Origin of the sequence: Paenibacillus sp. PK3_47 (assembly GCF_023520895.1) — a bacterium.
Taxonomy (GTDB): Bacteria; Bacillota; Bacilli; order Paenibacillales; family Paenibacillaceae; genus Paenibacillus_AQ.
On the sequence record NZ_CP026029.1, the window covers coordinates 346,029 to 402,932 of the forward strand.

General features: G+C 51.8%; 59 protein-coding genes (2 of these 59 running past the window's edge). 10 read left to right on the forward strand and 49 right to left on the reverse strand.

Annotated features, from left to right (window positions below; translation table 11 throughout):
• Nucleotides 1-534: the beginning of a 3-isopropylmalate dehydratase large subunit gene (gene leuC / locus C2I18_RS01605; protein ID WP_249899551.1), read on the reverse strand. It extends 891 nt beyond the left edge of the window; 534 of the gene's 1,425 nt are visible here — the first part of the coding sequence; the start codon lies at nt 532-534; the stop codon falls past the left edge of the window.
• A gap of 294 nt (nt 535-828) precedes the next feature.
• Here leuC and C2I18_RS01610 point away from each other — a divergent pair, with 294 nt between their 5' ends.
• Both C2I18_RS01610 and C2I18_RS01615 read left to right on the forward strand, forming a co-directional pair.
• Complete coding sequence (locus C2I18_RS01610; protein WP_249899552.1) at nt 829-1,017, forward strand: hypothetical protein; 189 nt, start codon at nt 829-831, stop codon at nt 1,015-1,017.
• Between the two features lie 37 nt (nt 1,018-1,054).
• Nucleotides 1,055-1,510: a hypothetical protein gene (locus C2I18_RS01615; protein WP_249899553.1), complete on the forward strand. Its 456-nt coding sequence runs from the start codon at nt 1,055-1,057 to the stop codon at nt 1,508-1,510.
• 65 nt (nt 1,511-1,575) lie between these two features.
• Here the strand turns inward: C2I18_RS01615 and C2I18_RS01620 are convergent, their stop codons facing one another.
• The gene (locus C2I18_RS01620) at nt 1,576-2,025 is read right to left on the reverse strand and encodes a hypothetical protein (RefSeq protein WP_249899554.1); all 450 of its coding nucleotides are present in this window, start codon (nt 2,023-2,025) and stop codon (nt 1,576-1,578) included.
• A 279-nt stretch (nt 2,026-2,304) separates the two neighbouring features.
• On the reverse strand, nt 2,305-3,225 hold the full coding sequence (locus C2I18_RS01625) for an IS3 family transposase (RefSeq protein WP_342760361.1): 921 nt from the start codon (nt 3,223-3,225) through the stop codon (nt 2,305-2,307).
• A 751-nt stretch (nt 3,226-3,976) separates the two neighbouring features.
• Between C2I18_RS01625 and C2I18_RS01630 the strand changes: the two genes are divergently transcribed.
• Entirely contained in the window at nt 3,977-4,888 is a 912-nt protein-coding gene (locus tag C2I18_RS01630) for a LysR family transcriptional regulator (protein ID WP_249899555.1), read from the forward strand.
• Between the two features lie 136 nt (nt 4,889-5,024).
• On the opposite strand, the gene C2I18_RS01635 is transcribed toward C2I18_RS01630, so the two are convergent.
• The gene (locus tag C2I18_RS01635) at nt 5,025-5,222 is read right to left on the reverse strand and encodes a hypothetical protein (protein ID WP_249899556.1); all 198 of its coding nucleotides are present in this window, start codon (nt 5,220-5,222) and stop codon (nt 5,025-5,027) included.
• 438 nt (nt 5,223-5,660) lie between these two features.
• Between C2I18_RS01635 and proB the strand changes: the two genes are divergently transcribed.
• From proB to proC, 3 genes are all read left to right on the forward strand, one after another.
• Nucleotides 5,661-6,764, forward strand: coding sequence for a glutamate 5-kinase (gene proB, locus C2I18_RS01640; RefSeq protein ID WP_249899557.1), 1,104 nt, complete (start codon nt 5,661-5,663; stop codon nt 6,762-6,764).
• Nucleotides 6,765-7,101: 337 nt separating this feature from the next.
• A complete protein-coding gene (locus C2I18_RS01645) occupies nt 7,102-8,349 on the forward strand; it encodes a glutamate-5-semialdehyde dehydrogenase (RefSeq protein WP_249899558.1) in 1,248 nt (415 codons plus the stop codon).
• A gap of 17 nt (nt 8,350-8,366) precedes the next feature.
• Complete coding sequence (gene proC / locus C2I18_RS01650; RefSeq protein WP_249899559.1) at nt 8,367-9,233, forward strand: pyrroline-5-carboxylate reductase; 867 nt, start codon at nt 8,367-8,369, stop codon at nt 9,231-9,233.
• A gap of 993 nt (nt 9,234-10,226) precedes the next feature.
• Here proC and C2I18_RS01655 read toward each other — a convergent pair.
• The 22 genes from C2I18_RS01655 to C2I18_RS01760 all read right to left on the reverse strand — a co-directional run bounded on the left by C2I18_RS01655 (nt 10,227) and on the right by C2I18_RS01760 (nt 32,332).
• Nucleotides 10,227-10,994, reverse strand: coding sequence for a DnaD domain protein (locus C2I18_RS01655; protein ID WP_249899560.1), 768 nt, complete (start codon nt 10,992-10,994; stop codon nt 10,227-10,229).
• Nucleotides 10,995-11,015: 21 nt separating this feature from the next.
• Nucleotides 11,016-12,311, reverse strand: a complete 1,296-nt coding sequence (gene asnS, locus C2I18_RS01660) for an asparagine--tRNA ligase (protein ID WP_249899561.1) — start codon at nt 12,309-12,311, stop codon at nt 11,016-11,018.
• 20 nt (nt 12,312-12,331) lie between these two features.
• On the reverse strand, nt 12,332-13,540 hold the full coding sequence (locus tag C2I18_RS01665) for an acetate/propionate family kinase (RefSeq protein WP_249899562.1): 1,209 nt from the start codon (nt 13,538-13,540) through the stop codon (nt 12,332-12,334).
• A complete protein-coding gene (locus tag C2I18_RS01670) occupies nt 13,537-14,409 on the reverse strand; it encodes a 3-hydroxyacyl-CoA dehydrogenase family protein (protein ID WP_249899563.1) in 873 nt (290 codons plus the stop codon). Before C2I18_RS01670 ends, C2I18_RS01665 begins: the two co-directional genes overlap by 4 nt.
• Nucleotides 14,410-14,541: 132 nt before the next feature.
• Entirely contained in the window at nt 14,542-16,044 is a 1,503-nt protein-coding gene (locus C2I18_RS01675) for an AAA family ATPase (RefSeq protein ID WP_249899564.1), read from the reverse strand.
• Nucleotides 16,037-16,579 (reverse strand): hypothetical protein, encoded by a 543-nt coding sequence (locus C2I18_RS01680; protein WP_249899565.1) that lies wholly within the window; start codon nt 16,577-16,579, stop codon nt 16,037-16,039. Before C2I18_RS01680 ends, C2I18_RS01675 begins: the two co-directional genes overlap by 8 nt.
• Before the next feature lie 575 nt (nt 16,580-17,154).
• Nucleotides 17,155-17,673, reverse strand: coding sequence for a cell wall elongation regulator TseB-like domain-containing protein (locus C2I18_RS01685; protein WP_249899566.1), 519 nt, complete (start codon nt 17,671-17,673; stop codon nt 17,155-17,157).
• Between the two features lie 21 nt (nt 17,674-17,694).
• Nucleotides 17,695-18,993, reverse strand: coding sequence for an amidohydrolase (locus C2I18_RS01690; RefSeq protein WP_249899567.1), 1,299 nt, complete (start codon nt 18,991-18,993; stop codon nt 17,695-17,697).
• Nucleotides 18,980-19,633 carry a redox-sensing transcriptional repressor Rex gene (locus C2I18_RS01695; RefSeq protein WP_249899568.1) on the reverse strand — a complete coding sequence of 218 codons (654 nt, stop codon included), beginning with the start codon at nt 19,631-19,633 and terminating at the stop codon, nt 18,980-18,982. Before C2I18_RS01695 ends, C2I18_RS01690 begins: the two co-directional genes overlap by 14 nt.
• 188 nt (nt 19,634-19,821) lie before the next feature.
• Nucleotides 19,822-22,683 (reverse strand): ATP-dependent DNA helicase DinG, encoded by a 2,862-nt coding sequence (dinG, locus tag C2I18_RS01700; RefSeq protein WP_249899569.1) that lies wholly within the window; start codon nt 22,681-22,683, stop codon nt 19,822-19,824.
• Nucleotides 22,684-22,799: 116 nt separating this feature from the next.
• Nucleotides 22,800-23,441: a tetratricopeptide repeat protein gene (locus C2I18_RS01705; RefSeq protein ID WP_249899570.1), complete on the reverse strand. Its 642-nt coding sequence runs from the start codon at nt 23,439-23,441 to the stop codon at nt 22,800-22,802.
• Nucleotides 23,442-23,555: 114 nt separating this feature from the next.
• On the reverse strand, nt 23,556-23,939 hold the full coding sequence (gene panD, locus C2I18_RS01710; protein ID WP_249899571.1) for an aspartate 1-decarboxylase: 384 nt from the start codon (nt 23,937-23,939) through the stop codon (nt 23,556-23,558).
• A complete protein-coding gene (gene panC / locus C2I18_RS01715; protein WP_249899572.1) occupies nt 23,932-24,822 on the reverse strand; it encodes a pantoate--beta-alanine ligase in 891 nt (296 codons plus the stop codon). Before panC ends, panD begins: the two co-directional genes overlap by 8 nt.
• A gap of 1 nt (nt 24,823) precedes the next feature.
• Nucleotides 24,824-25,681 carry a 3-methyl-2-oxobutanoate hydroxymethyltransferase gene (gene panB, locus C2I18_RS01720; protein WP_249899573.1) on the reverse strand — a complete coding sequence of 286 codons (858 nt, stop codon included), beginning with the start codon at nt 25,679-25,681 and terminating at the stop codon, nt 24,824-24,826.
• Between the two features lie 344 nt (nt 25,682-26,025).
• On the reverse strand, nt 26,026-26,826 hold the full coding sequence (locus C2I18_RS01725) for a biotin--[acetyl-CoA-carboxylase] ligase (RefSeq protein WP_249899574.1): 801 nt from the start codon (nt 26,824-26,826) through the stop codon (nt 26,026-26,028).
• Entirely contained in the window at nt 26,819-28,171 is a 1,353-nt protein-coding gene (locus C2I18_RS01730) for a CCA tRNA nucleotidyltransferase (protein ID WP_249899575.1), read from the reverse strand. The genes C2I18_RS01725 and C2I18_RS01730 overlap by 8 nt, the downstream gene beginning before the upstream one ends.
• Before the next feature lie 11 nt (nt 28,172-28,182).
• Nucleotides 28,183-29,343: an N-acetyl-alpha-D-glucosaminyl L-malate synthase BshA gene (gene bshA / locus C2I18_RS01735; RefSeq protein WP_481857970.1), complete on the reverse strand. Its 1,161-nt coding sequence runs from the start codon at nt 29,341-29,343 to the stop codon at nt 28,183-28,185.
• A gap of 101 nt (nt 29,344-29,444) precedes the next feature.
• Complete coding sequence (gene bshB1, locus C2I18_RS01740) at nt 29,445-30,149, reverse strand: bacillithiol biosynthesis deacetylase BshB1 (RefSeq protein WP_249899577.1); 705 nt, start codon at nt 30,147-30,149, stop codon at nt 29,445-29,447.
• A complete protein-coding gene (gene mgsA, locus C2I18_RS01745; protein WP_249899578.1) occupies nt 30,146-30,568 on the reverse strand; it encodes a methylglyoxal synthase in 423 nt (140 codons plus the stop codon). The genes bshB1 and mgsA overlap by 4 nt, the downstream gene beginning before the upstream one ends.
• Before the next feature lie 16 nt (nt 30,569-30,584).
• Entirely contained in the window at nt 30,585-31,388 is an 804-nt protein-coding gene (dapB, locus tag C2I18_RS01750) for a 4-hydroxy-tetrahydrodipicolinate reductase (protein ID WP_249899579.1), read from the reverse strand.
• A gap of 33 nt (nt 31,389-31,421) precedes the next feature.
• Nucleotides 31,422-31,943, reverse strand: a complete 522-nt coding sequence (locus C2I18_RS01755; RefSeq protein ID WP_249899580.1) for a tetratricopeptide repeat protein — start codon at nt 31,941-31,943, stop codon at nt 31,422-31,424.
• A 59-nt stretch (nt 31,944-32,002) separates the two neighbouring features.
• On the reverse strand, nt 32,003-32,332 hold the full coding sequence (locus tag C2I18_RS01760; protein WP_249899581.1) for a nucleotide pyrophosphohydrolase: 330 nt from the start codon (nt 32,330-32,332) through the stop codon (nt 32,003-32,005).
• 134 nt (nt 32,333-32,466) lie between these two features.
• On the opposite strand from C2I18_RS01760, the gene C2I18_RS01765 reads away from it, so the two are divergent.
• Nucleotides 32,467-33,336: a YitT family protein gene (locus C2I18_RS01765; protein WP_249899582.1), complete on the forward strand. Its 870-nt coding sequence runs from the start codon at nt 32,467-32,469 to the stop codon at nt 33,334-33,336.
• A 358-nt stretch (nt 33,337-33,694) separates the two neighbouring features.
• Here C2I18_RS01765 and C2I18_RS01770 read toward each other — a convergent pair whose 3' ends face one another.
• The 12 genes from C2I18_RS01770 to C2I18_RS01825 all read right to left on the reverse strand — a co-directional run bounded on the left by C2I18_RS01770 (nt 33,695) and on the right by C2I18_RS01825 (nt 42,103).
• Complete coding sequence (locus tag C2I18_RS01770; protein ID WP_249899583.1) at nt 33,695-34,594, reverse strand: sporulation protein YpjB; 900 nt, start codon at nt 34,592-34,594, stop codon at nt 33,695-33,697.
• Between the two features lie 57 nt (nt 34,595-34,651).
• Nucleotides 34,652-35,284, reverse strand: a complete 633-nt coding sequence (locus C2I18_RS01775) for a DUF1405 domain-containing protein (protein WP_249899584.1) — start codon at nt 35,282-35,284, stop codon at nt 34,652-34,654.
• 109 nt (nt 35,285-35,393) lie between these two features.
• Nucleotides 35,394-36,278, reverse strand: coding sequence for a menaquinol-cytochrome c reductase cytochrome b/c subunit (locus C2I18_RS01780; RefSeq protein ID WP_249899585.1), 885 nt, complete (start codon nt 36,276-36,278; stop codon nt 35,394-35,396).
• A gap of 27 nt (nt 36,279-36,305) precedes the next feature.
• Nucleotides 36,306-36,977: a menaquinol-cytochrome c reductase cytochrome b subunit gene (qcrB, locus tag C2I18_RS01785; RefSeq protein WP_249899586.1), complete on the reverse strand. Its 672-nt coding sequence runs from the start codon at nt 36,975-36,977 to the stop codon at nt 36,306-36,308.
• Between the two features lie 4 nt (nt 36,978-36,981).
• A complete protein-coding gene (locus C2I18_RS01790; protein ID WP_249899587.1) occupies nt 36,982-37,536 on the reverse strand; it encodes a Rieske (2Fe-2S) protein in 555 nt (184 codons plus the stop codon).
• Between the two features lie 221 nt (nt 37,537-37,757).
• Nucleotides 37,758-38,183 carry a DUF2487 family protein gene (locus C2I18_RS01795; RefSeq protein WP_249899588.1) on the reverse strand — a complete coding sequence of 142 codons (426 nt, stop codon included), beginning with the start codon at nt 38,181-38,183 and terminating at the stop codon, nt 37,758-37,760.
• A 97-nt stretch (nt 38,184-38,280) separates the two neighbouring features.
• Nucleotides 38,281-38,460, reverse strand: a complete 180-nt coding sequence (locus C2I18_RS01800) for an IDEAL domain-containing protein (RefSeq protein WP_249899589.1) — start codon at nt 38,458-38,460, stop codon at nt 38,281-38,283.
• 18 nt (nt 38,461-38,478) lie between these two features.
• Nucleotides 38,479-38,985 carry a gamma carbonic anhydrase family protein gene (locus C2I18_RS01805; protein WP_249899590.1) on the reverse strand — a complete coding sequence of 169 codons (507 nt, stop codon included), beginning with the start codon at nt 38,983-38,985 and terminating at the stop codon, nt 38,479-38,481.
• 11 nt (nt 38,986-38,996) lie between these two features.
• Nucleotides 38,997-40,085 (reverse strand): hypothetical protein, encoded by a 1,089-nt coding sequence (locus C2I18_RS01810; RefSeq protein WP_249899591.1) that lies wholly within the window; start codon nt 40,083-40,085, stop codon nt 38,997-38,999.
• Nucleotides 40,086-40,175: 90 nt separating this feature from the next.
• Complete coding sequence (locus tag C2I18_RS01815) at nt 40,176-40,763, reverse strand: histidine phosphatase family protein (RefSeq protein WP_249899592.1); 588 nt, start codon at nt 40,761-40,763, stop codon at nt 40,176-40,178.
• 153 nt (nt 40,764-40,916) lie between these two features.
• Nucleotides 40,917-41,510 (reverse strand): anti-sigma factor family protein, encoded by a 594-nt coding sequence (locus C2I18_RS01820; RefSeq protein WP_249899593.1) that lies wholly within the window; start codon nt 41,508-41,510, stop codon nt 40,917-40,919.
• 5 nt (nt 41,511-41,515) lie between these two features.
• Nucleotides 41,516-42,103, reverse strand: coding sequence for an RNA polymerase sigma factor (locus C2I18_RS01825; RefSeq protein ID WP_249899594.1), 588 nt, complete (start codon nt 42,101-42,103; stop codon nt 41,516-41,518).
• A gap of 565 nt (nt 42,104-42,668) precedes the next feature.
• Here C2I18_RS01825 and C2I18_RS01830 point away from each other — a divergent pair.
• Genes C2I18_RS01830 through C2I18_RS01840 form a run of 3 tightly spaced genes read left to right on the forward strand, consistent with a single transcriptional unit; the run spans nt 42,669 to nt 44,892 of the window.
• Nucleotides 42,669-43,445 carry an amino acid ABC transporter substrate-binding protein gene (locus C2I18_RS01830; RefSeq protein WP_249899595.1) on the forward strand — a complete coding sequence of 259 codons (777 nt, stop codon included), beginning with the start codon at nt 42,669-42,671 and terminating at the stop codon, nt 43,443-43,445.
• A gap of 28 nt (nt 43,446-43,473) precedes the next feature.
• A complete protein-coding gene (locus tag C2I18_RS01835) occupies nt 43,474-44,133 on the forward strand; it encodes an amino acid ABC transporter permease (protein ID WP_249899596.1) in 660 nt (219 codons plus the stop codon).
• A gap of 15 nt (nt 44,134-44,148) precedes the next feature.
• The gene (locus tag C2I18_RS01840) at nt 44,149-44,892 is read left to right on the forward strand and encodes an amino acid ABC transporter ATP-binding protein (protein WP_275100955.1); all 744 of its coding nucleotides are present in this window, start codon (nt 44,149-44,151) and stop codon (nt 44,890-44,892) included.
• A gap of 902 nt (nt 44,893-45,794) precedes the next feature.
• Here C2I18_RS01840 and C2I18_RS01845 read toward each other — a convergent pair.
• From C2I18_RS01845 to aroC, 11 genes are all read right to left on the reverse strand, one after another.
• Nucleotides 45,795-46,889 (reverse strand): prephenate dehydrogenase, encoded by a 1,095-nt coding sequence (locus tag C2I18_RS01845; RefSeq protein ID WP_249899597.1) that lies wholly within the window; start codon nt 46,887-46,889, stop codon nt 45,795-45,797.
• Between the two features lie 48 nt (nt 46,890-46,937).
• Nucleotides 46,938-48,035 carry a histidinol-phosphate transaminase gene (hisC, locus tag C2I18_RS01850; RefSeq protein ID WP_249899598.1) on the reverse strand — a complete coding sequence of 366 codons (1,098 nt, stop codon included), beginning with the start codon at nt 48,033-48,035 and terminating at the stop codon, nt 46,938-46,940.
• A gap of 55 nt (nt 48,036-48,090) precedes the next feature.
• Complete coding sequence (gene trpA, locus C2I18_RS01855) at nt 48,091-48,912, reverse strand: tryptophan synthase subunit alpha (protein ID WP_249899599.1); 822 nt, start codon at nt 48,910-48,912, stop codon at nt 48,091-48,093.
• Entirely contained in the window at nt 48,912-50,108 is a 1,197-nt protein-coding gene (gene trpB / locus C2I18_RS01860) for a tryptophan synthase subunit beta (protein WP_249899600.1), read from the reverse strand. The genes trpA and trpB overlap by 1 nt, the downstream gene beginning before the upstream one ends.
• Nucleotides 50,105-50,785: a phosphoribosylanthranilate isomerase gene (locus C2I18_RS01865; RefSeq protein WP_249899601.1), complete on the reverse strand. Its 681-nt coding sequence runs from the start codon at nt 50,783-50,785 to the stop codon at nt 50,105-50,107. Before C2I18_RS01865 ends, trpB begins: the two co-directional genes overlap by 4 nt.
• Complete coding sequence (trpC, locus tag C2I18_RS01870) at nt 50,778-51,608, reverse strand: indole-3-glycerol phosphate synthase TrpC (RefSeq protein ID WP_249899602.1); 831 nt, start codon at nt 51,606-51,608, stop codon at nt 50,778-50,780. The genes C2I18_RS01865 and trpC overlap by 8 nt, the downstream gene beginning before the upstream one ends.
• A complete protein-coding gene (gene trpD / locus C2I18_RS01875; RefSeq protein WP_249899603.1) occupies nt 51,598-52,638 on the reverse strand; it encodes an anthranilate phosphoribosyltransferase in 1,041 nt (346 codons plus the stop codon). Before trpD ends, trpC begins: the two co-directional genes overlap by 11 nt.
• Nucleotides 52,639-52,704: 66 nt before the next feature.
• Entirely contained in the window at nt 52,705-54,261 is a 1,557-nt protein-coding gene (trpE, locus tag C2I18_RS01880; RefSeq protein WP_249899604.1) for an anthranilate synthase component I, read from the reverse strand.
• A 581-nt stretch (nt 54,262-54,842) separates the two neighbouring features.
• On the reverse strand, nt 54,843-55,214 hold the full coding sequence (gene aroH / locus C2I18_RS01885; protein WP_249899605.1) for a chorismate mutase: 372 nt from the start codon (nt 55,212-55,214) through the stop codon (nt 54,843-54,845).
• A complete protein-coding gene (gene aroB, locus C2I18_RS01890; protein WP_249899606.1) occupies nt 55,208-56,314 on the reverse strand; it encodes a 3-dehydroquinate synthase in 1,107 nt (368 codons plus the stop codon). The genes aroH and aroB overlap by 7 nt, the downstream gene beginning before the upstream one ends.
• Nucleotides 56,314-56,904, reverse strand: the 3' portion of a protein-coding gene (gene aroC / locus C2I18_RS01895) for a chorismate synthase (RefSeq protein WP_249899607.1). It continues 579 nt past the right edge of the window; 591 of the gene's 1,170 nt are visible here — the last part of the coding sequence; its start codon lies off the right edge, out of view; it ends in the stop codon at nt 56,314-56,316. The genes aroB and aroC overlap by 1 nt, the downstream gene beginning before the upstream one ends.

Genomic DNA, 56,904 nt, shown 5'->3' on the forward strand with positions numbered 1-56,904 from the left:
TACGCCCGGATTACGTTTGCCTGTAAAACGCACTTCCATCGTCTTGGCTTTGGACTGCTGCAGGCACTGTGTAGCCAGTACGTGTTCAACTTCACTGGTTCCGATCCCGAACGCCAGTGCGCCGAAAGCGCCATGTGTGGAGGTATGGCTGTCGCCGCAGACAATTGTTTTGCCGGGATGGGTCAGGCCGATTTCAGGGCCCATTACGTGCACGACCCCTTGGTCAATGTCATTCAGGTCAAACAGTCTGACTCCGAAATCACGGCAGTTCTGCGACAGGGTGTCAATCTGCTGCTTGGAGATAGGGTCCGTAATATTGAAACGGTCCTTGGTTGGAACGTTGTGGTCCATGGTTGCAAAAGTAAGCTCCGGACGGCGCACCTTGCGGCCACTCAGACGAAGACCTTCAAAAGCCTGCGGGGAAGTAACCTCATGTACCAGATGCAGATCGATATAAATGATGCTCGGTTTGCCTTCCTCTTGATGAATTACGTGATTATCCCAAATTTTCTCAAACATTGTCTTGTTGCCCATTGATTTCACCTCATTAGTAGAATCGTTCATTGGAAGAGAGCGTGGAGTCTCTCTTGAATGATCTAAATATAACATCCTGCTGTTTATAATTCCAAGATATGATTTCTATAGATGTGATAGTCTGAGCCTATAAGCTATGTTGGGGTAAATTAGGAAATGCCGCGCTACATAAGGGTTTGTAATATTTGTACTTAGGCTCACTTATGGGTGGTTGGGACCAGAAATTTTACATTTCGTCCCCACTTTGTCCCCATGGGGACGGATCATTTTATATGAAAGGAGCGGGACATATAAATGCCTGAAGAAAGTACAGAATTGACCGGAAGAGAAAAGTTTGCAATTGAATGGGCGCTACAGATCTACATTGAAGGTCTTCAGAAGGACATAAAGAGATGGGAAGGCGACAAGGCAGCAGAGGATTGTAAGGTATTGCTGGCTGCAGCAGAGTCTGCTCTGATAAAAACCAAGTCGCAATCCTTATGATGATAGCGAAGGAAAATTTTCCTGGAGGTAGATATATATGAAATGCGAAGAGTTGAATCCTGATGCACGGGTTCGTATAAAAGAGGGGCATCCCAGTGGATACGGCGGACGCACCGGAAAAATCGTTGCTATTGAGGTAACCAAATTCGACACCAAGAGACATTCCCCTGCATGTAAAATGATCTTCGCAACCATTCCGCTAAATATCAGGATTTTTGCAACCGGAGGAATCATCCACTTTACATTTTTGAGTTTTTTCAATGATTTACTTTACCTCAAAAATGCAAATTCGCAAACGCTCGGGAAAATGAAAACGGTATGCCGCATAACGCCACCAGGGCATTGCCAGCATACCGCTTCTTTGTTAGGTAAAGCCCTTGTGAGAATTGATCCCTCGGAGGTGCTTAACGTCTGTCAAGGCCAAAACCGGCCTGATTTGAGGAACGGACGCCCGGACATCCGCACAAAATCATTTAATTTGGTGCGAATGTAACTGCAGAACATCTCTTTAAGCACGCTTCTCTTTATAACATTAATTTATTCGGTACGAAATTCGAGTTAGAAAGGTACGTCAGATGCTCGTACGTTAACTGTTCCACTTACTGTACCATTAGGTGTATTATAATCTAAATAAAAAGTCTGTCCACCTGCGTTAGTAGTAGTAATAGTTTTAGTGCCATTTCCACTAACTGTCCATGTTCCTATATTTATTTTGCTACCAGATGATGATCTGTACGATAAATACATTGTTAAAGTTTGGGATGATGTATTGGTAACATATATTCTTCCATAATTGAATCCAGCTTGGTGGGTCCAAGAATTCCCACCATTATTTAAACTAGCATTCTCTATAGCTACGTAGTCGGTCATTGGTGTTATTCCACCAGGATTAGTTGAGACTACAGATGCAGTTGGTACTGGAGGTTCAGCAGCAAAGACTGAACCAGATGACAACGACATTGTAGCGACTATTGCGGTAGCAACTAAAAAACTCTTTTTCATTTTCATTTTCATTCCCTCCGATTTTGTGTTGATATGTAAAACCATCACCTTATCCCCACATTAGGAGATATATGGTAATAAAATTAGATTACCCTATATATCTATTAATTACAACACTTCCAATAATGACATTTACCGGAATTTGAGTAGGAGAATGAATAGGATTTGATGCTTGCGACTACCGCGCATATGCTTTATTCAGCTCCAGACGCTCCACTATAATCTCCACTCCACTGTCTATCCATCTTTTGAGATTAAGTCAATAAAGTGGACACGGTAAAACGGTCAATGTGCACGTTTAAGCTTGCTGTAATATTGTGACTCAAAGCGATCCGGTGAGAGATAGCCTAGCTTACTGTGTATTCGTTTCCGGTTGTAAAAGAACTCAATATACCGAAACAGATGGCTTTCAGCCTCCTTTTGAGTCTGGAAGGGAGGTCTACGGTGGATTAATTCTCGCTTAAGGATGCTGTGGAACGATTCAATGCACGCATTATCGTAGCAGTTTCCCCGGCGGCTCATGCTGCGAATCATACGGTACTCTTTTAACTTCTTACGGTACTCTACAGAGGCATACTGGCTTCCCCGGTCCGAATGGTGGATGACTCCCTTGTCCGGTTTCTGGGCCTCATAAGCCTTGTCTAGAGCGTCAGAAATCAACTCTACTTTCATTCGGTTTCCCAACTGCCAGCCGACAATCTTGCGCGTAAATAAATCGAGAACGCTCGCTAAATAAACCGTGCCTTGGCGGATACGAATGTAGGTAATTTCGGTGACCCAGACTTGGTTAGGTTTTGTGCATACATCGAAATGTTGGTTTAACCAATTTGGAGCAATCGGGAAGTCATGGTTCGAATCCGTTGTTTGGACTTTGAATTTCCCCATTGCTTGCGAGCGAAGATTCCGTGCCCGCATAAGCCGGCCTACTGTTTTTTCACTTACGGTAAACCCTTCTTCGTGCAATTTTCTAGTGATTTTGGGGCTGCCATAAATCGCATCATTGTCATGAAAGTGGTATTCAATACGCTCTACCAGCTGGTCCCGGCGCTTTTTTCGGTCACTGGGAGGGGTGCTCCGCCATTTGTAATACCCACTTCGGGATACACCAAGTACGCTGCACATCTTTTCAATCCGGAATGTTGAGCGGTGCTTCTCAATAAACTGAAACTTTAGCTCCGGTCTTTTCTTCTTTGAACTGTTTGTTATATCGCTTTCGTTCTGCCACGGTTACCACCTCTTCTAGAGTTTATTCTATTATCATAGGTTAGATTTACCGTGTCTACTTACTAGTCTAATTCACAGGTCCATTATTTTGCGCTGGAGGTGTGTTTTGGGATCCTAACGGACCCAAGGTCCGTTATATCATCCGAAAGAGCGTCATCGATCCAACTTTTGGCGGAATAACGGAACTACGGTCTGTTAGCGGTGGAAACGGGGCGTTTTTCGGCAAATAACGGACGCAGTGTCCGTTAGCGTGAGGAAGGGGACGATGCATATCGAGTGCATCGTCCGTTTGACATTGAGTGACGCGCCAGCAGCCTAACGCACCCACACACTCATTGCACTGGCACAGCTTGGCCGGCGTGCAAACTAAGTCCTATTTGCTGACCAACCGCGGCGTCCGCGCCGACGGATGCAGAATTCTTGCGCCGACTGCCAAATGTCAGAGATTATGTACGGAGGCGGAATCTGCCGTTCTACATCTGGGCTGCCTTCCGGGCGTTATTAGCTACTGCCCAGCCGCCGCCTATGCAAAAGTAAGCTTCTACGCCCTTGCACTATTCCCGACCTAAACATCCTCTCCCGTAAACAACTCACTCAAAGCTCTGAAATTCATCATTTCGTGAAGCACTTGTCCAGTGAAATATAAGCTTCAATTCCCGGACAGCAAACCGCCTATGTAAAAACATAACTCTATAGGATATACTTATAAGATAACTATTTAAGGAGTCGTGCAATGGAACTTAGACAACTGCAATATGCCCTGCAAATTGCGGCAGAGCGGAATTTCTCCCGGGCTGCGGACAAGCTGCATATTGCCCAGCCCTCCCTTAGCCAGCAGCTGTCCAAGCTGGAAAAGGAGCTCGGCGTTATGCTGTTTCAGCGCAATACCAGCTCTGTGGAGCTGACCTATGCGGGCCAAAAGTTCGTGGAGCATGCCGGAGCCATTATTGACGCCGTGGAACTGCTGCGCCAGGAAATGTCGGATATTTCCCAGCTTCGTACCGGAAGTGTAGTCGTCGGCAGCATGCCGATCACCGGAGCCCACCTTCTTCCTCATGTACTGCCTGTGTTCAAACGGAAATATGCCGATGTGGAGATCACGCTGCTCGAAGATTCCTCCATGAATCTGGAAAAGCTTACAGCCAGCGGCCAGACCGATCTCAGCCTGCTGTCGCTTCCGCTGGAGATTCCTACACTTACTTATGAGGTGCTGGGAGAAGAACGGATTGATCTGGCCGTACCGCCTGAGCACCGTTTTGCCGCCAGAGGTGCGGAAGGCATCAGAACCTCGCTTCATGAGCTGAAGGACGAGCCGTTTATTGTACTTAAGCAAGGCCAGGGTTTCCGCAAAATGACGATGGATCTCTGCCGGGAAGCCGGCTTTGAGCCGCGCATTGTGTTTGAGAGCAATAATATGGAGACTGTGCAGTCGCTGGTCGCTACAGGCATGGGTGTTACACTTGTCCCCCACTTTATAGCGCGGGCGCCGCGCAGTGAGTTTGTTCCTGTATACCTGCAGCTTGCTGAACCCGTGCCCAGCCGGACTCTGGTCATCGCCTACCGCCGGGGACGCTACTTATCGAAGGCTGCCGAAGCTTTTATTGATACGTTTAAAACCACGGTTGCCGCCCTTTCTGAGGAGTAGCATTCTGCGGTTACAATTACAATCGTCCAACAACAAAACAATGCCCTTTTGCCTCCTATCAGGAGACCTAAGGGCATTGTTCTGCTTGTACGGATCACTTCTCTATCATCAGGTCTGCTCAAGTTGAGCTCTGTTCCTATTTACGCAGGTTATGCTGGCTGATCAGACGGTTCTGATCATCGGACAGCCGTGACGTACTATCGTCTACGGGTCCTCTTGACCGGTTATCCCCGGCTTTTTCCTCTACAAAATCGCGCATCGCCTGGTTCTGGAATTCTGCTGTCTCTTGGATGTTCTGGTTCTGTTCCTGCTGGACATTGTTGTCTTTACTCATTGGAATGCACCTCCTAGTAACAGGTTATAAGTACTTTACCCGTTCCCCTGGAGGATAAACACCATTTTCCAGCCCGTATATTCCAAAAAATATTAGCGTTTTCTCTCTTTGCAAACCGCACTTCCCCATGTTATTCTAAATGACAATAGTGAAACGTGAAGACGGGACCAGTAAGAAATTGTCTTTATCCGTGAGCAGAGAGTAGATTCCGGAAGGCTGAGAGAATCTACCGCGGTTGCCAATTCTGAATCCTACCCCCGAGCGGCCTGCCCAGCAGGACGGATACTCCCGTTATGAGAATGAAGTCGGATGAACCCTCATCAATGAAGGTGGTACCGCGGAAGTTAACCAAGCTTTCGTCCTTTGCTAAGTCTTAGGATGGGGGCTTTTTGTCATTTTCAGGCTTACATAAAGTAATCTATAAGGGAGTGAGAACAGATGACGGGAAGAATTGTAGTCAAAATCGGCAGCAGCTCGCTGAGCGGTCCGGAAGGCGGATTGAACCGTGAGGCTGTAGCCTTCTTCGCTTCCGAAATCGCTGCGCTGCGTGCAGACGGCTGCGAAGTCCTGCTTGTAACCTCCGGGGCGGTGGCTGCAGGATTCCGCGGAATCGGCTATGCCTCCCGGCCAAAGCTGCTGCATGAGAAGCAGGCGGCCGCTGCCGTAGGGCAGGTTATGCTGATGCAGGCATATCAGGAGGCTTTTGCAAATCACGGAATACCTACTGCCCAGATTCTGCTGACCCGGACTGATTTCTGCAGCCGGCGGGCGATGAACAATGCCATGATGACGGTGGAAGAGCTGCTCCGGCAGGGCGCCGTTCCTGTCTTCAATGAGAACGACACGGTGTCGGTTGATGAGCTGAAATTCGGTGATAATGATACGCTGTCCGCCCTGGTCGCCAATCTCCTGAAAGCATCCCGCCTGCTTGTGCTGACCGATATGGACGGCCTGTACAGCGGCGATCCGCGCAAATACCCTGATGCTGTCCGTTATCAGCTCGTGGAGGAAATCACGCCAGAGATTTATGCCATCGCCGGCGGCGCAGGCTCCAGTGTAGGCACGGGCGGGATGCGCTCCAAAATCGATGCCGCCAAAATCGCTACCCGCGGAGGCGTGCCGGTATTTATCGGCAGAGCCTTTGAGCCGGGCGATCTGCAGCTGGCAGCAGCCGGTAACGGCAAAGGGACTTATTTTGCAACCACCTTATCTTCCTTACCGGTCAAAAAACAGTGGCTCGGCTTCATGTCCACTCCCCTCGGCTCCCTCTATGTGGATGAAGGCGCTGTAGAGGCGCTGCTCCATGGCGGCCACAGTCTGCTTCCCGTAGGGGTCAAAAGAATTGAAGGCAGCTTCCATTCCGGAGATGTTGTTGAGGTGCTGGGACCGGACGCCAGGCTGCTTGGACGGGGCATCGTCAATTATGATGACTCCCAGCTGCGCAGCATTCAGGGCCTGCCCACCCGCGAGATCGTGCCGAAGCTTGGAGAGGTCCATAGGCTGGAGGTTATCCACCGGGATGAATGGATTACTTTGCGGTAAACAGCCTAAAGTGGATTCTGCTGGGCTGTGCTGAGCTGATATTTTACACATTTCTGATTTTTGCAGGGCTCTAATTGTATTATGTGCAACTAATAATGCCCTAACAGAGCTCATTTCGTGTATAACTGCACTCCTTACATCTATTTTCAGCAAAAATCCACTTTTGATGGATAATAGCCAATTTTAAATGTACCAAATGCAGCTATTACGAAAATATGGTTATTTTCATTACTTTTAGTTGTAAGAAATGCAGTTATCCACCTGCATTATCTTTGTTACAGGCCAAGCTGAGCTTATTTCAGGGAATTTAATATCACTACTTTTAGGAGGAACGGTTATGAGTGAAGTTGTAAACAAAGCGGGATTAGCCAAGGAAACAACGGGTGTGCTGGCCAGCCTGACCACGGGCCAAAAGAATGAAGCGCTGCTTATTATGGCCGAAGCCCTCCGTAATGAAGCCGAACAGATTATCGCTGCCAACAGAGAAGATCTGGAGCGCGGCCGCCAGGCCGGGACTCCTGAGTCGCTGCTCGACAGGCTGGCGCTGGATGTCAGCCGGATTGAAGGAATCGCCGAAGGGCTCCGCCAGATTGCCGTGCTCCCTGATCCGGTTGGCGACAGTCTGGAAACGATTGAGCGCCCGAACGGTCTTACGATTGAAAAAGTGCGCGTACCGCTCGGTGTCATCGGAATTATATATGAAGCCCGCCCGAACGTAACTGTAGATGCTGCAGGCTTGTGTCTGAAGACAGGCAATGCCGTTGTTCTCCGGGGCGGCTCCTCTGCCCTGTCCTCCAACCGCAAGATCGTTGAAGTGCTTCATGCCGCTCTTTCAGGAACTGCTATTCCTGCAGCTGCCCTGCAGCTGATCGAAGATCCCAACCGCTCCTCCGTAGATGAAATGCTCAAGCTTAACGGTCTGCTGGATGTCATCATTCCGCGCGGCGGCAGCTCCCTGATCCAGAATGTGGTGATGAACGCGACTGTACCTGTAATTGAAACAGGGGCAGGCATATGCCATACTTATCTCGACGCCAGCGCGAAGCCGGAAATGGCAGAGCGGATTAGCCTCAATGCCAAAGCCCAGCGTCCGTCCGTGTGTAATGCCATGGAGACCCTGCTTGTTCACCGTGAATACGCTGCTCAGCACCTGCTGTCTTTAGCGGAAGCATTCCGCGAAGCAAATGTCGAGCTGCGCGGCTGCTCCGGGACCGTTGCCCTTGTGCCTTGGGCACAGCCTGCAACCACTGAGGATTTTGCCACTGAATATAACGACTATATTCTCAATATCCGTGTGGTCAGCGGTTTGGATGAAGCACTGCAGCATATTGCGGAATTCGGCACCAAGCACTCCGAGTGTATTGTAACCGAAGATTCCGGGCAAGCAGCGCGCTTCCTGCAGGAAGTTGATGCCGCAGCTGTGTATCACAATGCCTCCACACGTTTCACAGACGGGTTTGAATTCGGCTTCGGCGCCGAAATCGGCATCAGCACCCAGAAGCTGCATGCACGCGGTCCTATGGGCCTGCCTGCACTCACTTCAAGCAAGTACAAAATTTACGGCTCCGGACAAATCCGGGGTTAGCAGGGGGAATTATAGTTATGTGTCAGCAACCGGCAAAACCGCTTATTGATCATAAAATCGTTTTTTATGGTGCAGGCTCGATGGCAGAAGCCATCGTGCGGGGTATGATTAACCGTAATGTAGTGGATTCAGGAAATATCGTCATGCTCAACCGCAGCAGCAGTGAGCGGCTTGCCGAGCTGCGCAGCCGGTATGGTGTTGTCGGCTGTAATGATCCGGAACAAAAGAATGATCACCTGCGGAATGCACCGGTTATTGTCCTTGCTATGAAGCCAAAGGATGCCGCTGAAGCGCTCCGCAGCCTGGGGCCGCTGCTTTCCCCGGACCAGCTGGTGATTTCGGTGATCGCCGGACTGACGATCCGTACCATGCAGGGCCTGCTCGGAACTCCGCAGCCGGTTGTCCGCACCATGCCGAACACCTCCAGTTCCATAGGACTGGGAGCGACCGGGATCGCTTTTTCCAAGCAAGTAACTGAAGAAAGCCGCCGGACTGCACTGAATATGTTCGAAGCTGTGGGCTTAACGTCGGTGATTGATGAGGAACGGATGGAGACGTTGACCGGAATATCCGGCAGCGGCCCGGCTTATATTTATTACATGATGGAAGCGATGATTGCAGCTGGCATCCGCGGCGGACTGTCGTCTCAGCAAAGCGCTGAGCTTACCGTACAGACTGTCCTGGGGGCAGCCCGCATGGTACAGCAGACCGGAGAAGAACCGGCAGCACTCCGCAAAAAGGTAACCTCGCCTAACGGCTCCACCCAGGCTGCCATCGAGGTACTGGAGAAAGCTGATTTCTTCGAGTCCGTAATAGCTGCAGTGAACCGCTGTGCCGAGCGTTCCCGCGAGATGGGTTCTGCGCTTGAGAAAGAATTGTCCTGATTCATTTATTGTCATTATTCACACGTCATCATCAGTAAGCCCGCAAATACTTCCCTGACGGGAAGTCATTCTGCGGGTTTTTGTTTCTTTTCTTGTCTATATTTTTTTCGCGGCCTGCCCGGCCTGAACCATCGATTCCCCCTCCATCCCCCTCCTTCCTCCTTCAGCTGTACAACTAATTGGATTTTCTCCATCTAATCTTCCTCCAAACACTTTAATTACATTGCTAGCAGGAAAATCTCCATTTAATTTCGCTGAATTTGCCAATATAGGCGTTTTGGCCCCGATGTAAGTGGAGTCATTCCAACTAATCGTCAGATTTACTCGAAAATCCTGAATTTAGAGGGACAAAATCCTCTTATTTCTTCGTCCCCGCAGCTTGGTGCACTTGTTGTCATATCCCCGCACATACAGAAAAGCCAGAAACGCACCATACGGCATTTCAACATCCCGGCATCTTAGCATTTCAGCATTATAACATTTCAGCACCTTAGCACCACCTCGTACATCAGCACCTTAGCAGCACCTCTCACATCCGCACCTTAGCAGCACCTCAGCAGCACCTCTCACATCCGCACCTTAGCAGCACCTTAGCAGCACCCCGCACATCAGCACCTTAGCAGCACCTAAACATCCCCCCAACTCACCTCAGCATCCCAACCACCCCAACACCTCAACTCACCTTAACACCTTAGCACTTCAACACCTCAGCACTTCAACACCTCAGCACCTCAACTCACCTCGCACCTCTGCTTTTTTGCATTTAAACAACTTATCAGTCCGGCCGTGAAAAAGCGTTAAGCCGGTGCGGCTCCAGCACGTTCCTCCTCCTTATTGGTGAGCCCCGACATCCATAGACCTTAATGAACAATAGCCGGCAGCACAGCATCTGCGGCAAGTCGCCCCTATCATCATCACGCTGCCACGGTAAAAGCAAAAGACCTGCTGTACTCGGCTGAAGCCAAGACAACAGGTCTTTCAAGTGCAGTATAGCTATCTTCCGCCATTGCGGAATCTCTGCGTGTAGTTCTTCACATCCTGGGCATTCTTAACCCGGTTACGGGCCCATTCCAGCAGAATCCGGTCGATGTAGCGGAAATGCACTTTTCCGGCAAACACCGATTCCTTCAGGGCAAGCAGAATCAGCTCCTCTGGATAGCGGTCCTGATCCACCCAGCCGGATATGGTCTCACATTCCATCGGGGAAAGCGGACGTCCAAATTCCTTCTCAAAGATACTGAACAGGCTGCGGACTTCCTCTTCAGGCCCAGCTGCAGACGACGGGCCTGAACCTGGCCCGAAGCTGTCCACCCGCTCCGCAGCACCGGAATACCGGTGCTCAGCCCGGGAAGACGGCGAACTGCCCTGCAGCTTGTTCTGTGAGTCTTCCTGGGCCAGCCCGGCAAGATAGGCACCCAGCTTGTCATACAGACCGGAAAAGTTGTAGCGCTCATAATGAATATCTCTCAGCTCGTCATTATCGCCGTCGATGCTGAGGTAACCTTCTTTCATGAGCTTCTGCAGTTCTCCTGCTATGACAGATATGCTGCGCCCCGTGACAGCCTGCAATTCTTCGAGGGAAGGAAAGTCAATGCCTTCCACCTGCCGGAAAGACAGCAGGTGGATCAGCAGCATGGCTTCACTTCCGCTCAGATTCAGCTTGCGGTAATACTTCAGGAGCGCGTAAGGAATGACGGCCATCCCGTTCTGGAGACCGTAAGACACTCCCCGGCCCCAGGCATTCCATTCTTTGCCGTCCATACTCCAGCCCCCTTTATTTCATTACGGGTAGAGACGGTACAGCGTACGAGGGAACGGTATCGTCTCCCGTACATGGTCCAGACCGCAGATCCAGGCTACTGTGCGCTCAAGTCCAAGCCCGAAGCCGGAATGCGGCACAGTACCATAAGTCCGCAGATCCATATACCACTTATAGGAATCCATCGACAGATTGTGTTCCTTGAAGCGTTCTTCCAGCAGCGCAGGATCGTCAATCCGCTGTGAGCCGCCGATAATCTCCCCATAACCTTCCGGAGCGATCATATCGGCGCAGAGCACCACTTCAGGACGTTCAGGATCCGGCTTCATGTAGAATGCCTTGAAGGAAGCCGGATAATGCGTGATGAATACCGGTTTGTCGTGTGCTTCAGCAATCGCAGTTTCATGCGGTGCGCCGAAGTCGTCTCCCCAGGCAATTTCATGGCCGTTATCATTCAGGAACTTGATGGCATCATCATAAGTAATGCGCGGGAACGGTGCTTTGATGTTCTCCAGCTTGGAGACATCACGACCTACAGCCTCAAGCTCTGCCCGGCAGTTCGTTACAACGGATTGTACGATAAAGCTGATGAATTCCTCCTGCACGCGCAGGCTTTCCTCGTGATCCGTAAAGGCCATCTCCGGTTCGATCATCCAGAACTCGATCAAGTGGCGGCGGGTCTTCGATTTCTCGGCGCGGAAAGTCGGACCAAAGGAATACACCCGTCCGAGCGCCATAGCAGCAGCTTCCATGTACAGCTGTCCGCTTTGGGTCAGGTAGGCATCCTCTTCAAAATATTTGGTGTGGAACAGATTCGTTGTTCCTTCAGCCGATGTAGGCGTCAGGATTGGCGGATCCACCTTAGTAAAGCCGTTCTCATTAAAATACTGCTGGATCGCACGGATAATCTCCGCACGGATCACCAGAACAGCCCGCTGCTTCGCGGAACGCAGCCACAGATGACGGTGATCCATCAGGAAGTCTACACCATGCTCCTTCGGAGTAATCGGGTAGTTCTCGGTAATATGCAGCACTTCAATCCCGGTAACTGTCATCTCGTAGCCAGATTGGCTGCGGGGCTCCTCACGGATAATACCTGTCACGTACAATGAGCTCTCCTGGGTGAGGCTCTTGGCATCATTCCAGACCTGCTCAGGCACTTCAGACTTCACTACAACGCCCTGAATATAGCCTGTACCATCACGAAGTTGCAGGAACTGGATTTTGCCGCTGGAGCGTTTGTTGTTCACCCAACAGCCGATGACCACAGTTTCTCCCACATGCTCGCTCACGCGTTTGATTACACTCTTGTTAGCCATGCCTGAAATCTCTCCTCTAATTAACCGTTAATTCCTTGCACAATACGGTAGGTATCGCGCGCAATAACCAGCTCTTCGTTCGTCGGAACCACGAGCACCTGTACCTTGGAATCGGCAGTAGAGATACGGCGCGGATCACCCGAGCGGACTTTGTTGGCTTCAGCATCAAGCTCAATGCCAAGGTAAGTAAGGTTGTTCAGTACTTTTTCACGCAGCAGCGAAGCATTCTCGCCTACACCTGCAGTAAAGACGATAATGTCCGCACCGTTCAGTGCTGCCGCATACGCTCCGATATATTTGCGGAGACGGTATTCATACATTTCAAAGGCCAGGGAAGCATTGGGCTCGCCTTTTTCGTATCCGTCGATAATCTCACGCATATCGCTGCTGATACCGGAAATAGCCAGCATGCCGCTGTGTTTGTTAAGCATGGAGCTGACTTCGCCGTGAGTCAATTCTTCCTTGTTCATGACATAAGGAACGATGGCAGGGTCGATATCACCGCTGCGCGTACCCATCATCAGACCTTCCAGCGGGGTCATACCCATGGACGTATCTACGGATACACCACCGTCGACGGCCGTCAGACTTGCACCGTTACCAATGTGGCAAGTGATGATTTTCAGTTCTTCAAGGGGACGTCCGACAAATTCTGCAGCTGCTTTGCTCACATAATCATGGGAAGTTCCGTGGAAACCATAACGGCGGATCTTGTATTTGCTGTACAGCACTCTGGGAATTGCATACAGGTATGCCTTCTCCGGCATCGTCTGGTGGAATGCAGTATCAAAAATAACAGTCTGCGGCACACCTGGCATATTGCTTTCGGCAGCAAGAATACCGAGCAGCGCAGCAGGGTTATGCAGCGGAGCCAGGTCGAACAGGCGGCGGATTTCAGACTTGGCTTCAGCATTTACAAGCGCCGATTCCTTAAAGCTCTCTCCGCCATGCACCACGCGGTGGCCTACAGCATTGATCTCATCGATGGATTCAATCACGCCGTGTTCTTTGTCAGTCAGGCTGGCCAGAACTTTGCGGATGGCTGTGGTGTGTTCCAGAATTTCGCTGACTTCTGTCACTTCCTGTTTGCCTGTCGGTTTGTGGTTCAGAATGGAGGAGTCCATTCCAATCCGCTCTACAAGACCTTTGGCCAATACGGATTCATCCGTCATGTCATACAGCTGATATTTCAAAGAAGAACTTCCTGCGTTAATTACTAATACTTTCATACCCGGTCACCATCCTTGTCATACTTGAAGAAGCCTTCGCCTGATTTCATTCCCAGTTGTCCCGCACGCACCATCTTTTTGAGGATAGTGGATGGACGGTACTTCAGTTCACCGTATTCACGGAACATGTTCTCCAGAGCGGCAAGAACGGAATCCAGACCAAAGCGGTCTGCCATTTCAAGCGGTCCATACTGGAACTGGTACCCGATGCGCATTGCATCGTCAATATCTTCAGGGGAAGCAACGCCTTCCTGGAGCACATGCATAGCCTCGTTGATGAAGAGACAAATAAGACGTGAAGTTACAAATCCCGGAGATTCATAAATCATTACGCCTTTTTTCTCAACGATCTCGTCCACAAAAGCCTTGGTATCTTCAAAAGTGGTGTCGGATGTTTTCAGGCCGCGTACAATCTCGACCAGATCCACCTTGCCTACTGGATGTATAAAATGCATGCCGATTACGCGTTCAGGATACATTGTAGAGCTGGCAAGTTCAGTCAAGCTGAGCGTTGACGTGTTGCTGGCCAGAATAATATGGCTTGGGCATACTTGATCAAGCTGGTTGAATACTTTCTGCTTGGCTTCCAGATCCTCGGTAATGGTCTCGATGACCATATCGCAGGAGCTGAGCTCGGCAAAATGTGTCACTTTTTGGATACGGCCCAGAATCAGCTTCTTCTCTGCCTGGGTGATCGCCCATTTCTCGAGCTGTTTGTCGAGATTTGTCTCGATCATGTCGTAAGAGTAGTCCAGTCTTTCTGAAGTTTTCTCCACCAGTAATACTTCCAGGCCTTTGGCTGCCAGCATTTCAGCAATCCCTTGACCCATTGTGCCACCGCCGATGACACCGATTTTTTTAAAATTCATAAAAAAGTCTCCATCCTTTCAGGTATCTATACTTTTGTATTGTACCTTGTCTGTCGTAAAAAATAAGTAGCCCGACATATAATAATATCTTAGCATGTCTGAAAAGTAAAAAAAAATAACCGGCATAAAGAATTATGCCGGTAAACGAACGCTGTCACGAAATTGACAACGAAATTGCTCTCCAGAGAGTACTTCTTCTTTCATTAAAATGTCAAGACAGTAATCAAATACATGCCGCTGGTTCTCAAGCATTTCCCGGGTACGGATCATCAGCTCGTCAAGAATTTTGCTGTTTTCCTTCATAAGCTCTTCTGTTGTAACCATCTGGAGATTGGCGATTCCGAGTGAGGTAAGACCTGACTTCATCATCGTTTCCACAATGTTCAGCGCCTGGTCAAAGTCACCGCGTGAACCGGTACTCCGTCCGCCGTAGAAAATCTCTTCTGAAGCGGCTCCGCCCAGCGCAATCATAATCTGGTCTTCAAGATAATCCTTGGTGTAAAGATACTGCTCAGCCTGCGGGTTATGACGCACATAGCCCAGTGCCTGCCCGCGGGGCGTAAGCGTTACCTGGCTGACACTGCCAGGACGCAGCAGCTCTGCCATAATGGCATGTCCAAGCTCGTGGATGGCAACCCGTTTCTTCTCTTCCTGATTTGTTTCGCGGTCTGTCTTTTCACCCATCATTACTTTGTCAATTGCCATTGCCAGATGCCGGTGCTCAACCTGGGTCAGATTCTCGCGCATCATGTAAATCGCAGCTTCATTCATCACACTTTCAAGCTGGGCGCCGGAAAAATTGTAAGCCTCCTCGGCAATCTTGTCCAGGTTGACATCAGGATGCAGCGGTTTATTTTTGGCATGCAGATCAAGGATCGATTTGCGGCCTTTCTTGTCAGGCATGTCCACCTGAATATGACGGTCAAAACGTCCCGGACGCAGCAGCGCCGAATCCAGCATTTCCTTACGGTTCGTGGCTGCAACCAGCAGGATGCGCGGCGTATCATTGTTATAAATCCCGTCCATCTCGGTCAGCAGCTGATTCAGGGTCTGATCATACTCGCGCTGCTGTCCGCCTTCACGTTTACCGCCGATAACATCAATTTCATCAATAAAAATAATTGCGCTTTGCTTGTTCTCTTTGACAGCACGGTTGCGGGCATCCTTGAACAAATCACGGATGCGGCCTGCACCGACACCCACATACATTTCTACAAACTCACTGCCAGATGCCGCAACGAACACAGAATTGGTATAATGTGCCGCAGCTTTGGCCATCAGCGTCTTCCCTGTCCCCGGAGGGCCTGTAAGCAGGATCCCTTTAAGCGGACGAATGCCGAATTTGCTGATTTCCTCATGCCGGATCAGAAAATCCAGCGCTTCACGCAGCTCCTGCTTGGCATTATCCTGACCGCCGATTTCTTCAAAGGTAAGCTTGGCCGGACCGTTCTTCTTGCGTTTCTTGTCAGCCCCTGCGTTAACAGCCAGTCCGCCGCGCAGATGAGCCAGCACAAGCAAAGCGCCAACCATCCCTGCAGCGATAATCACCGGAAAAATATTAATCCCCACAAATGCCATAAAAATCAGCATGACGGGCGCAAAACCGATGAGCACTTCTTTCCAATACTTAGGCATTGGTCCACGCTCCTAACGTTGCCGCAGTACGCGGTAAAATAATAAATTTGCTGTCAGTGCCATTGCTCAGGCTTACGTATACATTATTGTCATCAATTTCAGTGGTTGCTATCACATTCTGATATTCCGGATACTGCTCTTTCAGTCCATCAAGCTCAGTAGGTATAAGTGTATACTTGCGGCCTTCCATCGCTTCTGCAACAGAGAACATGGCCTTATCCCAATACTCATCCAGCAGATCATTCGATTTCTGAGTCACATCCAGCTTAAGTGAACGGCCGCCAATAGCCGACTTTCCTTCCAGGTTCACGTACTGCACGAGCTCTTTCAATTTGGTGCCTGGTGCAAGATCAAGTTTCAAAGTGACCTGGTTGCGGTTAATAGTTATATGTGAATCATTAACTCCTTCATAGGATGATACAATTTTCTGCAGCGGCTCCTGTACAGCAAACTGGCGGTAAGCATACCAGCCCCCGAACAACAGTGCAGCAGACAACAAAGACGTCAGCAGTACAGGTACAAGACGAAGTTTCAATGAACGTCCTCCTCTCAATGATGAACAGCATTATTACTATATTTATGTTAAACCAAACAGCGTGTCTAGCGCTCTTCCGAGACTGACATGCTCTTAAGCATGTCTTAATACAAATAGTAGTATATCACAGGTGTATATACGATTTATAATATAATTGTGAAAATATTTAAAATTTTTGATACTAATTTTTGGGTTGACAAACCGTCTTCTCCTCTATATCGGCAAAAAGACATGGATGATTAAGCTCTCACCATGTCTTTTCGGTATATATCTAATGCTATACTTTATGTACATCAATCACTCAAAGCGGTGAGCAGACCGGCACTAAAGGCTAAGACAGGCAGTGCTAACAAGAAAGACACCAGGGCGAATCCCTGAAACTTGACTCCTTTGCGCCCGTTTCTTTTTCCCGACCAAATCATCAGGAGCCCGGCAGCCAAGCACATCAGATAGACTGTAAAATAATGCAGTTCAATCCCCCCCCCGTTATGGCATTAATGCCCTTAAATCAGCATAAAAACAGCAGGCGGCCGTCTTCCCGCCCCCTGCTGTACATTCTAGTAACGCCCTAACTTTTAGCTGTTCGGTAAGCTGTACCCTTCCCCGATGGCTGCCCCGTCAGCAAAGCGGTAGAATTTGTAGTAATACCGCTCTTTATCCCTGTAAAACACCTGCCACGCATATTCCCCGTTATAGACTCCCGGCAACAGCCGTTTGATCTCAACTCCCGGCAGCTCGGCCGCTAGGGCCGTACGGATCTGTTCTTCCGACGTTCCGCCCGCAACTTCCGCCGCATAAATATCATTTACGCCTCCTGCAGGCTCGCCTTCCGTAGTAAAACGCACCCAGACCATCATTTCCGTCCCCGCACCGTTCTGGCCTGTAACCACCCAGTAAATCGCGTTTTCGTCCCAGACGGACTTCTTCGCTTCAGTAATATCAGTCAAGCCTGCCTGGTTCATGGCGACTTCCTCAGCTTTACTGCGTTCATTCCACTGGTCCTTCATGATATAGGCATAGAACTGGCTTAATCCGAACAGCAGGAGCAGAAACAGGGCTATGCCAAGCAGAAGCCATTTTCTCCTCTTCTTCAAGTGCAGCTCCCTTTCCTTATATTACCGTTTCAGCAGCCCTTCAAAGGTCTCCTGGGCTTTGCGGCGGATTTCTTCCTCATCCAGGGTCAGGCATTGACCGTGCTTCACAACCTGCAGACCGTTCACCCAGACATGCTCCACATCCTTGGCACTGGCCGAATAGACCACATGGGACAGAAGATCCGTATGCGGCAGCAGATGCGGCTGATCGATATCGATAGCGATAAAATCCGCCTTCATTCCCGGTGCAAGCCGGCCCACATTGTCGAGGAACACCGACCGGGCACCGTATTCGGTAGCCATCAGCAGCGCCTCAGGTGCCGGAACCGCTGTCGGGTCTCCGCTTACCCCTTTATGAATGAGAGCAGCGAGACGCATTTCTTCAAACATGTCCAGGTTATTGTTGCTGGCCGCACCGTCTGTTCCAAGAGATACGGGAACACCGGCTCTCAACAGCTCCGGCACACGTGCCACACCGCTGGCGAGCTTCAGGTTACTTCCCGGATTATGCGAAACCCCGACCTTGTAGCGGGCGAGAATGTCAATTTCCTCATCGTTCAGATGAACGCCGTGAGCGATGATTGAAGGACGCGTGAACATTCCCAGCTTCTCCAGGTGAGCCACAGGGCGCAGGCCGTAATCAGCCGCATTCTGCTCTACTTCATGACGGGTCTCGGACATATGTGTATGCATCGGCAGATCCAGATCATGGGCTGCCTGTACAAATTTCACGAAAAAGTCGGGAGGACAGGTATAAGGGGCATGCGGCGACATCATCGTGGTAATTCTGCCGTCCGCCTTGCCGTGCCAGTCTTGTGCAAACCGGATGGCTTCCGCGAGCTTATGGTTCTGCACATCCTCCGGGCACAATCCGATGACACCGCGCATCAGCACTGAACGGATGCCGGATTGCTCAACTACCCGGGCTACCCGGTCCATATGGTCATACATGTCCAGGAAGGTGGTTGTACCGCCCTTGAGCATTTCCAGGACAGACAGAGCTGTACCCCAGTATACATCTTCACCGGTGAACTTTTCTTCCATCGGCCACATTTTTTCCTGCAGCCAGGCCTGCAGCACCATATCATCCCCGTAGCCGCGCAGCAGGGACATTGCCGCATGACCGTGCGTATTGACCAGACCAGGCATGAACAGGAGCCTGCTGCCGTCTATCGTGCTCACACCGTCTTCAATAACGGGCTTCTCTTCTCCTATGTACGTTATCAAATCGTTTTCTATAGTCATGTATCCGTTCAGAACCGGCTGATGGCTTCCCGGAACCAGAAAACGTCCGTTAATGACTGTCTTATTGCTGCTCATTTGCTGTTTCTTCCTTTCCATCGTGCAAATAATAGGCCAGACTCTGCAGATCGGTCGTAAAATCGGCCGCATGTATCCGGATATTGGACGGGGTCTTCAGGATAACCGGGGCAAAATTCAAAATGGCTTCAATCCCTGACTCCACCAGAATATCTGCTACAGCCTGGGCTTCACTGTCCGGTACCGTAATAATACCGATGCGGATTCCCTGCTCACGGATCGTTTTGCCCAGCTCTTCCATAGGCTGGACCGTCAGAGAGTTGATCTTCTGCCCGATCTTGGGTGCGTAAGAATCAAATACGGCTGTGATCTTCATCGTATCCTTCAGATAAGCATTGTAATTGGACAGGGCGTGACCGAGATTACCGGCACCTACCAGAGCCACGTTGATCTGCTGGTCCAGCTTGAGGATGTGGCGGATTTTTTCGATCAGGTAAGAAACATCATAGCCGATGCCCTTGCGGCCAAAATCACCAAAATAGGCCAGGTCCTTGCGGATCTGTGCCGGATTCAGGTCGAGCTTCTGCCCCAGCTCCTGGGAAGACACGGTAGCGATTTCACGCTTTTGGAGATCATTCAGGAATCGCAGGTATACAGGAAGTCTGCGGACAACCGCCTCAGATATTTTTTCCGATTTCATGTATTCTCCTCCTAATGTAAGATGAACAGTCAATATATAGATCATAACCGTTAATGCGGTGAACCTTATGTTACCAGGAACACATCTCACAAAGCACCGCACTAACGGACTAAAGACAATGATATAAATATAAACAATGGCATGACGGGTTAATCAGCAGGCGGCAAGCCGCCAGCATTAGCAGTCGTTCAGGAAGCGCCGCCGTCATCCAGCCATTCCGCAATCCGCGGAACCATCTGATCGGTCAGCATATGCTCCATCTTTGGTCCCGGCAGCGAATACAGGAAGTACTTGCCGTAATTGGACTCAATCACTCTCGTATCATAGACGATGACAATTCCGCGGTCCTGGGCGGTACGCACCAGACGTCCGAAGCCCTGCTTGAACCGGATCACCGCCTGCGGCACAGACATTTTCATGAACGGATTTTTCTTCTGGGCCTGCAGCAGCTCCGCTTTGGCTTCGGCCAGCGGATGGTTAGGCGGCTGGAACGGCAGTCTGACAATCGCCAGGCAGGTCAGCGCCTCACCGGGAATATCTACGCCTTCCCAGAAGCTGCTTGTTCCAAGCAGCACTGCGGCCGGACTGTCCTGGAAACGCCGGATCAGCTTGTTGCGGCTGCCGCCCTCGACGCCCTGGCCCAGCACGGCAATTTCTTCTGAAGCAAGCACCTCCTTGAGCGGTTCATACACCTGCCGCAGCATGCGGTAGGAGGTGAACAGCACGAGCATGCGCCCCTTGGTAGCCACTGCCGCTTCGGCCAGGGAATGGACAAGCTTGTCGACAAACCTGGCATCGCCTATGCTGCCCTTGACGCTCGGAAAATCACGCGGAATAACAAGCAGCGCCTGCTCCCGGTAATTAAACGGGGAAGGCAGCAGTGCCGTCATCAGACGGTCCTGTTCAGCCGCTTCATTAAGACCGAGGTTGTCAATCATGAATTGGAAGGACTTGTCGACAGAGAGCGTGGCCGAAGTCAGCACAATGCTCTTTTTCTTATCGAAGAAAAGCTCCTTCAGCTGGCCGCTGACATCTACAGGTACAGCATACAGCTGCAGCGACTTGCCGCGGTAGTTCCCGCTGCCTTCCATCCAGTAGACATTATTCTCATCGTTAAGGCCCATAAAGAAACGGATCTGTTCACGGATAGACGCCAGGTCCTTGAACAAGCCGCTGATATCTGTGACCAGGCTGTCTGAGGACGACTGGCTCTCGCTCTCCCGCATCTCACTGAGCATCTTGTCACCCTTGCGGATGATATCACTGAGACTCAGATGCAGTGTATTTTCAAGCGGAGCGAGCTCCTCCCACTCCTTGGGCTTTCTGCCGGGATGGAGGCGGGTAACAAGCTGTCCGGCTTCACCTGCGGCTGCGTCGCTGCGTTCAGGGAGCATGGCGAACAGCTTGTCGCTCAGCGTGTCCCAGGTCTCCTTGACTGTCAGAAGATCAGGGTAGATCCTGTCGATCGTACCGCTCCACTCCGAAGCCTGCTCGCTGCCTGAAGACTGCAGCATCTGGCGCAGCGCCGGCAGCTGACCGCTGCGGCTGTCCTTATAGAGCCGGGTAAGCGTGTGGGCCACAGTGAAATATTTCATCTGCATTCCAAGATGCTTGCCGGCCACATCCTCCAGATGGTGCGCCTCATCGATGACAAGGTGCTCATAAGCAGGCAGCAGCTGGTGTCCCGCCTTCACATCCGCGAACAGCTTGGAGTGATTGGTAATGACAACGTCAGCAATTCCGGCTTCATGCTTGGCCCGGTGATAATAACATTTGCGGAACCACGGGCAGGCACGGCCCAGGCATGAATCCGTGTCACTGGCCACGGTCTCCCAGAAATCGCCGCCCCTGCCGTTCAGATTCAGCTCCTCATCGTCGCCCGACTGCGTCTGGGTCAGCCAGACTAACATTTGGGCAGCCGTGAGCGCTTCTTCCCTGGGACTTACGAAGTCCTTTTTATTTATTTTATGTTCAAACTTGCGCAGACACAAATAGTGCCCTCTTCCCTTGAAGATTGCGGCTTTGAACGGAAACGGCACGACGCTCGTCAAAAGCGGGAGATCGCGCTCGCGCAGCTGGTCCTGAAGATTGATCGTATGCGTACTGACCATCACCTTCTGATCGGTGCGGACACTCTGGTAGATCGCCGGCAACAGATAACCCAGCGATTTGCCGGTACCTGTACCTGCTTCTATCAGCAGATGTTTGTCCTCCTGAAGCGCCGTGTTGACCTCACGGATCATAATCTCCTGGGCCTCCCGGCTTTCATACTGCGGCAAAGCATCCTTCAGCCGCTTGGTCACTTCATCCATATAGTCCGTAAAGGATACGTTGTCTACAGGATTTCCGGGCATATCCTCCCTTGGCGGCGCCAGTTCAGTCCAATCGCCGACGGCAAGTGCCAGCTGACGGTGAAAGGTCAGATCGCCTTCCGGCTGAAAGGTCTCCATTTCCCGTTCCTGCTGCAGTCCTTCAAAGAACCAGGCCAGGTCGCTGTCTTCCCCCTGAAACAGCTCGTTAATCCGCTGTACGGTCAGCAGAGGCAGGCTGTACAATTCTTCCAGACACTGGAGAAGCACAAGCGCTGTTGCTTCAGCATCGCTATCCGCCTGGTGGGGACGTTCATGCGTAATCCCGAAATGGGCACTCACTGCACCAAGCTGGTAGGTCGATAATGAAGGAAAGCATATTTTGAGAAAATCGATCGTATCCAGAATCCGCCCCTGAAACGGCAAATATCCACATCGGTCAAGCGCATTCTGCAAAAAATGAAAATCAAAAGCTACATTATGCCCGACGAGCACCACATCATCAAGCAGCGGGACAAGCTCCATCATCATCTCATCCAGCTCGGGCGCATCCCGTACATCGTCGTCAGTAATCCCTGTCAAGCCCGTTATAAAAGGAGGAATCGGTGTTCCGGGCTTGACGTAGGAACCATATACCCGGGAGATGGTCCGGTCTTCTTCTATAATGGCAAGGCCAACCTGGATAATCTCGCCCACAGATTGGGTTCCCGTAGTTTCAAAATCAAGCACGGCAAATTTCATTATAAGTTCTATTCCCTTTCACTTGAGACTCTTTATCAGCATAACAGAAGTTACGAAAAAAGGCGATGCACACCGACAAGCCCGGGTGAATGCATCGCTTGAATGACAGGCTATAATTACAGAAGCGAAACAAGCTGATTACCGAATTGCAGTGTCCCGCCCCTTCTGCGGCAAACCTCCAGATTGACGTTAGGCTCAGGAAGAGCGGGGTCATGCATTAACGAAAGGCCGAACAGCTTGCGGGCTTCAACATAACGTTCCTGGGAAGCCCTGATGCAGCCGAGCGCATTATAAATCATCGCCTTAAGCTTGTTCTCACGGATCAGGGTTAGCATATGCTCCAGATGCCCCCAGGCCGTGTCCCCTTCATTCTCCTGCAGGCAGGAAATGGCCAGGTACAGCCGGGCAGCCAGACTGTCCGGATACCGTGCAATGACTTCATTAAACTGGTCGATGCATTTCCGGTACATCAGCAGCCTGTAATATCCCTGCCCTCTGACAAAAGAATCCATGGCGAGTTCAGGGGCCTCCTCCTTCACCGGATCTTCTTCAGGCTGCAGGGTAACATCCGCCTGTTCCCGGAAATGGCTCAGCTTCTCGGCAAAAGCCAGCCATTCATCCATCACATTGTCACTAAGCCTGTGAAGCATGTTGTATTGGCATAGAAGGTCATCCCGCCTCGCCCCGTCTGCACCCGGGTATTCAGCAGCGATCTCCTGAAGCATCCTGTTCATCTCAGCAAATAAATGTTGAAACACAGAACATCCCCCCTTACTGAAAATGAAATCAGCCTAAGCTTGCCTGCCTTCATTTTTAGCAAGTAGGGGACACTTCATCCCTGCCATTGATTACATAGGTGCGGGCTCTTCTTCTTAAGCGATAGTGGCATGGATCTCATGATCCGCCAGCTTTACCGGCTGGTTGTCACCATCCACAAATACGACGGTCGGCTTATGTCCGGCAAGCTCCTCGGCAGACAGCATGGCGTAAGAAATAATGATCACTGTATCCCCAGGCTGTACAAGCCGGGCCGCCGCCCCGTTCAGACAGATCACGCCGCTTCCGCGCGGCCCTGGAATAACGTAGGTTTCCAGACGCGAACCGTTGTTATTGTCCACGATTTGGACCTTTTCATTCTCCAGCAAGTCAGCCGCTTCCATCAAATCCTCATCAATGGTAATGCTGCCGACATAATTCAAATTGGCCTCAGTGACTGTTGCCCGGTGGATCTTGGATTTCATCATATGTCTAAACAAGGGCGTGAACCTCCTTAGGGGTAAATACATTATTGTCGATCAGCCGGGTTTTGCCGAATTTCACAGCAAGCGCAATAATAATTTCGCCGCCGGCACTGTTAAGCCGCGAACCGGCAGCCAGCGGTTCCAGCCCCGGAAAAGTCAATACTTCAACGTAGTCAATCACAGCAAGCGGTGAAGCTGAAATGACAGATATAATCAGTTCACGGGCTTCATCAGCTGTGCTTACCGTGCCTTCTTCCATCGCCTGGCGGACTTCACGCAGCGAACGGGACAGGACAAGCGCCTGGGAGCGTTCCTCTGCACTGAGATAAACGTTGCGGGAACTAAGCGCGAGGCCGTCATCTTCACGCACAATCGGACAGGCCACGATCTCCACATTCATGTTGAGGTCGGATACCATCCGCCGCAGGACAGCGACCTGCTGGGCATCCTTAAGTCCAAAAAATGCATAATCCGGCTGTACCATATTAAACAGCTTGTTAACAACTGTGGTTACTCCGTCAAAATGGCCGGGACGTGAAGCGCCGCAGAGCTGTGTAGTCAGGGACGATACCGATACTGTAGTACGCGTAGGTTCAGGATACATCTCCTCCACGCCGGGAATGAAGACTATATCTGCACCTTCGCGTTCAGCCAGCTCCAGATCGCGTGCTTCGTCACGCGGATAGGAGGCAAAATCCTCATTCGGCCCGAATTGCAGCGGGTTGACAAAAATACTCATAACCACGGTGCTGCTCATTTCACCTGCCCGCCGCAGCAGACTGGCATGTCCTTCATGCAAATATCCCATAGTCGGCACAAATCCGATCGGGGTGTGCCCGCCCATCCGCATATATTCCAGCGCTTCGCGCAGCTGCTTAACTGTTCTTACTACTCTCATGTTACTTCTCCCCTTTTCCGGAACCGCCGTATAAAGAATCCAGTACACTTTCATCCGCGTTAAACACATGGTTTTCAGCCGGGAACGAACGGTCCTTCACTTCCTGTACATAGCTGCTGATCCCTTCGCGGATCAGGCTGCCTACATCGGCATAAGTTTTTACAAAACGTTTTTCCCGGTATGGCGATGCGTAGCGCACCAGATCGTGGAACACGAGCACCTGTCCGTCACAATAACGGCCTGCCCCGATCCCGATCGTCGGAATGCTGAGCTCTTTGGAGATGGCTGCAGCCACCTCTTCTGTAACCAGCTCCAGCACCACCCCGAAGGCTCCGGCAGCTTCAAGCGCCTTGGCTTCATTCATCAGCCGCTGCGCATCCTTGGCATCCTTGCCCTGAATTCGGTAACCGCCGATCATATTGACCGACTGCGGCGTAAGTCCGATATGTCCGAGTACCGGCACGCCTGCCTTCACCACAGCGGAGACAGCATCGCAGATTTCAAGTCCGCCTTCCATCTTTACGGCTTGCGCACGGCCTTCCTGCATCAGTCTGCGCACACCGCGCAGCGTCTCATCCACACTTCCGTGATAGGTCATAAAAGGCATATCTGCCACAACAAACGTATTTGGTGCCCCGCGCACTACCGAACGGGTGTGATAGACCATATCGTCTATCGTCACCGGAAGCGTAGTATCGTAGCCGAGCACTACATTCCCAAGCGAATCGCCGACCAGAATCAGGTCAATGCCCGCTTCCTCGGCCAGCAGCGCCGAAGGATAATCATAAGCGGTAAGCATGCTTAGAGGCACACCGTCCGCTTTCATTTTTTTCATTTTCACAATATTAAGTGCAGCCATTTACTCCCATTCCCCTTTTCGCAGTGAGATTACGCGTAAACGCGCAACAAAAAAACCCTTTAGCATGGTCCGCTAAAAAGGTCCGAAGGGCAAAAAAGAGTCACTCGCGATCGTCCCTTCTGTCTCGGTCCTTACGGCTCAGAGCAGAATCCAACGTAACCGTGAAATACAGTTATGAAGGTAAATCTCAAATCAAAACAATGTAATAACAAGTAATGAGGAGTACAGTTCGGCCTTAGCGATACCGTCTCTGCCCATAGTATAGCAAACTCCGCCGCCAATTACACCAAAAAAATATGACAAGGGATGGAACCCTTGTCATAAATCCTTGTATCCTGCGGCTGTTATATCATTTCAATTTCGCCGGACAGCACTGCAGTGACCCGCCCGGAAGCATCTTTGAGCAGCAGCGCACCGCTGTCATCCAGTCCGACAGCCGTCCCTCCGTTTTTCCCTTCAGAGGCGGAAAGCAGGATCTCACGGCCCAGTGTCACCGACATTTCTTCCCAGCGCCGACGGATCGGCTCGAAGCCCTTCTCCATGTATACTGCGTACCAGTACTCCAGTTCATGCAGGACGGCTTCCGCAAGCCGCGACCGGTCAACCGGGATGCCGCCGCCTTCGATTAAGAGGGATGTACCGACCCCTGCAAGTTCTGCCGGGTAATCCTCCGGCTTCAGATTCACCGAAATGCCTATCCCTGCAATACAGTAATGCAGTCCGCCTTCCCGGAGACATGATTCCAGCAGGATCCCGCAGATCTTCCGTCCGCCGGCCAGCAGATCATTAGGCCATTTGATGCCTGCCTGTACGCCCGTCACTTCCCGGATCGCCCTGCAGACGGCAACACCGGCCAGCAGCGTCAGCTGCGGGGTCAGTGACAGCGGTAGCTCCGGACGGAGTACAACGCTCATCCAGATGCCTTTGCCCGGCGGCGAATGCCATTTGCGGCCCATGCGGCCCCGGCCTCCGGTCTGTTCTTCAGCCATGACGACTGTTCCTTCAGGAGCACCCTGCTCGGCCAGCCGTTTGGCTTCCTCCTGGGTTGATGCCACTGTCTGCAGCCGGGTAATCTTCCCCTCCCAGCTAGGGCTAAAGGCTTCTCTTGCAGATTCCGTCAATGGCATTGATTTATCGTTATTCATTGTTATCCATCCTTTGTGCTTCCTGCAGCAGCTGCTGCCTGTCATTCGCAAGATCTCCTGAGGCCACAGCCTGAAGCAGCTGCTGAAGCCTGGCACCGATCCACGGTCCGGGACGCTTCTGCAGAGCCGCGGAGAGCTCGCCGCCCGTCAGCGCAAGCTCTCCGAGCGTGTACACAGGCATCTCTGCGGTCCAGGACCGCAGAAGGGCGGTTGAAGGCTGAGCCGCAACTGCAGGCTCATCAGGCGGTGATAAAGGCTCGCCTACAGCAGCCCCGGCGGCGCCTGCACCCGCGGTGCCCGCCTGCGGCACCGCTTCCAGCACCGTCAGCCACCCTCCGGCGGCTTCCGTGCCCAGGGCCAGCACGGCGGCGATCCAGCGCCGCCGCAGCGCCTCAGTGCCGCCAGGGGAACCCGGCGGCACCTCCCCAAGGGCCGCGGTCCACGCCTCGCGGACCCGCAGGACCCCGGCGGCGCTGCTCCGCGCGGCCCCGGGGAACGTCCATGCCCGCAGCAGCTCATCGGCCTCCCTGGCCGACGCCCCCAGGGCATGGAGCAGCAGCGCCCACCGCAGGCGGGCGCTCTGCAGTTCCCCGATCCCGGAGACCATGGCGGCTGCTGCCGCCAGGTCGCTTCCGGTCCAGGGGAACGGGGCTTTCCCGCGCGGCAGCAGGCCGCTGCGCGCAATCAGGGCCAGGCCGCGCACGGGATGCGGCCCTTCCACGATGCGCTCTAGCTCCGCGCGCACGCGCTCAACGGCGATATGCGCCAGCTTGTCCCGCTGGCGCAGCAGCCCGCGCCAGGTGTTCTTGGCGATGCTGAAGTCCAGGACAGAAGCAAAACGCACGCAGCGCAGCATCCGCAGCGCATCCTCGTCAAAGCGTTCCTCTGCCTTGCCGACACAGCGGACCAGCTTCCGCTCCAGATCCTTCTCCCCGCCGAAGGGATCGACCAGCACTCCGTCAGAGCCGCAGCAAATCGCGTTGATTGTAAAGTCACGCCGCCGCAGATCCTCCTTCACGTCACTGACGAACAGGACATGTTCCGGCCGCCGGTGGTCGGCATAGCCGCTTTCCGTCCGGTACGTAGTCACTTCAAAGCTGAAGCCGTCTTCCAGAACAGTGACCGTACCATGCGCGAGTCCTGTCGGGACAGTGCGCGGAAAGATGCTAATCACTTCTTCCGGCAGTGCCGCGGTCGTCAGGTCAATATCATGCACCGGCCTTGACAGCAGCTCGTCACGGATACAGCCTCCGACGAAATAAGCCTCCCGGCCATGCGCCAGGAGACCCTCTATTACCCTGCCGGCGGCCTCAGCCATGCCGGGAGGTGCCATTCTCCATTCCATTACAGCACTCCTTACTTGCGGATGGTATCCAGTCCCGCCTTCTTGAGGCCCAGTACACGGTAATAGATATCCTCATACTGATTAGTGATCATATCCCGGCTGAAACCTTCGCAGGCCCGTTCCAGACAATCCTTGCGGAACTGCTCAGCCATCTGTTCATCCGATAATAGCTTAACCGCATATTTCGCCATAGCGGATGTATCGCCGATCGGAGCCAGGAAGCCGGTTTTGCCGTGCACGATAAGCTCAGGGATCCCTCCGGCCTGTGAACCGATGGTCGGTACACCGCAGGCCATCGCTTCCAGGGCGACGAGCCCGAAGCTCTCTTTCTCCGAAGGCAGCAGCAGCAGGTCGGCCAGGGAGATGACCTGGGCGATTTCATCCTGCTTGCCGAGAAACCGCACTTTATCCTCAAGACCCATCTCATGAATCTTGGCCTGGATTTTGGGCAGGTCCGGACCTTCACCTACAAGCAGCAGCTTGGAGGGCAGCTCCCGGTTAACCTTGGCAAAAACATCCACCACATCGTGCACCCGCTTAACCGGGCGGAAATTGCTGATATGCATCAGGATTTTTTCATGGGGAGCAGCGTAATCGCCGCGCAGATTCGTCACATCGCGCGGATAATATACCCTTTTGTCCACAAAGTTGTAGGTCAGGTCGATATCACGGGTGATATCCAGCACCCGCCGTGTTTCGTTGATGAGATCCATCGAAACAGCCGTAACCGCGTCGCTTTCATTGATTCCCAGGCGGATCAGGTCCTTCAGCGACTCATCCTGGCCCAGTACAGTAATATCCGTACCGTGCAGTGTTGTAACCACCTTCATGTCGTTGCCGAGCATCTGCTTGGCCAGGAAGGCGCATACAGCATGCGGCACGGCATAATGGACATGCAGCAGGTCCAGCTGCTGCATCTTGGCTACCTGGGCCATTTTGGTCGCAAGCGCCAGATCGTACGGCGGATAGCGGAAGACATAATAATCGTTAACTTCCACCTCATGATAAAATATATTTTTCTGAAACCTTCCTAGCCGGAACGGGATGCTGTGGGTAATGAAATGAACCTCATGGCCTTTTTCGGCCAAAAGCTTGCCCAGTTCGGTCGCCACCACACCCGAGCCGCCAAGAGACGGATAACAGGTGATGCCTATTTTTAGCCGGTCCATAATTCCGTCTCCTTCAAGTGACTCATCGAAATTGTATTTGTTATTCCTTCAGGTAATAATATGAATTTATTATAGTTGTTCCTCTCGGCTAAATAAAGCCGGTCCTACTTGCGGGCAGAACCGAAATAATCCACGGTATGCGGTATCTTGCTGGCAAAGCCTTCGGCATAAGGGATCAGCTTCCGCTGTCCCAGCAGCATGTCTCTTGAGCGTACACGCTCGATGTACCCTTCATTTAACGGGGTGGATACGACATCCTCGCCTGGCGTTTTCTCAAACTGCGAACGGTAGCACGATAACGCCTGCTCTTTGAGGCCGTACTGTTCCGTCACATCGACGATTAAATCGGTCCGGCCCAGATCATTAATGAAATAAAAATACAGCAGCGGCGCAGCAACCGCAGGCTTGTCCGGCATATATCTGCGCAGCTTGGCATTGAAAACAGCTTCCTCCACCAGCTTGCTGCAGGCAATGTGGTCCGGATGGCGGTCTTCCCAATAAGGTGCGAAGACGATATCAGGAGCATACCGGCGGATTTCCAAGGTTACTGCAGCCAACTGTGCCTCATTCATATAAAGCCCCCGGTCCGGCAGACCGAGATTGGTCCTGACGGCCGCTCCCAGCAGATCTGCAGCCTCCTGGGCTTCCAGCCTGCGGCGTTCCACAGTGCCGTTGGAAGACATCTCGGCAGCCGTCAGATCACATAAGCCAACCTTCAGGCCTGCTGCCGTATGCTTGGCAATGGTGCCTGCCATACCGATCTCAGCGTCATCCGCATGAGCACCGAATACCAGAATGTCGAGCTTCATTCATCCACACCCGGCTTGTATTTATGTACGAGCTCCCGCCAGCCGAAATCGCCGCGGTCAATGGCTTTGACCAGGATTTCTGCCGTCGCGATATTGGTAGCAACCGGTATGCCGTAGACATCGCACAAGCGGAGGAGTGCCGTAATATCAGGTTCATGCGGCTGGGCCATCAGCGGGTCGCGCAGGAAGACAATCAGGTCCAGCTCATCCTGGGCAACCATGGAACCGATCTGCTGGTCTCCGCCGAGCGGACCGGACATATAGCGGTATATGGTCAGCTTGGTAGCATCCATAATCCGCTGGCCTGTGGTCCCGGTAGAATAAAGCTCATGCCCCTCAAATACATGCTCATAGGCTGTTACGAAATTGACCATTTCATCCTTCTTGCGGTCATGTGCAATAAATGCAATCTTTAACATGCTGTTTCTCTCCCGTCTATTCTATAAAATGCTCGAAACCGTAAATCATCCCCGTATATTCCATTACTTTCTGGACGCCCATTTTGACACCAGGCATATACCCTGCACGTTCGTAGGAATCGTGACGGATCTTAAGTGACTGTCCGTAACCGCCGAATACCACTTCCTCCTGGGCAAACACGCCCGGCAGCCGGACGCTGTGAATACGGAATCCGTTGTAATAGCCCCCGCGGGAACCTTCAATCGTTTCCTCTTCCTCAGGATTCCCCTGGCGCAGCTCCTGGCGCACTTCGGATATCATCTCTGCAGTCTTGATCGCTGTCCCTGAAGGAGCATCAAGCTTCTGGTCTCCATGGTACTCGATAATCTCCAGATGCGGGAAATATTTTGATGCCTGGGCGGCAAATCTCATCAGCAGAATGGCACCGATTGAGAAATTAGGCGCGATCAGGCCGCCAATCCCCTGCTCTTTACATTGCTTGTCCAGTTCGGCAATCTGCTCAGGAGTAAAGCCCGTAGTTCCGATTACCGGACGAACCCCGTATTTAACAGCGAGAGCTGTATTTGCATAGACCGATTGCGGAGTCGTAAAATCAACCATAACATCGCCTGCAGCATTCGCCAGGGCGGCTTCCAGGTCTGAGGAAACAATTACTCCGCACTCCTCCAGACCCACCAGACGACCGGCATCGATGTCTTTGCTCGAGCGGTCAATGGCCGCAGCCAGTTCCAGCTCTTCATCCTGCAGCACCAGCTTCACTACCTCTTTGCCCATTCTTCCTCCTGCTCCGGAGACGATCACTCTAATCTTGTTGTTCACGTTTGTTTCCTCCTCACTTTCACGAATTCCAGCTTACTGGATATATTTTTGTAAAGATTGCTGAAGATCCTTCATCATCTGCCGCAAACCCGAATCATCGGGATGCAGGGCGATGACTTCTTTCATGGCCGCGATTGCTTCCAGATGCTCATTCATCCGGCTGTGTCCGATCGCAAGCCATACATAGGCATCCCCGTATAACGGGTCCAGAACAATCGCTTCTTTAAGAAGCGTAACCGGATGGTAGGGGTTTCCTGATCCCGGCTTCTCATCCTCCAGCAGCCGCTTGGCTTCCTGCACAAGCTGCAGCGCCTGCAGGTGCTGCAGATGCAGCCGGTACTCCTGTCTGACTCCGTCGAGCTTCACCGCCGCGAGGGCGTGCTCGAGCGCTTTCTCCAGCATGCCGCTGCGGGCATACGTAATGGAACAGCGGTATCTGACCTCTGCATCATCCGGAGAAGCGGATATCGCTGCTTCAAAACAGGTTATTGCTTCTGCAAAATCACTGCGCAGTATCGCGCGGTACGCCTCTTTGACATAATCCTTGTGATTCATATCCCCACCACCCTGACGGCTAAATCCCGTTCGTTTGGTACAGCATATGTTATAGAGGCCTAATCGGTGTCCTTCAGCGTCCAGCGCCCCGCATCGCGGGTATTGAATTTATGCATCACCTTATTATGCGCTTCAGTCAGGTCAATTCCGAGGGAATTGGCAAAACAGATGGTAATGAAGAGGATGTCGCCAAGCTCCAGTTCAATGGAATTAACCTCTTCATCCGCCTTCTTCGGCTTCTCGCCGAATTTATGGTTCACTTCACGGGCCAGTTCTCCCACTTCTTCGGACATACGGGCCATCATAGACAAAGGGCTGAAGTACCCTTCCTTAAACTGTGAGATGTAAGCATCTACTTCGCGCTGCATCTCACCAAGACTTTTATCCATAAAATGTATCTTCGCCCCCTATATGTTCTTGCCTTCTGTTTGCCCCTATGTTATCGTAAAGACGTTTTGAAGACAAATCTTTTTTAGACAATGACAATCCAAACGGCCCGTCAGAGGCATGAGCGAGGGATAAGATGAATTCATCCAAGTTGATCAATATCGGCAAAACGACTGCCCCTATTTTGCTTGGAACGGCAGTGTACGCATTTGGGCTTCTGTACTTTATCGTACCCAACCAGCTGATGGAAGGCGGCGTAACCGGGATTACCATCCTGCTGAACTACGCTTTTAACATCCCTATATTCCTGACCACGCTGCTGCTTAATCTTCCGCTGTTCCTGCTTGGCTGGAAGGTGCTCGGCTCCAATCAAATCATTTACACCGGAATCGGCATCGGCGCCCTGTCACTGTTCCTCTGGGTATTTGAAGCCCTGATTGATGCAGGCCTGCTTGTCCCCTTTACGACCGAGCATGATTTTATTCTTGCTTCATTATATGCCGGCGTTACGCTGGGTGCGGGTCTGGGCATTGTGTTCCGTTACGGCGGTACAACCGGCGGTGTTGATATTGTTGCCAGAATTCTGGGCCGCAAGTACGGGTGGAGCATGGGCCGGATTATTCTTGTGGTCGATATCATCATTATCGGCGCTTCACTGCTCTACATCCCCCGGGAAAAAATTCTGTATACTCTCGTTGCCGTGTTTATCGCCTCCAAGATTATTGATTTTATTCAAGAAGGCGCTTATGCCGCCAAAGCCTTCACTATTATAAGCGACGAAGCCCCGCAAATTGCCGATCTCATCACTACAGAGATGGAGCGCGGAGTGACGCTGATCCCGGCGATCGGTGCCTATTCCAAACAGGCGAAGCATATGGTGTACTGCATTGTCGCCCGGCAGGAGATCCGCCAGCTTACCCAGCTGGCCAAATCCGTCGATCCCAGAGCGTTTATCATCATCAGTGATGTGCATGATGTGCAGGGTGAGGGCTTCCGCGAGACTTAATTATACCTTTGCAAAAATAAACGGACCCCATCCCTGCTGCTGATGTGCAGGGATGGGGTCCGTATTTAATTTCCATTGGTGCCCAACTCGGTTTTTCGTGTACCTTAGGCTCGGTCGCCCGTGCTTCGGCACAATATACTCGGTTTTTCGTGTACATTGGGTCCAGCCACCCGCGCTTCAGCCCAATGTACTCGGTTTTTCGTGTACATTAGGTCCATCCACCCGCGCTTCGACCCAATGTACTCGGTTTTTCGTGTACATTGGGCTCGATTGCCCGCTCTTCGGCCATTATACTCACTTTCCGAGTCAATGACTGAAATTGGCCTATTCAGCCGCACACCGGCCGAATCTTACTGCCCTACACTGGCTTCCATTCCTCGTTCTCGCCGCGGTATTTGCGGTAAGCGGCGTAGACCAGCGCCCCTATAATGAACGCCCCGGCCATAATTCCCCAAGCCCCGTATTTCTGGGGCGGCAGAGGAACAGAGAGTACAGGCTCATTTCTTTCTTTGCCGAACATAACCCGGACGGCATCCTGGCCGTAAGAGATAATCTCCAGCAGCTTTGCCCGCTCGACAGGCTGCGAGGATGATGGAATGCCTGCCGCATAGGACAGCCAGGAATCAAAGGCATTTACCACCTCAGGCTTGCGGGATATCACAATGGCCGGCCGGATGTTCTCATATCTGCTTTGCAGCCGAGCAACCGCCTCTTTCCAGCCGGCGAGCTTGCCTGCGGCAGCGCTTTGCTCCATATCGTTCAGATCCTCGCGGATCAGCTTATAGTACTGCAGCCACATGGGCTGGCGCGGATGATTCAGGGCATTGGCAGCCAGACGCAGCCGGGCCGCAGCAGCTTCCCACTTCTCCGGCGAGATCTCGGCAGCAGCCATTACAGCTTTGAGATCCATAATTAACGCTGACAGCGCGTTAATCCCCTCCACAGAAGTCAGCCCTTCAAAGGAGGAAGAGACCACAATCCGGGAAATTTCCTCACTCTCTGCCCTTGCTTTAACCACGTTGCCTTCCAGAACATAGCTGTACAGGGTTTCTGCAGCCTGCTCCAGCTGCTGGGCCCCCGTTCTGCCGTTAAGCACCGGTGCCCCGCTATCCCGGGTACTGCCTGCCTTGATATTGGACTCATTATGGGGACTCCCCCCTGATTCAGCTGTATTCGCTGATACTCTGTCACCATACATACCGGCTAACAGCCAGCACAGCACCAACCCTGTCAGCACAATAGATCTCGTGCGCGGCATGAGACATCCCTCCCACCCTTAATGTATGGCGGAAGGACAAGAGATAGAACAGGCTTGTCAGCGCCTGAGATCTCCCCGTTTTTTTACAGGTTCAAACTCACGGAACCGCCCTCCAAAAAGCCAGGCAGCAGCGGCGCTGGCCAGGGTCAGCCCGATTGTAAAGTATTGTACAGCATTTACGTCGTCGCTCAGTACTGAAGGAAGCCATGGATATATACCAGCCGAATAATCGATCATGTCATTGGCCAGTGTCCAGAGCAGGGCAACCGGCAGCATTCTGCGGAAGGAGAAGAAGCGGGCATAGATCAATGCCTCAACCGCCATACCCAAATGCGACGCCACAAGCATCCAGTCCTTCCAGCCTATCGTGTCCCCCTGATACCCTCCGGCAAAAATAATACTGACCGCCCAGATGCCGTACTTGACGGAAGTCAGAACAGCAAGCGCCTCAATCAGTTCACGGAACAGCGTGCCCTGTAGGCTTTTTGGCGGAAAGAGCAGCAGAAGCAGCGCTGCTGTGAAAAACAGGCTCGCCGTAGGGCTGTCAGGGACAAACGGCAGCAGCCATGCCGGATAATTGGCGGCTGTATATTCCAGTTGATTCCCGTACCATATGTATCCGTAAACCGTGCCAAGCAGATTCACCACAAAGAGCAGCCAGATAACTCCCCGGTGCTTAAACAAATTCAATAATCCGTGAACCGGCATATCAAATTCTTACCTCCCAATAGCGGCAGCATTATAATTACACATACAAAAACCCGACCGCATGCACGATCAGGTTTGCGTTATCATTATTTTACTGTTCGCTTTTTTGTTTGGCAAGCCAGCCGGCCAGATCCTCAATATCCTGCTCGCTTAAGCCTGCTCCGAGAGCCGTCTCATACATCGGCGGCATCTGGCCTTGTCCTTCTTTTATAATAGTAAGTATTGCTGCCTGGTCATGGGTATCCCCGACTCCGCGCAGCGAAGGACCGCCGGCCCCCTTCAGATCCACGGCATGACAGGTGACACAGCTGGCCTGCTTGAACAGCGCCATCGCCGGGTCATCCTTGTCCACGATCGCTATCTTCTCATTCTGCACCACGCTTGTCGTCGGGAGACCCTTGGCCCTGTTCTCAGCCGCCTGCTCCTCACGCTGGATATGCTCCGGAATTTGCCCGGTTTCCGCCATCTCATGCTTATACTCTGTCCAGGCAGTATTGGTCAAATAAATAATCGCCGCCAGGGAGAGAAACATCAGGGAAGAGGCAATCGGTCTGCGGTAAAACCTGCGTTCGCGGCCCGTATCCAGAAAAGGAGCGAGCAAAAGCGCCCCGAAGGCCACCCCGGTTACGCCCAGCGTACCCAGAACAATGTAATCACCGGATGCATACGGAAGCTTCAGATACTGATACAGGAACAGGAAATACCAGTCGGGAATCGGGATAACCGTTGCACTGGCGTCCGCGGGGAAACCGAGCGGTGCGGGTTCGGAAATCGTCAGCACCAGAATGCCTACGAGCACGACAACGCCGACCATCCACTCTTTAAGCAGAAAGTTAGGGATGAATGCTTCGGATTTGCCGGGATAGGCCGTATAATCAGGCGGAGTAATGAACCCGCTGCCCTTGCGGACCCGGGAATCGCCGACGAATATGACCTTTTCCTTTTCTTCGGAATTGTCTTTGCCTTGATGTGCCATCACTGTACCCCCTTTTCTGTCAGCTCATTACAAAGGTCCGGAAATGCCCTGTCTGCGGATCATTATAAAATGTCCGACGAGCAGTATAAGCAGAACCGCCGGGAGGAAGAATACATGAAGTGCAAAAAAACGGGTGAGCGTTTCTGCACCGACGATGGTGCCGCCCTGCATCAGCTCTTTCAGTACAGGCCCCATTACCGGAACGGAATTGGCGATCTCAAGAGTAACCTTGGTGGCGAAGTAGGCTTTGTTATCCCAAGGCAGCAGATAGCCGGTCAGCCCGAGACCCAGCATCACAAAAAAGATCAGCATACCGACCACCCAGTTCATCTCCCGCGGGGCTTTGTAGGAGCCGGTGAAGAACACCCGCATGGTGTGGAGGAACATCATTACGATAACAAGACTCGCGCCCCAGTGATGCATCCCGCGGACAATCTGTCCGAAGGCAACCTTGGTCTGCAGATACTCGACACTGGCATACGCATTGATAATATCAGGAACATAATACATGGTAAGGAACATGCCGGACAGAATTTGGATTACTGTAATGAAAAAGGTAAGGCCGCCGAAGCAGTACACGAATGCAGAAAAATGATGCGCCGGGTTAACGTGCTCCGGAACCTCATGATCAGCGACATCCCTCCAGATCGGCGTAATATCAAGACGTTCATCAACCCAGTTGTAGATATTTTTAAACATCAGGTTACGCCTCCTTCTCCGCTACCGTATTGGGGACGATATCGCCGAGATAGACCCAGCCTCCGTCGATTTTGGTCTGGTACTGGTCAAGCGGCTTGGGAGCCACCTCCAGGTTCCCGCCAGCCTTCGTATAGCGCGCACCGTGACAAGGGCAGTGATATTCGTCCGGATAGGACTTGTTGTTGTTCCAGCCGACCGTACAGCCGAGGTGCTTGCAGATCGGTGAAAGCGCATAAATTTCTCCGTTTTCGTCTTTACGGATCCACGCCGTCAGTGTTGCTGTACTGGCATACCATCCGTCCTGCTGCTTGAGCTCAAAGGTGAACTCCTGCGGTACATCGGTAATTTTGGACGTCTCAGCGACCTTGATAAAATCACCCGCACCTCTTTTATGTAATATCGGGTCTACGGCAAAACGGACCATGGGGAGGATCGCCCCGGCTCCCATAAAGGCGGTTGCGCCGCCAAGCGTGTAAGTCAGAAACTGTCTGCGCGATATCTCTTTTCGGCCGGGCGGTTCTTGCGTGTGCGGATTCTGTTCTTCGCTGAAGCTGCTCATACTGTGTGTAACCCCCTTTTCATATTTGAGAAGGCACATTGCAGTGTTATTTCCGATACATTTCTTGTTAAGAATACGTAATCAATGACAAATCTCACATGACATATAAGTTCATCCTTATCATAGCTTAGGGTCCAAAACCCGTCAAGAATATTGTCTAAATTGTGACAGGCCAATCCTAGCGTTTTTATTAAAATTGTTGATTTTCTGTCACATTTACCTTACTTATCGGATTGCCACATCCGCTCTATTTTTTGCTTTATATGGACACTCAGCTCGCTCTTGCTCAAACCCTCCAATTCAGGCAGGGAAAGAACTAAATCGCTTTCATGAATCAGTTCCGCTGACACTCTGACCTCTCCGGTAACCACTACTGCAAACTGGAATTGTTTGGATTTGACTTTTCGGCAAATATCGTTCACATATGCTGTGCTTTCGGCTGTCTGGTACTGAATAGCCGGATAGGTTACTATACGTCCCTGGTACGGTTTTTCAATCAAGTCCATAAAATCACGCAGTCTTTCCAGTACCTCTGCAGCCTCCGCGGGATGCTCTGATCCGGTAAGCCCTGTATAAGGCAGCAGGCAGGTATCAAAGAACCGGCCGTTCTCCTTCCAGTCAGCCACGGTAAAATCACTGAATTTCATTTCTCCAGCACTCCTTTATTACAGATTTTAATCAGTAGACGCATATCATTTTTTATAGTTCAAAAAAAAGAAATGCGCAAGGCGCATTTCTCTTTTTTTATGCCAAACTTTTCAGTTCTTCAGTCAGATCCCGGAAAGCCGCTCTATCTCCGGCTGCCAGCGCCGTGTCGATCTCCCGGTACAAGATGTCGGTACGACGCTTTCGCAGCGCTTCATCCCACACCATTTCTGCCGCAAGCCCTAGCATCACTTCATAGGTAGCCTTCATTTTGTCCATTCGATACACCTCCGCTGTTTAGAAGATTCCATATTCCTTTGCCTTAAGAACATAACTTTCACTTGTACGCGCCATTCTCTGCAGATCCTGCTCGGTTAATTCACGGACCACTTTGGCCGGGGTACCCATCGACAGAGTGTACGGCGGGATCACTTTGTTTTCGGTTACAACAGAGCCGGCTCCTATTAAAGCATATTCACCAATCTCGGCTCCGTTCAAAACAATTGCACCCATTCCGATTAATGTGCCTCTGCCTACGCTGCACCCGTGAATAATCGCAGAATGCCCAACCGATATATCGTCAGCCAGAATAAGCGGTACTCCATCAGCTACATGGCCTACAACACCGTCCTGGATGTTGCAGCGTTCTCCAATGATTACAGGAGCCAGATCCCCCCGCAATACGGCATTAAACCATATGCTGGAATACATCCCCACTCTCACATCACCTACCAGCTTCGCTCCCTCAGCTACGTAGACGGTATCGTCAAGCTGCGGTATGTAGTTCCTGTAAGCAATCCGCATGTTTCTCCCCCTTAACCCATCAGCCTTTTGGGGGCAGCGGCCTCCGTCCCCCATGACGTCATCATGGCAACCGGTCCTTCAGGCGTCTCGCCAAGCCGGAGCATGCCGAGATGCAGCATCATCCTCAGAAGCCGGTGTTCAATAATTGAAGGCACATCATCATAGTAAAACGGTTTGACCAGCCAGCCCATTCCTTCCACCAGCGAAGAAACGGTTACCCAGTTCCCTGCACTTGCGCTTATCCAGTAGACGAGCGATGTGAGATTAGGTATAGCACCTTTATAGAGTTTTAACCAAAAGGAGAATAACTGTATCATCCTTTCTGATTTTCCCTCTGCCACCAGGCTGTCTCCTGCCGGAGTCAGCTTCAGGCGGTGGCCTTCTTCAGCAATATAGCGGCGGTGGCGTGCATAATCATAGAGCAGGGCAAGCCGGGGAGGATAATGCTCGCATGCCCTGCCGTAGCCGAATCTCCAGCCTCCCTTGCCAAGCAGCGGCTCCGGAATCTGAATGGCATTCATCAGGCCCTGCTGGGAACGCTTATACAGTGCCCCCTCCTGATTCAGCTCAGGCTCATTCTCTTTTACATAGCGCAGGAACAGCAGCAGATCCTCTGCCAGCATTTCGCCTTCTCCCCGGTAGATCACAGGCTCCATTCCCGGAACTGTCCGTTCCCGGATGTAGTCTCCCATAACGGCACGAAAGCGGCTTTTGAGATCCTCAGGAATCCGGAAAAGATATCTGCTCTGCTGGGATGCACCGTTAAAGAGCCATCCGGCATTTTTAATCCGGCCGATCAGTTCCCGGTAGCCTGTACTGCTGCCTGCTGGAGCGTCAAAACAGGCCTGCCTGGCAGCAGCCAGCAAATCCTCAAGACTAAACTTGCTTCGTTCATCAAAAATCAGCGTGTTCAGAAATCTCAGTTCTTCCGGTGCGCAATCCCTGATATAGGATTCCATGTAGCTCCGGCTTCCCAGCGTGATGAGTATACTCTGGATCAAATCATGTTTAGAGTTTCGTTTGCAATCGCATTGGTAGCGTCCCGCTATGGCGGTAAGCTGACCGATGTCCGCATAAGTAAGCATATCCGCCAGATTCATCTTATATCGCCTCACCGTTTTACTACCATTATGGGAAATACTGCCCTTTTTATTCCTTAATACGCAAAAAAAATAACCCGAAGGGTCGGGTTAAGGCTGATTTTGCAGGATATGGCGGGTACAGTTATAGAGCAGCGCGTTCCATTCCGCTTCTTTCTTTTCCAGAATAGTCAGCGACAGATTGCCGATTCTTTCGGTGTACTTGTCCTTATACAGCGCTGTATAGAGCTGCGCCAGAAACCCTCCATGGGAGATGATCAGCACATTGCTGTCCGGATACTTTGCCGACAGATCTTCCAGAAAAGCCAGACCGCGCAGCTGGAGGGCCTCATCACTTTCCTGTCCCAGCTCCAGCAGATTCCAGTCCTTGCCCCATTTCGCCTCACGCTCCAAAGCCGTCAAGCCCTCAACCTGCCCGTAAGCCCGTTCGCGGATCCGGTCATCCGGCTCCAGTAAAGGGATCCCCAGCTTGCCGGCAACGATCTTTCCGGTCTCTTGTGCACGGGAGAGATTGCTGGTAATACAATAATCCCAGCGGTAGGATTCCTGCATCAGCCGGTCTCCCAGCATCTCAGCCTGCCTCCGGCCTTCGTCGTTAAGCGGAATATCGCTTTGCCCCTGTATTTTCCCCAGCGCATTCCAGTCGGTCAGCCCATGGCGTATCAAGCCGATCAGCATTGCCTATCACCTTTCCTTCCCTGTAATGTTTGCTTAATAATGTATCATGAATGAAAACAATTGTCTTCTTTTTGAAATAAAATTATACCATAGTAGTAGTTATAGCTTTTTGATACGTCAAAAAAAGCCCTCTTTACAGGTGTAAAGGGGCTTTCATTGTCTGCGGTACCGGTTCAGCCGGACCAGCAAAAAGATGGATAAAAGGACACCCAGCATAGACAGCATCATCCAGTACTGCGGATGTGTCGGCCCCATGCTTACTACCAGAGGTTCAATAATTCCGCCGCCGGAATCCATCGCAGGGTAAGATGATGTCCATTCAAGGGACAAGCCTGCAACGCCTGTGTCGACGATTCCGCTCTGTGCCGAAGTCGTGTTGGACGGCGTTCTGAACATGGTAAAATAAAGGAAGCTCGATAGAAACACTGCCAGAAAGCAGGCAATCCAAAGGCTTATACGGCGGCGGAAAACCGTTGAATTACCGGCGGATTTGCCGTCACCGGGCATGAGCCAGGGACTCTCCAGATAGATCCGCTCCATAACTCTGAGATTTACAGCTTCCGCTCTTTCTTCGCTGACTTCTACCTTCGCATCCTGCATAAGCTCACTGGTCTCCTGCCAAAATGCCCATTCAACGGCACAGAAGGAACAGCCTGCTATATGCTTCTCCAGCTCAATCCGCTTGGGGTCAGTGGGGGGAGCGTCCCACAAAAGCGGAATGGAATCCTGCGCTTCCCTGCAGTTCATTGGCCTTACACCCTCTCAGCCTGCTCTTCAATTTCAGGCTCATAGAAATAGGATTCGAGTTGCAGCTTCACACTGCTCCTTGCCCGGAACAATAGTGACTTCACGGAGCTGACGCTCTGGTCCAAAATCACAGCAATTTCCTGGTAATCCATTTGGTCATATTCACGCAGAATCAGCGCCGAGCGCTGCTTCTCCGGCAGATTATTAATAGCTTCACGGACCAGATTCATCCGTTCCTTGCGCAGTGCCGCCTGCTCGGGAGCGATCTCCGGCGGAGCTACAGGGGTATAACCGCTTTCTTCGAGCGATACATTGCCTGCACGGTTCTTGCGGAGCTCGCTGAGCACCGTATTGCGGGCAATCGTGTACAGCCATGTTGAAAAGGAAGCGTCTACCTCCCGGAAGGAATGCAGGCTCCTGAACGCTTTGTAGAATGTCTCCGAACAGAGATCCTCGGCAATCAGCTCCATATGGGAGTTTTTAAGCATATGATACACAAAAGCCAGTATTTTACGCTGATATCTGCTCATTAATTCTGAATACAATTCTGTATTGCCTTGTTTGATTAACTGGATCAACTGGGAATCCGTCATGGTGAGTTCGGCCCTCCTCGCCCTTGTACGCGTACTCCCTGCCGGTCCGTACTAAATAAGTTATACCGGTCAGGGCTAAAAAAGTTGCGCTGTAAAAATCAAATTTAAAACGTGTGCCAAAACACTTTCCTATGTATATTCAATTACCCGCTGATTAGGCATGCTGTATGTAAATGCTGAAAGAAAAAAACATATTCGCAAATTTCCAGACCATCCTTCATCCGCCTTTTTCCGCAATAAAAGCAGTGAAGTCTATAAACATACTGGTTTATTATAGCATACAATCTGATAGGATGACATTAGTAGACTTTTAAGTCTATTACATTTTATTACAATTTAGGACTAAAGTCCGGTATTGCAAAAACCTTGTAACGACACAGAAAAACATTGAAAAACATCATCTGCATAAGGGTACGCACCGCCGGATTTCTATCCGATTTGACACAGAAGCGCCTCTCTTCTCTATCGACGTCATTCGTTTGCTATGTTATTATGATAAACTGATAACGTATTAGCGAACTAAAGCACATGCTGAAATGTGCCACTTACTAGGGGGATTAGAGAGATGAAGCGACAAGGATTTTTAGTTCTATTGGCAGTGATGATTATTGCAGTGCTGGCAGGCTGCTCAAGCTCAGGTTCAGGCAATGGAGACGGGAAGCTTGTGATCGGTATCGATGACAAGTTTGCGCCGATGGGGTTCAGGGATGACAACAATGAGATTGTCGGGTTTGATATTGACTATGCGAAAGCTGCCGCTGAGAAAATGGGTAAAGAGGTTACCTTCCAGCCGATTGACTGGTCTGCCAAGGAATCCGAGCTGAACAGCGGACGCATTGATATGATCTGGAACGGGTACACCATTACAGATGAGCGTAAAGAGAAGGTTCTGTTCACCAAGCCTTATCTCGAGAACAGCCAGGTAGTGGTTGTGCTTGCGGATTCCGAATTGTCAAAGCTCACAGATCTCGCCGGAAAAGAAATCGGCCTGCAAAGTCTTTCCTCTGCTGCCGATGCGCTGGACGCAAGTCCGATCAAGGCTGACATCGGCGGCGTATCCGAATTCCCGGACAACGTCCTTGCCCTGACAGACCTGAAATCCAAACGCCTTGATGGAGTAGTCATCGACGAAGTGGTGGCAAGATATTACATGTCCCTGGAAGCCGGCACTTACAAGCTGCTGGATGAATCGCTGGCGCCTGAGCAGTACGGCATCGGAATCAAGAAGGGCAATGAAGCTCTGCTCGAGGAGCTGCAAAAGGCTCTGGACGAGCTGAGCAGTGACGGAACAGCCGCTGAAATTTCCACCAAGTGGTTTGGAGAGAACAAAGTACTGAACTAGATTGTATCTTTTAGGAGTCGTTGAAGAAATGGATATAGATTATATCATTAAAATTTCCGGCCCCATGCTGGAGGGTGCCCGGACGACAATTCTGCTGTTCCTGATCGTCATCGTCCTGTCCATTCCGCTGGGAATGCTCGTTACGCTGATGGCCAAAAGTGCTATTAAGCCGCTGGCGTGGATTGCGCACACCTATATCTACGTTATGCGCGGAACTCCGCTTTTGCTGCAGCTGCTGTTCTTTTGCTTCGGACTTCCGCAGATTCCGGTGATCGGGGAGTATCTCGTATTTGACCGTTTCGTCGCTGCCACACTGGGCTTTGTGCTGAATTACGGCGCTTATTTTGCCGAGATTTTCCGCGGAGGGCTGCTCTCCATTGATAAAGGCCAGCACGAGGCGGCCAAGGTGCTCGGACTCAGCAAGTGGCAGACTCTGCGTAAGGTCATTCTCGCCCAAATGTTCCGGGTGGCCCTTCCTGCTGTGGCCAATGAGTCGATTACCCTGGTTAAGGACACTGCGCTGCTCTATGCGGTTGCTGTTCCGGAGCTGCTGAATTATGCGAAGACGGCGGTCAACCGCGATTTTACAGTAACACCGTTTGTCGTAGCCGGAGTAATCTATTTGCTGATGACACTGGTGCTGACATTATTTTTCAAAGTACTGGAAAAACGTTTCAAATTTGAGTAGAAGGACTGTCCAACTATGAGTAATATCATTGAAGTCAGACAATTGCAGAAATCCTTCGGCAGCCTTGATGTGCTGAAAAAGATTACCTTTGAGGTGAGCCCGGGAGAGGTCGTTGCAGTCATCGGTCCTTCCGGCTCCGGCAAGAGTACAATGCTGCGCAGTCTTGTGCATCTGGAGGAGGTTACCGGCGGTAGCATCCTGATCCACGGCAAGCCGCTGGTGGACAACGGCAAATATGCGGGCGGGGCTGAGATCAAAAAAATCACCTCTACCATGGGCATGGTGTTCCAGCACTTTAATCTGTTTCCTCATCTCACTGTACGGGGAAACCTGGAGCTGGCCCCAAGAACGCTGAAGCGCGGGAGTGAACGGGAGATCGCCGCCAAAAGCCTGGAGCTGCTCTCCAAGGTCGGCCTGGCCGATAAAGCGGATGTATATCCATCCATGCTCTCAGGCGGCCAGAAGCAGCGGGTAGCGATCGCCAGAGCATTGATGCTGAGCCCCGATATTCTGCTGTTCGATGAGCCGACATCGGCGCTAGATCCCGAGCTGACCGGTGAAGTGCTGCGGGTTATCCGCCAGCTGGCGGAGGAGAATATGACGATGATCATCGTCACGCATGAAATGAATTTTGCCCGTGATGTTGCAGACCGGGTCTTCTTCATAGATAACGGGGAAATCGCCGAATCCGGCACACCCGAGCAGCTCTTCGGCAGTCCGCGGCTGGAGCGGACCCGGACGTTTTTGAATCAGGATTAAACAGAATTGCCTGGAGTGCACAGCGGCGGCTGTGCACTTTTTTTATTCTCTTTCATGGACTGATGCTTACTTGATTTCAATAACTACTGCACAAGACAAATTAGTTTTGAATAAACTGTTGACAATATGTAAACGGATACATATAATAAAAGTACAGTATGGTTTCTCTCCACTCCTATCCAAACACTGCACGGTTCCAATATAATTGTGAACTGTAACCGCTTATAATGTAAGCGGTTCTTTTTTTGTCTATTTTTAGCTTTACATGGGTTTGGTGACAGCGTACTCCACTTAAATGTACTGGAATAATCCCAAAAGCGCTTAACCGGCTTGAGCTTGAATAACTGGAGAAATTCTGAATGTTGAGAAACCCTGCTCTTTTAATGGTCTTGGGTTACTTTGCTGTGTTTCTGTATCTGCAGACGCTGCATTTGTTATGTGCCCCGTCCTCTTTCACAAGCTAACGGACACTGCTTCCGTTATTTGCCGAAAATCGCCCCGTTTCCATCGCCAACGGACCGTGGTTCCTTTATGCTGCTAAATGATGGGTATATTAAGCCCTTTCGGATGAAATAACGGAACCAGGGTCCGTTAGAATTCTAAAACACACCTCTAGCGCAACATAACGGAACTAGGGTCCGTTAACCTTAGCCTTTCCAAGTAATTAATTTGTTCTGGTGCGCGTGAGGTGATGGGTTGGAGCCGGCAATCGTTAATGGTGTGTCGTGTGAAACAAAGTCAGATAAAGAAGGCTGCTAGACTTACCGACAGCCTGAGCATTTCCAACTAAAGCTCATAATTAGTGATAAAGGTTCAAATTAGGTGGAGGAAATCCAATTAAGCTGTGTAGAACTTAGAACATGCCTCCATATTAAAAAACCGGGGCATAGGCCCCGGCTTCTCTATACATACACTGTATAATCATTGTGCTGCAGCAAAACTTTGGCCCGTTCCATGTCATTCTCCTGGCGGAAGGACAAGCGCATAATCCCCGGAACATCCTCGCGGCTCTCGATAATCTGCACGTTGCTGAGGTTGATTCCCTTATCCCCAAGCTCTGTAGCAATCCGTCCGATAATCCCCGGATGATCGGGTACATCGATGTGCAGATCGAACAGAGGAGTAATCATGCCCTTGCGGCGCTCAGGCAGCTGGCTGCGGAAGCCGTTCGCTTCCTGGAAGGCCTCCTCGATCCCCTCACCGTCGCCGCTCTCCAGCAGATGGATGAATGAGGAGACCTCTTCATTCCAGTCCTTAAGCAGCTTGAGCATGACCGTACGGTTATTCAGCAGAATATCGCGCCAGATAATCGGATCGCTGGAAGCGATACGTGTAATATCCCGGAAGCCCCCGGCAGCAAGCGTGCTGTACAGCGAATCGGTAGTATCATATCCGTGAATCTGATTCACAAGAGCAACAGCTATAATGTGCGGCAGATGGCTGATCGCCCCGACAATCTCATCGTGACGCTCCGGATCCAGCCGGACAATCTGTGCCCTGGTATGTAGAAGCAGGCTCTCAAGGGCCTGATAGGCCTCCTCCGGAACGCCCGGCGGCGGCGTCAGTACATAATATGCGTTCTCGAACAGTAATGAAGATGCGGCTTCGACTCCTGAACGCTCCGAGCCGGCCATCGGATGCCCGCCGATGAAATGTACTCCTGGAAGATCCAGTGACACCGCGCAGGCCGCTATACTGGCCTTGGTGCTGCCGACATCGGTAATAATACAGCCCGGCTTGAGCGGAAGCTTGCTCAGCTGCACTAGATATTCTTCCAGCATGCCCACAGGGACGCACAGGAAGATGAAGTCAGCATCCAGTGCCGCCTCTTCGACAGACAGTGTAGCCTCATCGACTACACCTCTGTTCACATACTTAATCGCGGATTCAGGACGGTGGGCATGGCCTACGACGGTCAGGCCCTCCTTGCCTTTGAAGCAAAGGGCCAGTGAGCCTCCGATCAGACCGACACCGAAAATGGCTATTTTTGTCGTCATGTTCTTTGCACTACCTGCCTTCTGTGGTATCGTCTTGTCTCTTGCCGGTTAAGCCTGTACGCCCTGCTCTGTAAGCGCCCGCTCCAGTGCGTTAATGAAAGCTTCATTCTGCTCTGTGGAGCCGACTGTCACACGGATGTAAGTCGGGTACAAGCGGTGGCCCGCTCTGACAATAATACCTTGGCTCAGCAGGGCGTCAAAGACTTCAGCCGCAGGCTTGCGTACATCCACCATAATAAAGTTACCGTGTGCAGGGAAAGATTCCAGTCCCAGGCGTTTGAACTCAGCCTGAAGCTGAATGATCCCGGCCTTGTTAAGCCGTCTGCATTCCTGGACATACTCCTGATCTGCCAGGGCAGCAAGTGCGCCGGCCTGGGCAAGACGCGAGGTATTGAACGGTTCACGCACCTGGTTAATCAGCTTGATGATCTCCGGGCTGGCAACACCGTAACCGATGCGCAGTGCAGCAAGGCCATAAATCTTGGAGAAGGTCCGCAGCACGACAAGGTTAGGATATTTATCAAGCAGCTTGATGCCGTTGGAGTAAGACAGGTCGGTTACATACTCATAATAAGCTTCATCCAGCACAACCATGACTTCCGGCGGAACTGCATCCAGGAACGCGGTAAGCGCCTCTTCCGGTACAATGGTTCCCGTCGGGTTGTTCGGGTTGCAAATCCAGATGACTTTGGTCCGGTCAGTAACCTTGGCCAGCATGGCGTCAAGATCATGCGTACCTTTAACAAGCGGCACTTCGATTGTTACAGCGCCTTCTATGTCTGCATTGCTTTTATATACAGAGAAGGTCTGATCGGCCATAATCGTCTCGTCACCCGGCAGGAAAAATGCACGGGCAATCAGGGCAATAATCTCATCCGAGCCGCAGCCAAAAATAATATTATCGTTCTCCACTCCCAAATGGCCGGCAAGTGCTGTAGTCAATTCAACAGCGGAACCGTCAGGGTAGAGATAAAGGTTATCCAGATCTGCAATGATTGCGGCTTTTGCACTTGGCGAAGCTCCGTAAGGATTCTCATTGGAAGCGAGCTTGATCACCTCGCTCAGGCCAAGCTCCTTCTTCACCTCGTCGATCGGCTTGCCGGGCTTATAGACCGGCAGGTTAACAATATTCGGTTTTGGATTCATGTACGGTCCCCGCTCTCTATCAGTAGTTACAACATTCAGGTCTATTAGAAGACCGTCATGGTCTTAATTGTGCCACAAATTCGCGAATTTGCAACAATCCCCCACTGCGTGTAGCCGGATCATCCAGAAGCGGAATAACCTCCTCCACTTTGCGGACAATGGCGCTGCCTACGACTACACCATCACAAATCCGGGCAAAACGCGCCACCTGGTCGCCCGTCGAGATTCCAAAGCCCACCGCAACCGGAAGGTCTGTCGCCTGACGTACAGATTCAATAAAGTCATCCACACCGGTATGAAAAGAGGATCTCTCCCCTGTTACTCCCAGCGAGGAGACACAGTATATAAATCCGCTGGCGCCGGAAACAATACGCTGAATCCGTTCACTTGAGGTTGGAGCAACAAGCGGAATCAGATTGACACCGGCCTCGCGGCTGCGGCGGCGCATTTCCCCGGATTCTTCTACAGGCAGATCAGGGATAATCAGCCCGCTGATTTCGTGGGTATCCAGCTCGGCAAAAAAGGTATCAAGCCCCATCTGCAATACCGGATTATAATAAGTGAACAGAATGAACGGCAATTTGCTGCCGGCCTGACGGGCTTTTAAAGCCGTCTCCATGCACGTCCGGATATTCACCTGGCCGCGCAGGGCCCGGGCGGAAGCACGCTGGATCACAGGGCCGTCTGCCAGCGGATCGGAATAGGGTACTCCCAGCTCCAGAATGTCTGCGCCAGCCGCCTCCAGCTCTGCAATAATCGCAAGCGTCGTTTCCAGATCGGGATCACCAACCGTAAGAAAAGGGATCAGCGCCGTTCTGCCCTCCTCCTTCAGCTTCCGGAACGTCAGATCCATCCGGTTTGTCGTCTCCGTTGTCATCACTTACCCGCCCCTTCCGTATAGGCCATAATCGACTCCACGTCCTTGTCACCGCGCCCGGACAGGCAGATGACTACGATATCATCCTTGGTGAGGGTCGGGGCAATTTTGGCGACATGGGCAATGGCATGCGAGGACTCCAGCGCCGGAATGATTCCCTCGGTCACGCAAAGCAGCTTCAAGGCATCAAGCGCCTCCGCATCCGTGATCGGTACGTACTGCGCCCGCTCAATATCCTTAAGATAGGAATGCTCCGGTCCGACACCCGGATAGTCCAGACCCGCCGAAATCGAATGTGCTTCCTGTACCTGTCCATGTTCATCCTGCAGCAGATAGCTCATTGATCCCTGGAAGACACCATGGGTTCCTTTGCTCATAGTAGCGGCATGGAACTCGGTGTCCACACCTTTACCCGCGGCCTCAACGCCAATCATTCCTACAGCGGTGTCCTCCATGAACGGATAGAACATTCCGATGGCATTGCTGCCGCCGCCTACCGCTGCTACCAGCAGATCCGGCAGGCGTCCTTCGGCCTCGAGAATCTGACGGCGTGTCTCATCACCGATAATCCGCTGGAAATTGCGGACCATCATCGGATATGGATGGGGACCGACGGCAGAACCAAGCACGTAGAAGGTATCCTCGACATTGCTGACCCAGTAGCGCAGCGCCTCATTCCCAGCATCCTTCAAGGTACGCGAGCCTGAGGTGACCGGAATCACTTCTGCACCCAGCAGCTTCATCCGGAACACATTAAGCGCCTGGCGGCGCGTATCCTCTTCACCCATAAACACTTTACATTCCATGCCCAGCAGCGCTGCAACAGTTGCCGTAGCCACACCATGCTGGCCTGCGCCGGTTTCGGCAATGACCTTTGTTTTGCCCATCATTTTGGCAAGAATGCCCTGGCCGATCGCATTGTTGATTTTGTGCGCCCCCGTATGGTTCAGGTCTTCACGCTTCAGATAGATCTTGGCTTCGCCGAGGTGCTTGCTGAGGCGTTCCGCGTAATAGAGCGGGGTCTCCCGCCCGGAATACTGCTTCAGCAAATAATCTATTTCTTCCTGAAAAGCCGGGTCAGCCGAATACTTGTTGTAAGCCTCCTCCAGCTCAATCAGTGCATTCATCAAGGTTTCGGGAACGAAGCGGCCTCCGAAAGAACCAAAACGTCCGTATTTGTCAGGTACTTGTATCATGATTGCTTCACCCTTTCCACAAAAGCTGTCATTTTGGTAATATCCTTAACGCCGCCGCTCTCCACTCCGCTGGAGACATCCACTCCATCCGGGCTGTAGCTTGACAGCAATCCGCCTACATTGTCCGGATGCAGTCCTCCGGCAACGAATAACGGCAGTCCATATCCGGCAGCAGCCTGCTGATACCCGGGAATCTGTTCCCAGTCAAAAGTAACCCCTGAGCCTCCGCTTGCCTGCGGATCATACGTGTCCAGCAGCACTGCATCTATGCTGCCCGCATAGCTCGCAAGGAGCTGATGACCGTTGTCACTGTCATTCTGACCGCGTCCGGCTACAGAAAGGGCCTTCCACACCTGTACTTCCGGAAAAGCAAGCTTTACTTCGCGGCAGAATTCCGCGCTTTCCCGGCCATGCAGCTGAATCACATCCAGCGGTACAGCGGCGAGCAGCTCGCCGAGCTCAGCCATTTCCGGATTCACAAATACGCCCGCAGCCTTTGGAGCTGCTTCGGTCTCCCAGTCTGCAAGCACACGGATCAGCTCTGCTGCCTGATCCGCATTCACTCTGCGCCGGCTGGGCGCAAAGACGAATCCGATATAATCAACCGGCAACATCTTCATAGATTTTAGCACTTCAACGTCCTGAAGTCCACAGATTTTTACCAGCGTCTCAGCCATGAAGGGCACTGTCCTTTCCCGCAGGTACCGGTCCGAGCAGCTTATTCACTGCCTGCTCCACATCAGGCTGGCGCATCAGATATTCACCAACCAGCACTCCGCATGCCCCTGTTGTTCTCAAATATCCGATATCTGCAGGTCCGGAAATTCCGCTCTCACTGATCACCGGCACCCCTGCAGGAACAAGTGCAGCCAGCTCTGCTGTTGTCGTAAGCGATGTTTCAAAGGTGCGCAGATTGCGGTTGTTGATACCCAGCAGTACACCGGGATGTTCTCCCCGGCCGGTAGCCAGCACAGTGTTCAGTTCGTCTGCGTCATGAACCTCAATCAGAACATCCATACCGAGCGCAGCCGCCAGGTCAGTGTAGGCGGTAATTTGCTCCGGAGTAAGAATGGCTGCAATCAGAAGGATGGCATCCGCCCCCAGTATGCGGGCTTCGTATATTTGTTTTTCGTCAATAATAAAATCCTTGCGCAGCAGCGGAAGCTTTACTGCTTCTCTAACCTGCCGGAGATACGCTCCGCTGCCCTGAAAATAGTCACGGTCCGTCAGAACGGACAGGCAATCTGCGCCTCCGGCTTCATACCCCCTGGCAATCGCAGCAGGATCAAAATCCGCCCGGATCAGTCCTTTCGAAGGCGAAGCCTTCTTCACCTCAGCAATCAGCCCCATTTCCCGGTTCCGGCGCTTTGTCAGTGCATCATGGAATCCCCGGGCTGCAGGCAGTGCAGCAATGATTCGTTCAGCTTCTGCCAGCGAGAAGCTTTGGCCGAGCTCTTCGACTTCTTTTATTTTGGTGGAGACAATTTGTTCAAGATACATAATCAAGCTCCTTCGTCATAACTTTTAACTGCTCCAGCTTCATGAGGGCCTGGCCCGAATCGATAGTAACTCTCGCTTTCTCCACGCCGTCTCTAAGGGTATCAGCAAGACCTGCAACATAGATGCAAGCACCCGCATTGGCCAGTACAATGTCGCGGTAAGGATTCATTTCACCTTGAAGTACACTGGTAATAATCGCCGCATTCTCCGCCGCATCTCCGCCCAGCACATCTTCCAGCGGATGGCTGCTGAGGCCCAGCGATTCCGGTGTCACTTCATAGGTAGTGACCAGTCCGTTCTTAAGTTCGGAGACCTGGGTGGCTGAAGAGATGCTGATCTCATCCAGGCCGTCCAGACTGCTGACGATCATCGCGCGCTTGGAACCCAGCTCTTTTAGCACATGGGCTACCGTTTCCGTTTTGTCACGGTCATATATCCCCATCAGCTGCCGGTCTGCTCCGGCCGGGTTGGTCAGCGGGCCAAGCATATTGAATATCGTCCGGACACCAAGCTCCCGGCGCGGTGCTGCGGCATGCTTCATTGAAGGATGGTAAATTTGCGCGAACAGGAAGCAGATCCCGATGCTGTCCAGACACTGCCGGGCCTGCTCTGCGTTCAGATGAATATTGACTCCAAGTGCCTCCAATACATCCGCACTGCCTGCTCTGCCGCTGGCTGAGCGGTTGCCATGCTTGGCGACACGGACAGAGGCAGCGGAAGAGATGATAGCCGAGGCGGTGGAGATATTAAATTTATGAATTCCGGAGCCCCCGGTACCGCAAGTATCGAGGAGTCTCGTACGTTCAGTAAGTACGGGTGTACCGAAGCCGCGCATCGCTTCCGCGAAGCCGGTAATTTCTTCTACAGTTTCACCTTTGATCCGCAGCGCTGTCAGCAGCGCGCCGATCTGTGCGGCCGATGCCGCACCTTCCATAATCGTCCCCATAATCTCCCGTGCCTGCGAACGGCTAAGGTCTCTGCCTTCAATGAGTCCGGCAATTCCTGATTGTAACAACTGGCTTGCATCCATAGTTTTATTCCTCCTAAAGGTTTGGGTTATGGAGCATTCTCTGCTCTGCTCTTCTCTGCTTAACTTTTAATTAGGGGTGTATTCGTACATGTAATCCTGGTTGATGACCTGCTTCTCCTTTACTTCCACAGGGAACATGGCTTCAGCCATGCGGATGGCCTTCAGCATCCCTTTGGCCTTGTTCATCGTCTCTTCGTATTCCTTCTCCGGAACCGAATCCCAGACAATTCCTGCCCCTGCCTGCACATAAGCCCGGCCTTTGCGGAAAATAATCGTCCGGATTGTAATGCAGGAATCCATATTCCCGGAAAACCCGAGATAACCAATCGCACCGGCGTAAGCGCCTCTTGCTTCCCGTTCCAGCTCGGAGATAATTTCCATTGCCCGCAGCTTTGGCGCACCGGAGACAGTACCGGCCGGCAGGCAGGAGAGGAAAGCATCGAAGAAATCCTTGTTGTCATCCAGAGTACCGGCTACATTCGAGACCATGTGCATGACATGGGAGTATTTTTCAATTTCCATAAAGGAATCGCATTTCACCGTCCCGAACTTTGAAACCCGGCCCAAATCGTTGCGGCCCAGATCCACCAGCATCAGATGTTCCGCCCGTTCCTTCTCATCCTCCAGCAGGTCTGCGGCGAGCTGCCGGTCCTCAGTGTCCGTTGCGCCCCGCGGCCGGGTGCCCGCGATCGGCCGGGTCTCCACCCGGTCTCCGTCCACCTTTACCAGCGCCTCCGGAGAAGTGCCGACGATAATCTCCTCATCCATTTTCAGATAATACATATAGGGTGAAGGATTCAGGGTACGCAGCATCCGGTACACGTGCAGCGGTGATACTTCCGTCTCAATATGCAGACGCTGTGATAATACCACCTGAAAAATGTCCCCGGCCCGGATATATTCCTTGGCCTGCTCTACGTTGCTGATATACTGCTCTTTTGTAACATTCGAGTGTATCTGCCCGAGCTCAATGTCCTGCGGAATACTGCGCCGGTTGACGTTCTCCTTCGGCCCTTCCTTCTGCAGCTCTTCGGCCAGGTTTTCCAGCTTCCGGCTAAGCTCCTCGTAGCCTGCACGGATCTCTGAATCCGTGTCCCCGTCCTTGATGTGCAGGTTACCGACGAGCAGGATCTGCTGCTTCACATGATCGAATACGATGATGCGGTCACAGAACATAAAGCGGATATCGTCCATCCCCAGATCGTCTACAGCATGCGGGGACAGCTTTTCATAATACTGCAGCAGGTCATAACCGAAGAATCCGATGGCCCCGCCGGTAAAAGGAGGCATTCCCTCAAGCTTGGGGCTGCGGTAGGATCTGAGCAGTGCTTTCAGCTCTTCGATCGGCTTGCCCTGAAGCAGCCGCTGTTCCCCGCCGACTTCAGCGCGGATAACACCCTTTTTACCCGAAATCTTCAGAAATGGATCACTTCCGATAAAAGAGTACCGTGCCCATTGAATGCCGCCCTCCACACTTTCCAGCAGAAACGCATGATCCTGCTCCGCAAAACGCTGGAACAAACGGATTGGGGTCTCCATATCGGCCAGCAGCCTTTTTACTACAGGGATTAAATTATATTCCCTCGACAGTGCCACCACTTCGTCGATTCTAGGGTTCGTCATTAGGGATGCCTCCTTGAGATGATTAATTATTGTCCATTGTACACTAAACTGCGATTCTTCCTTTTAGGAATTGTCCGTGACTCCAGAGAATGTTTGGACTTCCGGCCGCTGTTGTCTCAGATTTCTTGATGTGTACCGCTGTTCGCGGTTGAAATCCGGTGACTGCTTATGCTTCCGAAGTGAGCTTTCCTACAGAAAGGTTATAGGCGAACGCTATCGCTCCTACAGTTCCAAACTTCCCCTCCGCCACCCTTCCCTAATGGTTTTTTAAGTTCAATCTGGGAAGATACAAAAAAACCTCTACCGGAGTAGAGGTTATGTTATAAGCAAGTATATGAAAAATTGTTCAGGACCGGCAAATAGACTCCACCCTTGCAGTTAATTTCTTAATTACGGATAGACGGGTAGCGCAAAACAGGTTCCCTGCTATCCTGAAGAAAATAACGCAAAAAAACGGATTGCCTCAACTATAAATCCTGTACTCATCTCAGCTATACTCTACTCAACTAAACTCTGCTTCACTCGGCTAACTACACTATACATGATGACAGCGGTCATTGACAACCCGCAATTTATTTTGGTTACTTGGCCTGTGAGAGATCGGGACGGAGCTTCTGGGCTTCGTTCAGATAGACATGGCGGATATCCCGCTGCGACTTGTCCGTATTGACCTGCACCATCAGACGGATGCACATCGGCAGGCCGCCTTTGACGGGAATCTCCACGGAGCACATCAGCGGCACCAGCTCCCAGCCTTCGATCTCACGGATGGCCCGCGCCGGAAACGTAGCGTCCAGATCCCCGGTCACCGTAATCCACACACTGCAGATATCTTCTGCGATGACATCATTACGCTCGACAATTTCCCGCAGCAGCACCACAGTTTCCCGTAAAATCTCGTTTTCCTCATTTTGTGTAACGGTTGTAGCCCCGCGTATTCCCCGGTTTACCATGGGCTTTCCTCCTTCTTAAGCTGTGCGATTACTTCACGGACGGTGCTCTGCTGCACATCATTAACAATACTTACAGAACCAATTGTATCAGGGACGATAAAGGTCATCCGGCCTTCCTTGAACTTCTTGTCATGCATCATCGCTTCCATCAGCTCATCTTCACTGGTTTCCGCCGGAAGTCTGACCGGCAGTCCGAGGGCTGTAAGCATAGATACCGTATCCTCATAAATCGACGCATCACGGCCCAGCTTGGCAGCCAGAAGTGCCGAACCGGCCATTCCGATGGCAATGGCTTCACCATGCAGGAACACACCATATCCGCCAACGGCTTCTATAGCATGCCCGATGGTGTGTCCCAGGTTCAGGATCGCCCGCTGCCCCTGCTCACGCTCATCATTACCGATAACGGCAGCCTTGATGGCACATCCGCGCTCCAGGGCGTATCCAAGCGCTTCAACATTCAGTTCAAGCAGTTCAGCCGCATGCTCACGGCACCAGTATGCGAACTCCTTATCCAGAATCAGCCCGTGCTTCACGACCTCGGCAAGCCCGGATGAAACCTGGCGCGCCGGGAGTGTAAGCAGCGTGTCGATGTCATAGAGCACCATGGACGGCTGATAGAAAGCTCCGATCATATTCTTGGCCAGCGGATGATTGACGGCCACCTTGCCGCCGACACTGCTGTCATGGGCCAGGATCGTAGTCGGAATCTGCATAAAGCCGATTCCCCGCATATAGGTTGCGGCAACATAACCGGCCAGATCGCCGACTACGCCGCCGCCAAGCGCCAGAACCGCAGAGCTGCGGTCCAGGCCGGCCTGGATAGCCGTTGTAATTACCTCTTCATAGACAGCCAGGGATTTGGAAGCTTCTCCAGCAGGAATGATATGAGTCACCACGGTATAACCGTGTTCCCGCAGGGACGCTTCCAGTACATGCAGATAGCGCGGTGCAACTTCGCTGTCACTGACTACAAGCAGCGGACTGCGGAGCGGAAAACCCGCCTCCAGGCAGCGCTGGCCGACATCCTTCAGCAGCCCGCTTCCAATATAAATCGGATACGAACGTTCACCCAAATCTACTGTAATCTGCCGTACCATTAATAGCTCTCCAGCTGTGCCAGATAGCTGTTGTAGTTGGAGCGGATTTCTTCCATCGAGTCCCCTCCGAATTTATCCAGGAAGGCTTTGGCGATTTCCCAGGCTACTACATTCTCCAGCACGACACAGGCTGCCGGCACAGCACAGGCATCCGAACGTTCAACCTGGGCGGTAAAAGGCTCCTTAGTGTCGATATCCACGCTCTGCAGCGGCTTGTAGAGGGTCGGGATCGGCTTCATTACTCCGCGGACGACAACCGGCATTCCGTTGGTCATTCCGCCTTCAAAACCGCCGAGGCGGTTGCTTGCCCGGTAATATCCTCTGGAAGGCTCGTACATAATCTCATCATGGACCTGTGATCCGCGCAGCTTACCGGCTTCAAATCCGATACCGATCTCGACACCTTTGAAAGCGTTGATCGACATTACAGCTCCGGCGATCGCAGCGTCCAGCTTGCGGTCATACTGCACATAACTGCCCAGACCGACAGGCAGGCCTTCGACGATACATTCGACAATGCCTCCGATCGAGTCGCCTTCCTCCTTGATCTTGTCTATGTAAGCCTCCATCTTCTGTTCTGTCTCTTTGTC

Excerpts from the sequence above, each read along its gene's own strand:
- C2I18_RS01845 (WP_249899597.1), bottom strand. The coding sequence starts at position 46,889 with ATGACGACAAAAATAGCCATTTTCGGTGTCGGTCTGATCGGAGGCTCA.
- aroB (WP_249899606.1), bottom strand. The coding sequence starts at position 56,314 with ATGGTACGGCAGATTACAGTAGATTTGGGTGAACGTTCGTATCCGATT.
- C2I18_RS01665 (WP_249899562.1), bottom strand. The coding sequence starts at position 13,540 with ATGAAAGTATTAGTAATTAACGCAGGAAGTTCTTCTTTGAAATATCAG.
- panB (WP_249899573.1), bottom strand. The coding sequence starts at position 25,681 with ATGGCTGCACTTAATATTGTGAAAATGAAAAAAATGAAAGCGGACGGT.
- C2I18_RS01675 (WP_249899564.1), bottom strand. The coding sequence starts at position 16,044 with ATGCCTAAGTATTGGAAAGAAGTGCTCATCGGTTTTGCGCCCGTCATG.
- C2I18_RS01865 (WP_249899601.1), bottom strand. The coding sequence starts at position 50,785 with ATGGCTGAGACGCTGGTAAAAATCTGTGGACTTCAGGACGTTGAAGTG.
- C2I18_RS01670 (WP_249899563.1), bottom strand. The coding sequence starts at position 14,409 with ATGAATTTTAAAAAAATCGGTGTCATCGGCGGTGGCACAATGGGTCAA.
- C2I18_RS01755 (WP_249899580.1), bottom strand. The coding sequence starts at position 31,943 with ATGAATCACAAGGATTATGTCAAAGAGGCGTACCGCGCGATACTGCGC.
- C2I18_RS01635 (WP_249899556.1), bottom strand. The coding sequence starts at position 5,222 with ATGAGTAAAGACAACAATGTCCAGCAGGAACAGAACCAGAACATCCAA.
- C2I18_RS01615 (WP_249899553.1), top strand. The coding sequence starts at position 1,055 with ATGAAATGCGAAGAGTTGAATCCTGATGCACGGGTTCGTATAAAAGAG.
- trpC (WP_249899602.1), bottom strand. The coding sequence starts at position 51,608 with ATGTATCTTGAACAAATTGTCTCCACCAAAATAAAAGAAGTCGAAGAG.
- C2I18_RS01800 (WP_249899589.1), bottom strand. The coding sequence starts at position 38,460 with ATGGACAAAATGAAGGCTACCTATGAAGTGATGCTAGGGCTTGCGGCA.
- C2I18_RS01825 (WP_249899594.1), bottom strand. The coding sequence starts at position 42,103 with ATGACGGATTCCCAGTTGATCCAGTTAATCAAACAAGGCAATACAGAA.
- qcrB (WP_249899586.1), bottom strand. The coding sequence starts at position 36,977 with ATGTTTAAAAATATCTACAACTGGGTTGATGAACGTCTTGATATTACG.
- C2I18_RS01730 (WP_249899575.1), bottom strand. The coding sequence starts at position 28,171 with ATGGAATGGAGAATGGCACCTCCCGGCATGGCTGAGGCCGCCGGCAGG.
- asnS (WP_249899561.1), bottom strand. The coding sequence starts at position 12,311 with ATGGCTAACAAGAGTGTAATCAAACGCGTGAGCGAGCATGTGGGAGAA.
- C2I18_RS01805 (WP_249899590.1), bottom strand. The coding sequence starts at position 38,985 with ATGCGGATTGCTTACAGGAACTACATACCGCAGCTTGACGATACCGTC.
- C2I18_RS01765 (WP_249899582.1), top strand. The coding sequence starts at position 32,467 with ATGAATTCATCCAAGTTGATCAATATCGGCAAAACGACTGCCCCTATT.
- C2I18_RS01770 (WP_249899583.1), bottom strand. The coding sequence starts at position 34,594 with ATGCCGCGCACGAGATCTATTGTGCTGACAGGGTTGGTGCTGTGCTGG.
- panC (WP_249899572.1), bottom strand. The coding sequence starts at position 24,822 with ATGAGAGTAGTAAGAACAGTTAAGCAGCTGCGCGAAGCGCTGGAATAT.
- trpA (WP_249899599.1), bottom strand. The coding sequence starts at position 48,912 with ATGACAACGGAGACGACAAACCGGATGGATCTGACGTTCCGGAAGCTG.
- dinG (WP_249899569.1), bottom strand. The coding sequence starts at position 22,683 with ATGAAATTTGCCGTGCTTGATTTTGAAACTACGGGAACCCAATCTGTG.
- C2I18_RS01760 (WP_249899581.1), bottom strand. The coding sequence starts at position 32,332 with ATGGATAAAAGTCTTGGTGAGATGCAGCGCGAAGTAGATGCTTACATC.
- C2I18_RS01840 (WP_275100955.1), top strand. The coding sequence starts at position 44,149 with ATGAGTAATATCATTGAAGTCAGACAATTGCAGAAATCCTTCGGCAGC.
- C2I18_RS01620 (WP_249899554.1), bottom strand. The coding sequence starts at position 2,025 with ATGAAAATGAAAAAGAGTTTTTTAGTTGCTACCGCAATAGTCGCTACA.
- C2I18_RS01695 (WP_249899568.1), bottom strand. The coding sequence starts at position 19,633 with ATGAAATCGGAAAAAATATCTGAGGCGGTTGTCCGCAGACTTCCTGTA.
- C2I18_RS01725 (WP_249899574.1), bottom strand. The coding sequence starts at position 26,826 with ATGAATAACGATAAATCAATGCCATTGACGGAATCTGCAAGAGAAGCC.
- C2I18_RS01630 (WP_249899555.1), top strand. The coding sequence starts at position 3,977 with ATGGAACTTAGACAACTGCAATATGCCCTGCAAATTGCGGCAGAGCGG.
- trpD (WP_249899603.1), bottom strand. The coding sequence starts at position 52,638 with ATGGATGCAAGCCAGTTGTTACAATCAGGAATTGCCGGACTCATTGAA.
- C2I18_RS01790 (WP_249899587.1), bottom strand. The coding sequence starts at position 37,536 with ATGAGCAGCTTCAGCGAAGAACAGAATCCGCACACGCAAGAACCGCCC.
- C2I18_RS01610 (WP_249899552.1), top strand. The coding sequence starts at position 829 with ATGCCTGAAGAAAGTACAGAATTGACCGGAAGAGAAAAGTTTGCAATT.
- trpB (WP_249899600.1), bottom strand. The coding sequence starts at position 50,108 with ATGATACAAGTACCTGACAAATACGGACGTTTTGGTTCTTTCGGAGGC.
- C2I18_RS01645 (WP_249899558.1), top strand. The coding sequence starts at position 7,102 with ATGAGTGAAGTTGTAAACAAAGCGGGATTAGCCAAGGAAACAACGGGT.
- proC (WP_249899559.1), top strand. The coding sequence starts at position 8,367 with ATGTGTCAGCAACCGGCAAAACCGCTTATTGATCATAAAATCGTTTTT.
- C2I18_RS01655 (WP_249899560.1), bottom strand. The coding sequence starts at position 10,994 with ATGGACGGCAAAGAATGGAATGCCTGGGGCCGGGGAGTGTCTTACGGT.
- C2I18_RS01820 (WP_249899593.1), bottom strand. The coding sequence starts at position 41,510 with ATGAACTGCAGGGAAGCGCAGGATTCCATTCCGCTTTTGTGGGACGCT.
- C2I18_RS01780 (WP_249899585.1), bottom strand. The coding sequence starts at position 36,278 with ATGGCACATCAAGGCAAAGACAATTCCGAAGAAAAGGAAAAGGTCATA.
- C2I18_RS01830 (WP_249899595.1), top strand. The coding sequence starts at position 42,669 with ATGAAGCGACAAGGATTTTTAGTTCTATTGGCAGTGATGATTATTGCA.
- aroH (WP_249899605.1), bottom strand. The coding sequence starts at position 55,214 with ATGGTAAACCGGGGAATACGCGGGGCTACAACCGTTACACAAAATGAG.
- bshB1 (WP_249899577.1), bottom strand. The coding sequence starts at position 30,149 with ATGAAGCTCGACATTCTGGTATTCGGTGCTCATGCGGATGACGCTGAG.
- proB (WP_249899557.1), top strand. The coding sequence starts at position 5,661 with ATGACGGGAAGAATTGTAGTCAAAATCGGCAGCAGCTCGCTGAGCGGT.
- C2I18_RS01690 (WP_249899567.1), bottom strand. The coding sequence starts at position 18,993 with ATGAGCAGCAATAAGACAGTCATTAACGGACGTTTTCTGGTTCCGGGA.
- C2I18_RS01835 (WP_249899596.1), top strand. The coding sequence starts at position 43,474 with ATGGATATAGATTATATCATTAAAATTTCCGGCCCCATGCTGGAGGGT.
- C2I18_RS01815 (WP_249899592.1), bottom strand. The coding sequence starts at position 40,763 with ATGCTGATCGGCTTGATACGCCATGGGCTGACCGACTGGAATGCGCTG.
- C2I18_RS01795 (WP_249899588.1), bottom strand. The coding sequence starts at position 38,183 with ATGAAATTCAGTGATTTTACCGTGGCTGACTGGAAGGAGAACGGCCGG.
- C2I18_RS01810 (WP_249899591.1), bottom strand. The coding sequence starts at position 40,085 with ATGAATCTGGCGGATATGCTTACTTATGCGGACATCGGTCAGCTTACC.
- mgsA (WP_249899578.1), bottom strand. The coding sequence starts at position 30,568 with ATGTTAAAGATTGCATTTATTGCACATGACCGCAAGAAGGATGAAATG.
- trpE (WP_249899604.1), bottom strand. The coding sequence starts at position 54,261 with ATGACGAACCCTAGAATCGACGAAGTGGTGGCACTGTCGAGGGAATAT.
- hisC (WP_249899598.1), bottom strand. The coding sequence starts at position 48,035 with ATGAATCCAAAACCGAATATTGTTAACCTGCCGGTCTATAAGCCCGGC.